Here is a 42132-nt window from a genome sequence, read left to right as displayed (position 1 = left end):
TTTCTACACCGGCGAGATCCAGATCGACGGCGATCTCGTCGCCGCCCTCGGCGACCGCAAGCTCCAGCCCGGAATGCCGGTCGAGGTCTTCATCACCACCGAGGAACGCACCGCGCTCTCGTTCCTGACGAAACCCTTCGCCGACCACGCCAACAGGATCTTCAAGGAGAGGTGAAACGGAGCCGACACGAGGGGAGGGGCGTGGCAATGCTTCAGACAGGCGTGGCCCGTGGCCACGATCCCATCAGGGCAAGGCGCCTTGCCAAGCCTGCTTCTAACCGAACGGCCCTGACAGGGTGTCATTCTCGATATCGCCACGCAGTGCAGCTGCCTGGCTGAGACCTTGCACGGCAATGACGGCCTCCAGGCGATTGCGGGCGTGGAGCTTTTGCATCAGCAGCGTCATGTAGCCCTTCACGGTCCTTTCGCTCAGCGACAGGGCGCTTGCGATCTCCCTGTTTCGCTTGCCGCTGGAAAGCAGCCTGACGATCTGATGTTCCCGGGCACTGAAGTTCGGCATGGGCGCCGGTCGCGTGTTGACGGGCTTGTGTTTCAGGGCGCCGATGATCCGGGCTGCGAATGAGGGGGAAATGAACACCTCGTCGCGGCGTATTGCATCGATCGCCGTACAGAGTTCATCCGTCGAGCTTGATTTCAGCACGAAGCCGCTGACACCCGCATCAAGAAGCGCGATGGCGAGATTGGTATCGGTCGAGGCGGTGAAGACCAGGACCTTCATTGCTGGCCAGCCCGAGAGAACTTCCAGAAGCGCGCGGAAGGCGTCTCCGGGCATATTGAAGTCGAGGATCATCGCATCGGGGCGGTGATCGGCGGCGATGGAGCGGATGTGCCCGACAGTGGAGCCCATCGCGCTCAATGCCAGGCCGGGTTTGCGCCGGACGAGCGCAGCCATGCCCTCCAGGAGAAGAGGGTGGTTGTCGATGATGGATATTCTGTATTCGGCCATTGATGTTCCCCTGAGGCTGCGGAGAAATCAATTTTTGTGTCTATGAATATTTGAGTGTTGAGAATTTTGTCTGGATTTTGGGGGCGAATGAATGGGCGTCTCTGCGCATGATCGTTCGAATGATCGAAGCGTGGAGCTGAATTTCACGCCGTCTTGTTGTTGGGAGGATTGGCGGCGAAGGGCGGTCTCTCAAGGAGTTTGCTCCGCAATCTGGCCCTGCACGCGCCCATCTGCATGACCAGCCTGCAGAGTACCATGTGGCAGCGGCCCCACGAAGCGACGTTTCAGCCTGCAGAAGACGATGCAAGCCTGCCGTCGCGGCTGCAGTCCAGTCCGGCCGTCGGAGTTGCCAATGCGTCGGCGAGCCGAGGTTTCGTCCGGTCATCTCTTCTACTGCGGATTCCCGGTTACTGTCTCATATTTGTCTTCGCGTGCTTGGTGTGGGTTGCCTGCAGGGAAATCGGCCGAAGAGCCCATGAATACGGCTCGGGGGCACTGTTGCGCAGACGCTTATTATCCAAGGAATAAGATCACGCCCGATCGAATTTAATTGGAATCGAACGAATCGTTCGCCAGGCGCCGGGCCGGCGCAAGCCGGCACGGTTTTTTCGGGCGGCGAGTTCACTGGCAATCCCGACCGGTCTCGGATGCCGAGCGCTCTTCCGCGAGAATCCGGCGGCCAGACCTATACGCTCAATCTCGTCGATGCCTCGGTCACCGAAGGTGCGAAGGCCGTATTGGGTGACATCTTCAAGACGAGCTTCACCGTCGATCCGAAGATCGAGGGGCGGATCACGATTCAGACGACCAGGCCGGTCGACAGCGCGGGCATCGCGGAACTGTTCGAGGCATCCCTGCGGACTGTGGGCGCCGCGATTGTCCAGAACGGCAACATCTATCGKGTGGTCACGGCTGACCAGGCCGCGATGGGGGCGAGGCTCGGCGGCTCGGATGGCGGCCAGCAGATCGGAAATTCGGTCAAGGTCGTGCCGATGAGGTACATCGCGGCGACTGAAATGAAGCGCATCCTCGAGCCGATCGTGTCGTTCGGCGGGGTGGTGCGGGTCGATACATCCCGCAATGCGCTGCTGATCTCGGGCACGGCCCAGGAAATGAGCTCCATCGAGGAGGCTATTTCGGTCTTCGACGTCAACGCCATGAAGGGTATGTCGTTCGCGCTCGTCCCCGTGCGAGGCGGCGAACCCGATGCCATTGTCGATGGGGTCAACCGCATCTTCGCATCGAACGCCGAAGGCGCGATGAGCGGCATGGTCCAGCTCGTGCCGAATGCGAAGCTCAAATCCATCCTGATCATGGCGAGGCAGCCGCAATATCTGCGCGAGGCCCAGCAATGGGTTCGCCGCCTCGACGATCAGGCGGCCGGGCCGCAGCGCGAAATCCACAGCTACGTGCTCCGCAACCGGCAGGCCAAGGAACTCGTGGAGGTCCTGAACTCGATCTTCGCCAACGAGGTGACCGGCGGCGGCGATGCTGGCAGGCGCGGCGGGCAGAGGGTGCGCAGCTCCGAGCCGGATGCCGCGGCTGTGCCGGGCCAGCTGGCCCAGGCTACGGGTTTCTCAGGTGGCGGCGCGGGCGGTGACCGCTTCTCGGGCGCCTTTGGGGGCGGTGCGCCCCGCCGCAGCTTCGATATGTTCTCGGGCCTGCCCATTGGCGGTTCGACCCTGGCCACGGGAGGGCAGGAGAATGGTGCTGCCGCCGAAACGGCCGCGACGGGATTCGGAGCGAATGGACCGGGCGGCGAGCCGCGGATCAAGGTCGTGGCCGATCCCGCGCAGAATGCGCTCCTGATCCTCGCCTCTCAGGAAGACTACAAGCGGGTGGCCCGGGTCATCGCCAATCTCGACATCGTTCCCAATCAGGTCCTGATCGAGGCGACGATCGCCGAGGTGACGCTGAACGACGACCTGAAATTCGGTGTCCGCTGGTTCCTGCAGAACCAGCGGGGCAATCAGACGGGCACCTTCACCAATGCGATCGACGGGGCCATCAGCGCCGCGTTCCCGGGCTTTTCCTACGTTTTCAGGGCCGCCCAGGCCAATGTTACGATCAATGCGCTCGCCCAGGTCGGGCGGGTCAATGTGCTCGCTTCGCCGAGCCTGATGGTCGTCGACAAGAAGACCGCAACCTTGCAGATCGGCGATCAGGTGCCGATCACGACCCAGTCGGCGGTGAGCGTGCTGACGCCCGGAGCCCCGGTCGTGAACTCGGTTTCCTACAAGGACACCGGCGTGATCCTCAACATCACCCCGCGGATCAACGAGTCCGGTCGCGTCCTGCTCGATATCGAGCAGGAGGTCTCGACCGTGCAGCGAACCACCACCTCCGGCATCGACTCGCCCACATTCGGGCGCCGGCGGGTGCGCACTACCGTTGTCGTCAACGACGGCGAGGGCATCACCCTGGGCGGCCTGATCCAGGACAGGACATCGCGGGTGGCGACGCAGGTTCCGGTCCTTGGCGATATCCCGCTGTTTGGCAATGCGTTCAAGGACAAGCAGGATCTGGTCGAGAAGACTGAACTCGTGATCATGCTGACGCCGCGCGTCGTGCGGGACCTGAACGAGGCGAAGGCGGTCACCGACGAGTACCGGCGCAAGGTCGAGGCCTTTGCCCCGGTTCGCAATCCCGGTCGGGTCGTGATCCAGAACGCCAAGCGCGTGCTACGATGACACGGAGATCATCTGGGCGATCTCCGGCACTGGGCTTCCCATGGAGGGAGCATGACCGAGCACGCTCGAACCGCGCTGGCAGAGAACGATCCGCATAGCCGATCGTTCTCGGATAAATTCGGAGCCTTCCTGCTGTCGCAGGGGCTTCTCGACGCGACATCGATAGGCCGCGCCCAACGCGCCGCGGCGACTGCCGGAGATCGCTTCGATCTCGTCCTTGCCAAGCTTGGCATCATGTCCGAAGCGGATCTCGCGCTCAGCCTCGCACGCTATCTCGGACTCCCGCTCTACGCGCCTGGTGACGAGAGCCTGCAGCCGCTTCTCACCGAGAAACTGCCGCCCTCCTTCGTGATCCAGAACCGGATTCTGCCGATCCGGCTGGAGGCGGGTACGCTGACGCTCGCCGTCGTCGACCCGCTAGACCAGATGCCGCTGGATTCGGTGCGCTTCGTCGTCGACCACCCGATCCGCCACGAAGTCATCACGCTTGCCGAGTTCGAGCGTCTCGCAGCGGTACTCTATGGCGAGATGAGCGCTGCCGAAGCGCTGGCGACACCTGTTCACGCGGGCGAGGATCCCAGCGAACACGACCTGCAGCGGTTGCGAGACAGCGCCAGCGAGGCGCCGGTGATCCGCCTTGTCAACCAGATCATTTCCGCTGCGGTCGATGCCCGCGCCTCGGATATCTATGTCGAACCGATCGGGAACGGGCTCTCCGTCCGGTACCGGATCGACGGGATGCTGCGCGTCACCGAAGAGGTGCCCGCGCGGCTGCGGGCCGCCGTCATCTCGCGCATCAAGATCCTGGCGAGGCTCGACATTGCCGAGCGCCGCCTGCCGCAGGACGGGCGCATCAAGCTCGCGATCCGCGGCAATGATATCGATTTCCGCGTCGCCACCATCCCCACCATCGACGGTGAGACGGTCACGATGCGCGTGCTCGACCGCAGCCGGGTCAAACTCGACTTTTCGAGCCTCGGCTTCGAGCCGGCACAGATCGCGGTGCTGCACAAGGTCATGGAGCAGCCGAACGGGATCATCCTCCTCACGGGGCCGACCGGCAGCGGCAAGACGACGACGCTCTACACCATGCTGAAACACGTCAATCGCCCGACGGTGAAGATCTTCACCGTCGAGGACCCGATCGAATATCAGCTCGCGGGCATCAGCCAGGTGCAGGTCCAGCAGACCATCAACCTCGATTTCCCGGCCTGCCTGCGGGCTATCCTGCGGCATCACCCCAACATGATCATGATCGGCGAGATCCGTGACACGGAGACCGCCCGGATCGCGGTGCAGGCGTCGCTGACCGGCCATCTCGTCTTCTCGACCTTGCACACCAACAGCGCCGCCGAGACGGTGACGCGCCTGATCGACATGGGGATCGAGCATTTCCTGCTCGGCTCGACCTTGCGCGGGATCATGGCCCAGCGGCTGGTGCGGCGCTTGTGCACCTCCTGCGCAGAGCCGCACGAGGTCGCGCACGAGATCTCGGAGCAGCTGACTGAAACGGTTCCGGCACTTCGCCAACTCGGCCCCGCGAAACTGCTGCGGCCCCATGGCTGCGAGAAATGCGGCTTCAGCGGGTTCCGCGGCCAGCTGTCGATCGCGGAGCTGCTGGTCGTCGACGATAGCGTGCAGCGGGCGATCCTGCAGCGCCTGCCCGCGATCGAGATCGAACGCATGGCGCGCAGGGCTGGCGGCGGATCGATGTATGAGGACGGCGTCGCCAAGGCCTGGCGGGGTCTGACGACGGTCGAGGAAGTGCTGCGCGTGACGACCGCGCTGACGGTGGAGCAGCCATGAGGTTCCACTTCGAGGCATTCGATGGGGCGGGAAACCTCATCGAGGATGATGTCGAAGCCGCGTCGACCGACGAGGCGCGAGACATCATTCGCGCTCGCGGTGTCACCCCCTACGAGGTTCGGGCCTCGGGGGGAGGGGATTTCCTGTTTCGCGAGATCAGCCTGGAGCGCGGCTCGCGGCGGGTCAACGACGCGCAACTCGCGCGCCTGGCTCGCGATCTTGCTGTGCTCCTGCAGGCCGGCTTGCCGCTCGACACCGTCTTGCGCATCGCCTCGACGACCACGGAAGAGCCGCGGATGCGGGCCCTCGCGCTTCAGTTGATGGAAGGGGTTCAGCAGGGCTCGATGCTTGCGGAGATCATGGAGGGAATGCCGGGCCGCTTCCGGCCCGAATATATCCGCATCGTTCAGGCGGGCGATGTCGGCGCCGATCTCGGCGGCGCCATGCAGGAACTGGCCGAACTGCTTGACCRGCGGGTCGAGATCAGGAGCCGGATTCGCTCCGCCATGGCCTATCCGGCCCTCCTGGTCTGCCTTGCCGCGGTGTCGATCTCGATCGTTCTGGGATTGCTGGTCCCGGCGGTGACGCCGCTCTTCCTGGAGAACGGCATGCCGCTACCCACGGTCCTGGCGGCCATGGAAGCGGTTCGGCAGAACGGGGCGTGGATCCTGGGCCTTGCCGCCGCGATACTGGTCATCGGTGGGTTGGGCATCCTCGCGGCCCGGCGGAGTACTGCGCTTCGGATCAAGCTGGACAGACTCTACCTGTCTCTCCCCGTCATCGGGCGCATTGCGGAACTCCGCGAGGCGGGGCGCTTCATGCGCACGCTTGCGACCCTGGTCAAGGCCGGTGTCCCGCCGCTGCAGGCGCTTCAGGCCTCCTGTCCCCTCGTCAGGAACCAGCATACGCGCGAGCGGCTTGACCGGGCCGTCACGGATGTTCGGGCAGGCGTCAGCATCGGCGAGGCGGTCTCGGCAGCCGAGGCGCTGCCCTCTGTAGCTCAGCAGATGATCACGGTCGGCGAAGAAAGCGGCCGTTTGCAGGACATGCTGCTGCGCGCGGCCGTGATCCTCGAGCGCCAGGAACAGGTCCGGACCTCCCGCGCGCTCGCGGCGCTGACCCCGGTCATCACGATTTTCGTTGCAGGCATGATCGCGGTCATCATCTTTTCGGTGATGGGAGCCGTGCTCTCGATCAATGAACTGGCATTGCGATGACCAGGACACGGCGCGCCATCCCTGCCAATGCGGGCTTCACGCTCATCGAGGTGCTGATCTGCATCGCCATCCTGAGCCTTGCGGTGACCATGGCGGCGCCTCTGCTCAGGCGTACGCCGTCGCAGGCACAGGTGACGGCTGACGCGACCCGCCTGGCGGCTGCACTCCGGGTCACGCGCGCTGCCGCCATGGCGCAGAGCCGGGACATGCTCTTCCTGATCGATGCGGACCGGCGTATCTACGCCTCACCCGTGATCGGGGAAACGCAGATGGCGCCCCATACCAGCATCGACATGGCGCTGGCCGAGGCGGAGCGCCGCTCCTCCAGTGTCGGCGGTATCCGCTTTCTGCCGAGCGGGCGTTCGACCGGCGGCGACATCCATTTGCAGCTGAGCCAGGTCGCCGCGCGCGTGCGGGTCAGTTGGGCCACCGGCCATGTCACGCTCGATCAATAGCGCCAGGCGCAGGGGCCTGAGCGGCGGCGGCGAGGCCGGCTATACGCTGCTCGAGTTCCTGGTCGCCTTCGCGATCCTGGTGGTCGTCCTGGCCGCCCTCCTGACGGCGTTTGCCGTCGCGATGCGTGGCGACCGTCAGGCGAGCTTCCTCACTTTCGCGACGCTGCTCGCCAAGAGCAAATTGGCGTCGGCCGGACAGGACTTCCCCTTGAGGCCGGGAGCGACGGCTGCGAGGTTCGACAATGGTTATGAATGGCGCGCCGTCGTGCGCAGCTACGGCTCGGTCAGGCTGGGCGAGAACCGGCAGGTCGAGAGCCTGTGGGTCGATGTTACAGTCTCCGACCCCGCCAGCAATGGCACTCGCTCGGTGACCTTGTCGTCCCTCGAAATCGCGCCAAGGTCAGGGCCATGATGAGAAGCACACCTTCCGGAGCCCGGACCGGTGGCTTCATCCTTCTCGAGGTGCTGGTCGGGCTGATCCTGCTCTCCCTGACGCTCGGGCTCTTTGCCCTGATGCTGGGTTTTGCGAGCAGGGTCGCCGAGGCTGGGCGGCTGCGCGACCGCGGCGCCGAGATCGCCATCGGGGCTGCCGCAATCTCCGGCTGGCTGGCCGGTGCGCTGCCCCTCATTCAGCCGCGTGCGACGGAGCGGCCGCTGGTGATGTTCGAAGGTCTCGCCGACAGGGTGTCTTTCGTCACCTTGAGCAACGGAGACGCACAGCCAGGGGGAATACTTGCGATCACGATTGCGAGTGAGAACACAGGTGCCCAGGGCGCCGGCGCCCTGGTTTTCGGCTCATCGCTCATGTCGATTGGTGCCGGCGCGTTGTCGGCCCAGAACACGGGAGAGGTCCTTGCACGCGGCGTGGCTTCGGCAACATTCAGCTATTTCGGCTCGCGGGAAGAGGGTTCCCCCGGGCGTTGGCATGATGAATGGAGAAATTCCGAGCGGCTGCCGCGTCTTGTCAGCCTACGTGTCAGGGTTATCGTCGAGCGTAGGTTTGAAGATTTTGAGCTAAATTTTCCTATTATTACAGAGTGATATAATTGTATTTGTATTATTATCGAAAGAACTTGTTGCGATATTCATATGTGTTGTAGGTCTTATTTTTATTTTTTTGATTTAATTCTGCGTCGTGAGCGGTTTTGCAATCTGACGGTTCTGTAGAACCGTCTCGCTGTGATAGCATTTACGCGAGAGAAGAGGGGACTACGACCAAGGTCACGGACTTTGGTTCCATGCGCGGACCGACCTTCGCCCCTTCAGTTGCTTCCTCCTGAAAACTAGAATTCCTGCGATATTTTGCACGTTTTCAGCTCGGGGGAGGCGGTCGTGTATCTTCCACGCGAAACCACTGGCATCCGGTTGAGAGAAGCTCAGCGAGCCCTCGAGAACCGGCTCGAGATCGTCAAAGCCCTCTCGCTGGGCGAAATCACCAAACGCGACCTGCTGCGCTGGGGCTTTTTCACCGCCGGCGGGTTGCTGGTAGCGAAAAACGGGCTCAGTCCCTTCGCCAAGAGCGCCTATGCCCAGGTCCCGACCGGGGCGCCACGCAGCCCCACCTTTGGCGCGGTCAGGTATCACGACGCCATGCGGCGGCCCGAAGTCCAGAAGCCTGTGCCGCTTCTGCGTATGCCCAATGGCGATGCCGCCTGGCAGTTCGCCTCAGGAGGCCAGGAGCCGCCTGCCAAGAATTTCTCGTATCACACCGATTTCAGCAATTCCCGTGGCGCTGCCTACCGCAATCCGGTGACCGGAGTCGGGCCCATGGAAGGGCGTCCGCCAGGCGAGTTCTTCGCCCATCAGCGCTGGGAGGAACTCTATCCGAAGCAGGGCTATCTGCTGTCGCTAGGGCAGGCTCGAGTGGGCAACAGGTTCTGCGATGGCATGCCCGACCAGAACCCGAACGCGATGTGGAGCTTTGGCCCTCGGCAGCCAGGACAGGCAGGCAATATGGCCGGCACACGCAACGGTCTCGGCATGCCGATCCTGATCAAGGCGCGCTATGGCGAACCGGTCCTCACCCGGATGTACAATGATCTCCCGGTCGACCGGGCGGCGAATGGCGGCTTTGGCCGGAACGAGGTCTCGATCCATTTCCACAACGCGCATAATGGCGCCGAGAGCGATGGCGCCTGCAACGCCTTCCACTTCCCCGGCACTTTCTATGACTATCACTGGGGAATAACCATGGCCCGGCGCGACATGCCGAGCCTCTGGCCGACGGGCGACCGCGACTATGTTCGCAAATGCTCCGGCCCCGACGACGGCGATGGTCTCGTCCCCGTTCCCGGAGATTTCCGGGAAATCCAGGGCAGCCTCTGGTTCCACGATCACCGCTTCTTCTTCACCGCCGAGAACGTCCACAAGGGCATGTTCGCGGTCTGCAATTTCTACAGCGGGCCCGACCGCGGGCGGGAGGATCTCGACGACGGCATCAATCTTCGATTGCCGAGCGGCACGCAGCTGAAATGGGGCAATCTCGACTTCGACGTTAACATGGTCATTTCGAACCCGGCCTTCGACACCGATGGCCAGTGTCGGTTCGACATCTTCGACACCGACGGCTTCCTTGGCGACATGCTCTGCGTCAACGGCACCTATTATCCGCATTTCGAGGTGCTGCCGCGGCGCTACCGCTTCCGCTTCTTGAATGCGTCCATGTCGCGCTTCATCAAGCTCGCTCTGGGCGTGAACAAAAGCGCGCGGTTCTCGCAAGGCACGAAGGTGCCGTTCTACTTCATCGCCAATGACGGCAACCTGGTGGTCAACCCGATTCTGCTCACCGAACTGGACGAGCAGGGCGTTGCGGAGCGCTACGACATCGTTGTCGATTTCTCGGCCTTTGCGCCGGGCGACAGCGTCTTTCTGGTGAATCTGCTGGAGCAGACCGACGGGCGCAAGCCCAAGGGCGCCGTCTCCATGGACAAGGCCTTCAAAGGCAGGGATGACGACCCCTGCGTTGGTCCAATCCTCGAATTCAGGGTCGTCAGCCAGGTCCAGAGCGTCGACAATCCCGGCAAGGTCTACAATGCCAATAATCCGATCGACAAGGATCGCAGCGCCAACTTTGCCGATCCCGAGTGGAGAACTGGGGTCAAGACCCTGACCACCCAGATTCCGATCGTCGCGCCCGTTCGCGAGCGGGTGATCGAGTTTGGCAGGTCGGGGGATGGCGATTCACTCGGGGCGGACGGGCAGTGCACACCCGATTGCGGAGACACCAAGGCCTTCCCCTGGAGTATCAAGGTCAACGGCCAGTCGGCGCACTCGCTCAACGCCAATCGTATCTCGGTCCTGATCCCTAAGCCGGGCSAGGTTGAGCACTGGACGCTCGTCAATGGTGGCGGGGGGGGGGACCATCCCATCCACCTCCACTTCGAGGAGGGGGTCACCATGGATCGTGGAAACCTCTCCATTCCAGATACGGAGCGGTTGGTACGCAAGGATGTCTGGCGTCTGCGTCCTTCGGGGAGGGTGAAATTCCAGGTGCGCTTCGGTGAGTTCGGCGGCGCCTATGTGAACCATTGCCACAACACGGTTCACGAGGATTTCGCGATGCTGCTGCGCTACCAGCTGCTCACCCCGCCGCCAGGCGACCCCAACTACAAGGGGCAGCCGCAATATGTGCCGACGATGACGCCGATCCCGACACCCAATGGCGTCGTCTGGAAGCAGCCCGAAATTCTGCCTGAGGGCGATCCCAGGGTGGTGAAAGTCGCTTCCAAGACCTGAGCGGGCGTCTGCGCCCCGAGAAGGTGGGCCGAAGTCGAGACCGCATTCGTTACTAAAGGGGCCGTTCATGCTCAGACGACTTTTTGCGATCAGCGCCATACTCGCACTGTTTGGAAGTGTCGGCGGCAGCATCGCGGCCCCTGGTGGCTCGCCCTGGGGGCCAGGGTACCTGCCCAACGTCCCCGTCATCACGCAGGACGGCAAGACTCTGCGATTCTACGATGACGTGATCAAGGACAAGATCGTCGTCGTCAGCTTCATCTACACGACCTGTCGAGACATCTGCCCTGTGATGACGGCGCGCCTGGCGCAGGTGAAGGACAAGCTCGGCGATCTCGTGGGCAGCCGCATCTTCTTCGTCTCGATCAGCATCGAGCCGGAAGTCGACACCCCCGACAAGCTCAAGAATTATGCGGAGGTGTTCCAGACCGGACCAGGATGGGTCTTCCTCACCGGCAATGCCGCGGACATCACCGTGCTCCGGCACAAGCTTGGCGAGCGGAGCCGCAAGGTGTTCGAACATCGCAGCGATATCATGCTGGGCAACGACGTGACCGGCGAGTGGGCCAAGGATTCGGCCTTCAGCGACCTCAACACGCTCGCCATGACGATCAAGTCTATGGATCCAGATTGGCGCAACCAGATGGGGAAAGCCGAGACCGTCGCAACAGATGGTGTTGCCGCGCGCGGCGAGCGTCCCATTGCGGCGACCTCGACGGGATTGCCTGGCCAAGCCCTGTTCATCAAGGCCTGCGCCGCATGCCATACCATCGGCAGCGGCAAGCGCGTCGGCCCCGATCTCCAAGCGCTCACTGCGCGGCGGGATCGCGACTGGATCGTGAGCTACCTGATGGAGCCTGACCAGATGCGGGCGAAGAAGGACCCGATCGCGCTCGAGCTGGCGGGAGCCTACAAGATCCGCATGCCGACGCTGGGACTGTCGAAGAATGATGCGGCGGATCTGATCGCCTATGTCGACGCCATGTCCTATGTCTCTGCGTCGAACAAGAAGGCCCCCCCTGCGGGGCATCGTCACTGACCTGCATCCTGCGTGCCGGTGGTTGCCTGCCGATGGCCGGCAACCACCATTCTCGCTTTGGGAATGACATTTCCCGAGGGCAGCGCCACAGTCCCTGGGTCCTTGCCTTGGATTCGGGCGGCAGATGATGAGAGCACGGCCGGGCTGCTATCTCCATAGCCGGCCTGCGGGAAGCCCGAGGCCAGCGGACTGCGTGGAAAGCCGCAGCGACAGCGGTTTTGCGCTGCTCGTCGTGATCTGGGCGACCGGGATCCTTGGCCTGCTGTTCATGACCTACATCGTGGCGGCGCGCTATCGCGCCATCGAGGCCGCGAGCCTGTCGCAGCATGCCCGCGCCGAGGCCATGGCGAATATCGGCATCAAGATCGCGATTCTCGATCTTCTCTCCGGCACCTCGCAGGGCAAGGCTCGCAGCGGCCGCTTCGGTTCTGACGGGACGCCTGTGGGCTGCAGCTTGGGCGACGGCTGGACATTGGCGATTTCCGTCGCGGACGAGGGCGGCAAGGTCGATTTCAACACCGCAAACATGGAACTGGTCGATGCGCTCATCCGCGGCGTGAATGCCAACGGCGAGGCGGCAGCCATGATCGTGCGGAACATCAGGGGGTTGCGCGAGCTCTCGCAAGACACTGGCAGCGCGGCATCAGGGAGTTCGTCCTCGGTGCGGGCGTKGAAGTCCGTGTTCGAGCTCAATCAGATCCCCGGTATGAGCCGCGATCTGTTCCGGGCGCTGCTTCCCTTGATGACGGTCAATTCCGGCAGCACCGGCTTCGACCCCACCGTCGCACCGCTGCAATTGCTCGTGGCCCTGGCGCCGGGGGGCGCCGCCTTGTCGCGGGAGGTGGCGCGACGGGATCTGCCGGCCCTCTACATCTCCGAAACGGCAGGCAGGGCTTTCCTGATCGGGAGCGAAGCGCTGACCGGCTCCGGCGTGCGCTTTGCGCGCGACGCCATCGTCGAAATCTCGCAGGACCTGCCCACGGGCTATCGTATCCGCGAATGGCGTGAAGGGGCGGCGCGTTCGGATACCGACGCTGGCGGGCGGTTGCCGCCATGCTGAAACATCGTCCGTAAGGGCCTGCGCATGCCGGATCTCGCTCACCTCGCGGCACTCGCGGTTCTCGTCGGGCTGATCTGCTACGCGGCCGCGGTCGATCTCCGGCAGATGATCATTCCCGATCCGGTCAACCTGGCGATCTTCATATCCGGGATCGCGGCATCTTTCCTTCTCGGCGTCACCGGTCCAGCCTCGGCGTTCGCCGGGGCTGCGCTCGGGGGAGGTGGTCTCTGGCTCGTGCAACGGGCCTTTCGGGCCTATCGCGGCTATGACGGCCTCGGGCTCGGCGACGTCAAGTTCGCAGCCGCCGCAGGGACCTGGACCGGCATGGAAGGCCTCGCCATCGCGCTCGTCCTGGCTTCGCTCTCGGCCTTGCTCTACCTGCTGGCGCGCCGCCTCGTCGATTCCAGCTTCGACGCCCGGCAGCCAATGCCCTTCGGCCCGTTCCTGGGGGTGGGTGTCGTGTCTGTCACCGGCTTCGCAATCCTGACCGGGGCATCGGTGGCCGAGACCATCGATGCCTGGTTATGGCGGTTGCACGGCGGCTAAAGCATCGGCCCGAAAAGTGGATTGCGGTTTTCGGCAAGGTCGGTCCATCTGAGCGCTCAACGCGTCATCGTGGCCGGCTGGCCCTGCGCGCGGGCATGGAGCGGCAGCGTCACCTGCCGTGCTCCACGGGCCAGCGTCACCATCTCCGGATTGATCGATGCGACGACCCAGCCCTCATCGGTCGCTTCGCCCAGGGCGAACCATCGCCCGGCTTCGCGCAGCTGTCGGCGCAGCAGCGCCTTGCTCAAGCCCGAGGAGACGACGACGCCACCGATCAGATAGCTCGGTGGTGGCTCAAAGACCGGGCTCGCGACCGGCTCGGGCATGGGAGCCCTGGCGACGAAGCTTGCCGGTGGCCGCCTGCTGGAGGAGAACAGCGGCCTCGCATTCACCATGTCGGGCTGATAGCGCGGCGTTTCCGCCGGCGGAGCGAGGGCGTCGCTCGTGATTGATGCGGCCTTCGTCACCGCCGAAGCGGGCGGAGGCTCGATAGGGTCCGCCAGGCTTCGCCAGCCGAAATTCACGGCGACGGCCGCCATTGCGGCGAGTCCTGCGAAGCCTGCAGCCTTGGCGAGGCCAGCCCCGCCGATGCTCAGCCCTTTGACCATCGCGTCACCCCATAGATCTCGATCGTGACGCCCAGTTTGTTGTCGCTGGCCTCCGCCTCGCTCGGTGCTGTCAGTTTCGCGTTCCGGATGAAGAGAAACGAGGGACCGTCTTCGAGGCTCGACAGAACCTCGGCCACGCGCGGCGTCGCTGCGGTGAACTCGACCCTCGCTCCGATCATGCGATGTCCGGACCAGTTGCGCGGCGGCAAGGTCGTCACCGAATTGAAGCTCACGGCGTGCTGATCGGCGACCTCGCGGAGCCGGGTCAGCAGGTCGGCCGTCGAAAGGCTCTCGGTGTCACCCTGGAGAAAGCGCCGCCTGGCCCCGTCGACATCCTCCGGGCGCAGCGCGGATAGCGACTGCCTGCGCGCGACAGCCGAGCCAAGATGCTCGATCATGACGGCGTTCTGGGTGATCTGGGTTTCCTGGACCCTCAGGATCTGGAGCGCGGGGTCGATCACGAACAGGTAGATCCCCGCCAGGATCAATCCGTTCGCGGCGATGAAGGCGGAGAAACGGGTCCAGCTCTTGATCTGTCGCCACATTTCATTTGCCCTCCTCGGTTGGGAGACGGGCCTTGCGCAGGGTGGCGCGGAGCGAGAAGTTCTCCTTGCCTGTGGCCCGGTCGAAGACCAGTGGCCCGGAAAGGGCCGCATTGTGCAGGATCGGCGATTCCTCCAGCAGTTTGATCAGGGCCGGAGCCGCATCGGAATAGCCGGTCGCGCGCAGATTGGCGCCGGTGATCTCGAGTTCCGTCAGGAAGGTTGAATCGGGAAGGATGCGGGACATCTCGTCCCAGACCTGGACGATGCCAGGTATGCTCCGCTGCGCTGTCAGCCGCGAGACGTCGTCGGCGAGCCCAAAGACGGATCTGAGGCTTTCCGTCGACTGCTGGGCGGGTCCCGAGATCTCGGCAATCTCCGCTTCCATGCTCTTCAGGAGCTGGGCCTGCCGCCAGGCGAGGACGAGATACCCGGTTACTGCGCCGAGCACCGTGAGCAGCACGAGCGCGATGGCGATCCGCTTGAACCAGGGGGAGGGTGTGTGTGGCTTCTGCGCAAATGGGACGGATACCGGGGGCAGGCCTTCGAAGGCGGGCCCCTCCAGCGTCGCGATCTCGGAGGGAGCGGCGGCAAGGCGCGCCAGCATCTGATCGAGCACCGCGCGGGGAAGCAGAAGATAGCGCAGTTCGAGCTTCCCGGCGGCTGCTCCCCTCAGATCATAGCCGACAAAGATGTCCTCGGGCTTGAGCGGTGTTTTCCGCGCGATGTGCTCCCGAACGATGCCTTCGGCCCGCGTCTGGGCGCGCCGCGGGATGACGAGCGACTGGGCGATGGCCTGAGGAGCCGAGAGCACGAGCCGGATTCGGCTGCTGGGTGCGAAGGAGGCCGCCTGCTCCTTGCAGCGGTTGAGCACGCTGCGGCTGTACTGCGCCCAGTTCGCGCGCTCGGCAATCAGCTCCCGGCCATCCGGCGCAAAGAGCGTGATGGTGACATGCTCCTCGGCAGGGACGATGACGAGCCGCAGGAAGCGGTCGGGCGCGGCCCATCTGYGGAGCGTATCGGGAAGAGAGGCCCGTAGCTCCTTGGCCCAGAACTCCGCGAGGGAGGCGATCCCTGAGCTCAGCCGACGGGAGCCGGTCATCGGGTCACGTTCCCGCGTGTCGCGGAAAGCTGCCTTTGCGCCAGGCTGTCCTCGCCTCCGCCCGGCCGGTCATTGCCGGCAATGGTGATCGCGAAACCGCGCCCATCATTCTGCACGGCATAGCCATAGGGCCTGCCCCACGGGTCGCGCGGAACAGTCGAGCCCTTGAGATAGGGGCCGTTCCAGGTTCGCAGATTCGACGGTGCGGCGACCAGAGCCTGGAGACCCTCCTGTTCCAGCGGGTAGCGGCCGTTGTCGATGAAGAACAATTCCACCGCGTTCGAGAGCGTCGTCGCCTGGATACGCGCGGTCGAGACCTTGGCATCGGTGAGATAGCCCACGACACKCGGGCCGATCAGGCCGACGACCAGGCCGATGATGCTAAGGACGACGAGCACTTCGACGAGGGTGAAGCCGGCCTGGCTCCGTCCCTTGTGCTGATGGCGGGTTGCCGCGACCATGCCACGCGATGACTGGTGCGGCAGGCCTTGCGATGTCGGGGGCTTGAGGCGATGCGGTTCCCGCTGATCCTCGCGTCCCGCAAGCTGAACCGCCGCCGGCATGCTTGCCGATTGCGTTTCCGGTCGCCAGCCAGGCCGCAGCTTCGCTGCGCTGGCGAGCATGGTGGCACGCATGCTGTCTGTCATCTTGGTCATGCCATTCCCCGCAGTCGAAGCCAGGTCCGAGGACGTCTATGGCGGGGACGCCGCCACGACGATCAACCTGGCGCACGGGCCGGGGAAACGCCTCGATGCACCGGGACCAGGCCCGGCGGAGGCTGTTCGATGCTTGAGGAACAGGCGCCGTATCACGTCGAGCGCTCCCTTCCGTGGTCCTCCATTATATCCCTCCTCGCCAGCGGTTTGGAACGGACCTTGGTCTGACGAGCTCGCCTCGTGGCCACCCTAGAAACGTCGGATGAAGCGCCCGCCCAACCCGGCGGKACCAATGGTTCCGGCGGACAGGCCTCTGCGCGATACTGGCGCCCGGATTGAGTCGTCTGGCCGCGCCCACGCAGCTCGACGGGATTTCAGCAGGGCAGAGAGCCATGGCAGGTCAGATGTTCGATGACGCGCCCGTACAGGTCGAGGTCGAGACGCCGGAGGGGGCGTTCCTTCTCGCCATCGACGTGGCGCGCGCGCCCCTGACCACCCGGAATTTCCTCGCCTATGTCGATGGCGGGCTCCTCGACAATGCCTCGGTCTATCGGATCGTGACGCTGGCCAACCAGCCGCCAGCGACGGTACACAAGATCGAGGTCATCCAATGGGGCTGGCCGGCGCCCGCCGACGAGCGCGAGCCACCCTTTCCGCCCGTGCCGCATGAGCCGACGTCGGTGACCGGGCTGCGGCATCTCGACGGCACGCTCTCGCTGGCGCGGCTCGCGCCAGGCACCGGCGGCCATGGCTTCTTCATCTGCGTCGGCGACCAGCCGGAACTGGATGAAGGCGGCGGCCGCAACCCGGACAGGGCGGGCTTTGCGGCCTTCGGCAAGGTGATCGCAGGGCGCGACGCGATTCAGCGGATTTTCGCGCGGGCCGAGCCGGTCGAATATCTGGAGACGCCGATCCGGATCCTGCGCGCACGGCGCCGGATACAGTCCTGAACGCGGCATGCTGCCATCAAAGCAGATCGCCCCGCGAACTGGGTWCGCGGGGCGATCGTGGACTGTTGTCCGACCTGACCATGCAGGCCTCGGACATGGGCTGATGGGGCTTACTCGCCCTGGTTCATCACGATCGGCTTCAGCACATTGCTGGGCAGGCCGTATTTGGCGATCAGCGCGTCATAGGTGCCGTTCGCTTGGAGACGATCGAGCGCACCCTTGACCGCATCGCGCAGCTGCGTGCCTTCGGCGGTCTTCGGGAAGGGGATGCCGGTCAGCGAACGGGTGAAGGGCGTGCCGAGCGGGACATAAGTGTTGGGCTCGAGCTTCTGGTTGTGGCTCATGGTCTCGCTGCCCTGGACACCGCCCTGCAGGCGCTGCGTCTTGAGCTGCGTGCGCGCATCGACCGAACCCTCGGTGCCGACGACGTTGATCGCGGGCTTGCCCTTGGCGACGCAATTGGCCTCGCTCCACTCGCCGATCTGGCGGGGCCAGTTAGTCGAGCGGCTGGCGCCGACGCTCTTGCCACAGAGGTCCTCAGGCGTCTTGATCGAGCCGGCAAGCGCGGTGACGGTGTAGAACTGGGCGCCCGAGACCATGTAGTCGATGAAGTCGGCAGTCTCGCGACGGGCCGGCAGGTCGCTCATGCCGGCCATGACCATGTCGACGCGGCCGGTATGCAGCGACGGCAGCATCTGGGCGAAGGCGGTCTCCTGCCACTCGGCCTTGACGCCAAGTTCCTTGGCGATGGCCTCGCCGAGCTCGTAGTCGAAGCCGGTCATCGTGTTGGTGGCCGGGTCCTTGTAGACGATCGGCGCATAGTTCGGCTGGGTCGCGATGATGATCTTGCCGGCGGTCTTGATGCGCTCCGGCAGGGCCTGGGCCTGGGCGGACAGCGCGGTGGCGGCGAGCAGCGTCGCTGCCAGGGTGAAACGAAGCATCGGGTTCTCCTTTTTGACCGATTATTTCAGAACGGCGGCGATGAAGTCGCGCGTGCGGGCCTGTTGCGGCGCCACCAGAACGGCATTGGGCGGGCCGCGCTCGACGATCTCGCCCTTGTCCATGAAGACGACATCGGTTGCGACCTCGCGGGCGAAGCCGAGCTCATGCGTGACGACGATCATCGTCATGCCGCTGGCCGCGAGATCGCGCATCACGGCGAGCACTTCGCCGACGAGCTCGGGGTCGAGCGCCGAGGTCGGCTCGTCGAACAGCATCAGCTTCGGCTTCATCGCCAGCGCCCGGGCGATCGCGATGCGCTGCTGCTGGCCGCMGGAGAGCTCGATCGGGTAGGCGTTGCGCTTTTCGGAGAGGCCGACGCGGGCGAGCAGCTTCTCGGCTTCGGCGATCGCTTCCTGGCGTGGGCGCCTCAGCACCGTGACCGGGCCCTCGATGATGTTCTCGAGCACCGTCATGTGGTTGAACAGGTTGAAGCGCTGGAAGACCATGCCGGTCGAGAGGCGCTGGCGCGCGATCTCGGCGTCGCTCAGTTCATGCAGCTCATCGCCCTTGATGCGAAAGCCGATCAACTGGCCATCGACCCAGATCGCGCCCTGGTCGATTTTCTCGAGCTGGTTGATGCAGCGCAGCAGGGTGCTCTTGCCGGAGCCCGACGGCCCGATGATGCATTGCACCGTGCCAGGCGCAATGGTCAGCGAGACATTGTTCAGCGCGCGCAGGTCGCCGAAGCGCTTGGTGACGTTGGCGGCGGCGACGATCGCATTTGCAGGGGAGGCGTTCATGCTCCGGCCTCCTCGACGATCTGCGGCTTGGCACGGCGGTCGCCGCGCCCCTTGGAGAAGTAGCGCTCCAGGAAGAACTGGCCGATMTGCAGCAGCGTGACGACGATCAGGTACCAGCCGGCGGCGACGATCAGGAGCTCGATGACGCGGGCATTGGCATAGTAGATCGTCTGCGCATTGCGCAGGATCTCGGAGAACTGGATCACGCTGGCGATCGAGGTCAGTTTGACCATGCTGATCACCTCGTTGCCGACCGGCGGGATGATGACGCGCATCGCCTGCGGCAGCACGATCCGCCTCAGCGTCGTCAGTCGTGTCATGCCGATCGACTTGGCGGCCTCGGTTTGCCCGACATCGACGGAGAGAATGCCGCCACGCACCACTTCGGCGGTGTAGGCGCCCTGGTTCATGCCGAGCCCGAGCAGCGTCGCCATGAAGGGGCCAATGATGTCGATGGTGCGCCACTCGACCAGGCCGGGGATGCCGATCGTCGGGAAGACCAGCGCGAGGTTGAACCAGAGCAGGAGCTGCAGCAGCAGCGGCGTGCCGCGGAAGAACCAGATGTAGAACAGCGCGACGCCGCGCAGCACCGGGTTCGGCGACATGTACATGATGGCGAAGATGACGCCGAGCGCGATGCCGAGCGCCATGGCGCAGACCGTCATGATGATGGTGTTGACGAGCCCGCTCAGGATTGCGGGCGCGGTGAAGAACTGCCCGACGACCTTCCAGTCGATCTGGCCTTCGGCGAAAGCCTTCATCACCCAGGCCAACACCAGAATGATGAGCGCGGCAGCGACCCAGCGCCCGTAATAGCGGCGCGGCACGAGCTTCAGCCCGGCGATCCCGGCAAGGTCTCGCCCTATTCCAATTCCGACTGCGCTGGTCATCGCTGCGCTCCGCGGGTCCAAACGTCAAAATCCGCGAGCCAGATGCGGAACCGGCTAATCTGCTCGGCGACGCGCGCTGGCGCGGTGCCGCCAAAACCGCTGCGGGCGGCCACCGCGGCATCAAGGGTGAGACAGGCCCTTACATCCTCACCGAGGCGCGGATCAATGGCGCGGAGCTCGATCGGCTCGAGTTGTTCGAGCTCGCGCCCCATTTCCTCGCAGTAGCGGACCAACGTCCCGGTGATCTCGTGAGCTTCGGCAAAGGGCACGCCCTTGCGCGCGAGATAGTCGGCGACCTCCGTCGCCAGCGCGAAGCCGGTGCCGGCCTGCGCCCGCATCACCTGCGGATGCGCTTCCATGCTGGCGATCAGTCCGGCGAAGGCCGGCAGCACTTCGCCCAGCACGTCGACGGCATCGAACGCGGCGCGCTTGTCCTCCGCGAGGTCGCGATTATAGGCGAGCGGCAGGCCCTTGAGCGCGCCGAGCATGGTGACGAGGTCGCCGGTCAGCCGCGCCGCCCGGCCGCGCGAAATCTCGGCGATATCCGGGTTCTTCTTCTGCGGCATGATCGACGAGCCCGTGGCGAAGGCGTCGTCGAGCGTGACCCAGCCGAACTGGCGCGAGGTCCAGAGCGTGACCTCTTCGGCCAGTCGCGAGAGATTGGTCGCGAGCATGGCGGCGACGAACAGGAATTCCGCGACATGGTCGCGCGCACCGACGGCATCGACCGAGTTTTCGCAGGGCGCGTCATAGCCCAGTGCCTTGGCGCTGAGTTCGGGCGTCAACGCGATCGCCGAGCCGGCAAGCGCCGCCGCGCCGAGCGGCGACTGGCCGGAACGGCGCTCCCAATCCTGGAGGCGCGAGGCGTCGCGGGCGAGAACCTGGCCATGCGCCATCAGCCAATGGCCGAATGTCACGGGCTGGGCGCTCTGCAGATGCGTGAAGCCCGGGCAGACCGAGGCGGCGTGGGTGTCCGACTGGGCCGCGATGGCGTCCAGCAGTTCCACCAGCATGGCGCCGATCAGGCGAACCTGCTCGCGCAGATAGAGTTTCAGGTTGTTGGCCGCCTGGTCGTTGCGCGAGCGGCCGGCGCGGAGCTTGGCCCCGGCGTCGCCGATCCGGGCGATCAGGACGCGCTCGACGAAAGTGTGGACATCCTCGTCATCGGCGCTCGGGCTCAGGGTCCCGGCCTGGACCTCCTGCGAGATGGCTTCGAGGGCAGCAATGATCGCCTCCATTTCGGCGGCCGTGAGCAGTCCGGCGCGCAGCAATTCCGCTGCATGGGCCTTGCCGCCGGCGATATCCTGGGGGGCGAGACGGGCATGGGCGCTGGCGGCGCTCGAAAGCCGCATCAGCCGCGGATCCGGCTGCTTGCGGAAGCGGCCACCCCACAGGCGTGTCGTCTGGTTCATCGCTCTCCCCTTTGGTCTTTTGCAAAGACTGCCCCTTGACCCGTCAGCCAGCAAACGAAACGATCTCCGAAGGGTAGTCCAAAAAGGAATAGCTATTGTGGCCGGCAATCGCCTCCCGCCATCGACGACCGGACTCAGGGTTTTCCTCGCGGTTGCGCGGCTTGGCTCGACCGCGAAGGCGGCCGTCACGGTCAATCTGACGCAGAGCGCCGTCTCCAAGCAGATCCAGGCGCTCGAGGAGCATCTGGGGACGACGCTGTTCGAGCGCACGCCGCAGGGGCTGAAGCTGACGGAAGCGGGCTCCATCTATAACCCCTATGCCGAGGCTGCGATCGAGCAGATGGAACGCGGCGCGCGGCGCCTGAGCGAACGCGCCGCCCAGGGGCGGCCGATCCGCCTCCACATGATCGCCATCGCCGGGGAACGCTGGCTGATGGAGCGCTTTCCGGTCTTCGCCCAGGCCCATCCCGAGATTGACGTGCAGTTCACCAATTTCGTCAGCGAGGAGGAGACGGAGGAGCCCGATATCGACATCGGCTTCAGCATTTCCAGATGCCGACCTTCTGGGCCGAATTCACCGAGACGCATGGCCTGCGGGGCGCGGTTCCCGCGCATACCGTGCGCTACGGCTACTATTCGGTGATCATCCGCGCGGCGATGGCGGGGCTCGGCGTCGCGCTGGCGCCACGCTGCTATGTGGCGGAGGAACTGGCTTCGGGCGCCCTGATCAACCCGCTCGGTCTCGGCTTCGAGAGCGCAACCGGCTGCTGGCTCACCTTCAGCCCCAACACCGAGCACAGGCCGGGCTTCGAGGCGCTCGTCGCCTGGCTGCGCGAGGAGGCGGCGATCTTCGAGGCGGCGACGCTGGCCAAGGAGGCCAATGATGCGTCGGCCGTCGCCGCCAGCACTGCTCCGGTGCCCCGGCAGGCAAGACGCAGCAGCGCGTCCTGAGCCGCGCTTCCGTCCCCGATGGCCTGCAGGATCAGCGCTACAGGAAGCCCGTCGAGATCCACGGCACAGCGGCGACGATCACGAGGCCGATGAGCAGGGCGAGCATATAGGCTCCGATATATTTCRGGCCCTCGTCCGGGTTGACCTTGCTGATCGCGCAGGCGCCGTAATAGCCGACGCCGAAGGGCGGGGCGAAAAGGCCGATGCCCATCGCGAGCACCACCACCATCGCGTAATGGACCTCGTGCACCCCGACCTGCTTGGCGATCGGGAAAAGCAGGGGGCCAAACAGCACGACAGCGGGGATGCCTTCGAGCACGCTGCCGAGGATGACGAAGGCGAGGATGGAGATCGCCAGGAAGCCCCAGGTGCCGCCGGGAATCGCAGACATCATGCGGGCGAGATCCTGCGAGAAACCCGATTGCGTCAGGCCCCAGGCCATGGCGGTGGCGCAGCCGATGATGAAGATGATCGCGCCGGTCAGCGAGGCGGTATCGACCAGCATCTTCGGCAGGCGCCGCCAATCGAACTGGCGGTAGAGCAGCAGGCCGGCGAGCACGGAATAGGCGATGCCGATGGTCGAGACTTCGGTCGCCGTGGCGACGCCCTCGACAACCGCGGCGCGGATGACGAAGGGCAGGGCGATGGCGGGCAGCGCGATCAGCGCGAGCTTGCCGATCTGCCGGCGCGACTGGCGCACGACATGGCCGAGATCCTCGTGGCGATAGCGCCATCTGACGACGCAGCAGAGTGCGACGCCGAGCACCATTGCCGGCAGCAGGCCGCCGGTGAACAGGGCCGCAATCGAGACGCCGGTGACCGAGCCGATGGTGATCAGCACGATCGAGGGCGGGATCGTCTCGGTCTGCGCGCCGGTCGCCGAGAGCAGGGCGACGAGATCGCCCGGCGCCGCGCCGCGCGCCTTCATTTCGGGGAAGAGCACCGGCGCGATCGCGGCCATATCGGCGATCTTCGAGCCCGAGATGCCGGAGACCAGATACATCGCGCCGATCAGCACATAGGACAGGCCGCCGCGGACATGGCCGAGCAGCCCGGCCAGGAACTCGATCATGGCACGCGCCATGCCGGTCATCTCGATCAGCGCGCCAAGGAAGATGAAGAGCGGCACGGCGAGCAGCATGATGTGGCTCATGCCCTCATCGAGCCGTCCGACCATGACGATCAGGGGGGTCGAAGTCGTCAGCGCGAGATAGCCGAAGGTCGCCAGCGCAAAGGAGAAGGCGATCGGCACGCCGGAGAAGACGTTCAGCGCGACGACGCCGACGAAGAAGATCACCAGGTTGAGTTTGCCGAGCGGCTTCAGGACGGGGCCGGCAAGCCAGAACAGCAGCAGGAGGGCGGCCGTCAGGGCAATCGCGATCAGGGCCGGCTTGAACGAAGGCAGGCGCAGCATCCGGCAGAAGGCGACGACCAGCATCAGGCCGATACCGGCCGGGATTGCGGCTGCGCGCCAGGCATTGGTGATTTCGAGCGCCGGAGTGACGATGAACGCCTCCTCCTCGGCATACTCGAGCGCATGCGGCAGGAGCAGCAGCAGGAAGGCAATGCCGGCGGTGATCGCCAGCGCCTCGAGGCAGGCCCGCGTCTGCGGGCCGACACGGCTGACCAGGCCGGTCATGCGCATATGCTCGCCGCGCCGGAGCGCAACCACCGCGCCCAGCATGGAGAGCCAGAGGAACAGGATCGAGGCCAGTTCGTCCGACCAGACCAGCGGTGCATGGAAGACGTAGCGCGCCGTGACGCCGGCGCCGAGCAGGCCGATCTCGATGACGACGAGCACGGCCACGACCAGTTCGACCAGCCCGCCGACGCTGCGGTCGACGAGGCCGACAGCGCGGCCGAGGCCGCTGGAGGGCCGGATGGCAGGCGCTTGCGACGCTGCGGCCTGAAGCTCCATGACGTTTCTTCCAGTCGTTGTTTTCGTGCCTTATAGGCGTGCGCGTGGCATCAGGCGAGCGCGATGGCAGCCGCTTCCCGGGCAACGGGTATTCGCTGGAGTCCGGCCTGAAACTGGCGAATCCACGGAGCGGGAATTGCGCAGCCGGCGCTGCTATGCTGTTGCGGGCGGCTGCTACCCCAGAAACCCTGCCGCCCCAGAAGCCGAGTGAACCCGTGATTCCCTGGATCCAGATCGATACCGCGACGATGCCGGGTGGCGGCGGCGAAATCCGCCTCAAGCAGCGCGGTGCGGAGTTCTCGATCATGCTGGGCGCGATCGAGCTGATGAACAGCCGCCTCAGCGGCTCGGAGGAGGCACTGGCAACGCTGGTCGCGGCGCGTCTTGCCGGCCGGCCGGAGCCCCGCATCCTGATCGGCGGGCTCGGCATGGGCTTTACCCTGCGCGCGGCGCTGGCGGCGTTCGGGCAAGGCGCGCAGATCGTGGTCTCGGAGCTCGTGCCGGCCGTCGTCGCCTGGGCCCGCGGTCCGATGGCTCAGGTCTTCGGCGATTGCCTCGCCGATCCCCGTGTCACCATCCGCGAGGAGGATGTCGCACGGACGATCGGCGCCGCTCCCGCGGCGTTCGATGCGATCCTGCTCGATGTCGACAACGGCCCGGAGGGGCTGACGCGCCGGGCGAATGACGATCTCTACGACATGGCGGGCCTCGCCGTCGCACGCGCAGCCCTGCGTCCTGGCGGCGTCCTCGCCGTCTGGTCGTCCGGTCCCGATCATGGCTTCACCCAGCGCCTGCGCAAGAGCGGCTATGCCGTCGAGGAGGTGAAGACGCGCGCCAACGGCAAGCGCGGGGGCGCAAGGCACGTGATCTGGCTCGCGACCGGTCCGGGTGCCGCCCAGTCCGAGCGCGCGCGGCGGGCCGGTTCATGATCGCTCCTGACAGGAGGGCGCGCGCAGCGTCGCTATAGATCCGACATGCCGAGACGTCCGCCAAAACCCCTCTCGATCAGCCCGTCGCAGGCCCGCCGGATCTGGCTACGCGCCCAGCGGCTCGATACGCTCGCTCCCTTTGGCGACGGCTCCGAAGCCACGCCGGCGGCGGTGGACCATCTCGGCTATGTGCAGATCGACACGATCAACGTGGTCGAACGCTGCCATCATCACATCCTGTGGACGCGCATTCCGGACTATCAGCGCGCGCATCTGCGCCAGGCCCAGAGCATCGACAAGAGCGTCTTCGAATACTGGACGCACGCGCTGGCCTATGTCCCGACCCAGGATCTGCGCTTCTTCCTGCCCGAGATGAAGCGGCGGCGCGAAAACCCTCCGAGCTGGTTCAATTCGGTGACGAACGAGGACCTGCGCAAGGTCATGGGCCGCGTTCGGCGCGATGGCGCGCTCTCGATCCGAGACATCGACGATGATGTGCTCATCGAGAAGGATCATGCCTGGGCGAGCCGCAAGCCCTCGAAACGCGCCCTGCAGCTCGCCTTCTTCAGCGGTGCGCTGACGATCTGCGAGCGCGCCGGCATGCTGAAGAGCTACGAGCTTCCGGAGCGGCATTTTGGCTGGGAGCGCGCCCCACGCCCGGCGACCGAGAAACAGGTTCTCGACTATCTCCTCGACCGGGCCTTGCGATCGCAGGGCATCGTCAGCCTCGACTCGGTCTGCCATCTCGACGCGCCGCGCAAGCCCGCGATCCGCGAGTTGATCGAGACGAGGCTACGCCGCAGAACGCTCGTGCCTGTCACGATCGAAGGGGYGGGAAAGCAGGAGCATTGGGCGCAACCCGCCATGCTCGAACCGACGCCGGCACCGGATGCCGAGCTGGTCCATATCCTTTCGCCCTTCGATCCGCTGATCATCCAGCGCAAGCGGCTGAAGCTTTTCTTCGGCTACGATCACCTGTTCGAGGCCTATGTGCCGAAGGAGAAGCGGGCGATGGGATATTTCGCCCTGCCGGTTYTGGTCGGCGACGAGATCGTCGCGGCGATCGACCTCAAGGCCGATCGCGCGAACGGGACGCTTCTCGTCCAGCAATGGAACTGGGTCGGCAAAGGCTCTCCCGAGCGGCACAAGGCGGCCATCGAGGACGCGTTGCACCGGTTCGAGCGCTTCCAGCTGGAGACCTGATCCAGCTGGCTCAGGCTTGCGTTCAGCCGAAGAGATTGCGGAACTGCCGCGGCTGGGAGCGCAGATACTGGTTGGGCGCCTTGACGCTGGCACCGAGATGGGCGGCGGCGTGCCAGGRCCACCGCGGATCGTAGAGGATGCCGCGCGCCAGCGCGACGAGATCGGCATCGCCGGTGCCGACGATCGCTTCGGCCTGATCCGGCTCGGTGATCGGAAGCCGACCGGGATCTCCGCAGGGACCACGGCCCGCACGGCATCATAGACTTCGAGCGGCAGGCGCATGCGGTTCTCGAGCGAGCCGCCATACTCATCCCCGCGCTGGTTCGAGAGCGGCGAGAGGAACTGGTGCAGGAGATAGCCGTGGGCGGCGTGCAGCTCGATCGCCTGCAAGCCCAGCCGCACGGCGCGCTTGGCCGATGCGGCGAAGTTCTCGCGGATGCGGGCGATGCCTGCGAGATCGAGCGCGAGCGGCGCCCGGGGATGATCGCCAAACGGGATGGCGGACGGGGCAAGCGTCTGCCAGCCGCCTTGGTCGAGCCCGAGCTGGCCGCCGCCTGTCCAGGGCGCGGCCACCGAGGCCTTGCGCCCGGCATGGCCGAGCTGGATGCCGATCGGCATGTCGGAATACGCACGGACCGCCGCCAGCGTCCTGGCCAGGGCCGCTTCCGTCTCGTCCGACCAGAGGCCGAGGTCCAGCGGGCTGATCCGGCCCTCCGGCTCGACGGCCGTCGCCTCGATGAACATCAGCGCGGCGCCGGACAGGGCGAGATGGCCGAGATGGATCGTATGCCAGTCGGTCGCCCGGCCATCCTCGGCCGAATACTGGCACATCGGCGCGATCACGATGCGGTTGGCGAGTTCGAGGCCGCCGAGCTTGTACGGGGTGAAGAGCTGGCTGGTCATGATGCCTCCGGCGGTTCCATCGCGCCGCGCGGACGGACCCGCCGACCGGCTGTTTCTAGCCGTCTCGCCAAGCCGCTGACTACAGGCAACAGCGCAAGGGCACGGTTGCAGTTGCGAAGAGAGCGCTACGGCGCTCCCGTGGCAGCCGAGACCAGCCAGATCGCGACGGGGAAGGTCAGCGCCGCCAGGGCCGTGGAGAGCACGATCGCAGCCGCGATTGGCCGGCTATCGGTCTCGAAGCGCTCGGAGATGACGAAGACATTCGCCGCGATGGGGAGGGCCGAATAGAGCACGCCGGCCGTGACCCAGAACGCGTCAAGCTTGAGCACGACGGCAAGCACGATCCAGGTCACCAGCGGGTGCAGCACGAGCTTGCCGACGACCAGTGGTGCAATCCCGAGGGCCGGGAGCTTGCTGCCGCCACCGCTCCATTGTCGCGCCGCGAGGCCGAGCGCGAAGACGCCGACCGGCGCAGCCGCATTTCCGAGGAAGGAGAGGAAGCGGTCGACCGGTTCCGGGATCGCGACCCCGCTGACCGAGAGCGCGAGGCCGCCTGCGATCGACAGCATGAAGGGGTTGAGGATCGTGCCGCGAATGAGCCGGCCGGCAATGGCGGGTGCCGAACCGGCGCCGCGCCCGGCCTCGATCAGCCCGATCGACAGGGGCACGACCAGCGCCGTGTCGCAGATCAGGCCGATCGCGATCGGCGCTGCGGCGCGCTCGCCGAGGAAGGCCAGCATCAGGGGAATGCCGAGAAAGGCGAAATTGCCGCCGACGAGGCTCTGCCCGCGCGAGACCGCATTGGGGAAGGGCAGGGCGCGCAACCGCGTGCCGATGAGGATGCCAAGCGCCATGATCGTCACGCCGATTGCTGCCAGCGCCACGAAGAAGGTCGTGTTCCAGAGCTCGGCGATCGGCTGCCGCGACATCACGCGCAGCACCATTGCCGGCGTCGCGATCATGAAGGCGAAGGTGTTGAGCACCCTGACGGAATCGGGGCCGAACAGCGTGCGGCCGGAAACCAATGCGCCGAGCGCGATCACCGCGAAGAACGGCGTGCTGGTGGCAAGGAATTGAAGCATCGATTGCGCTGACGGCTGGAGAACCCGCGCGTCGTCCCGGCCGTGCCTGTCCCGGCACCGGAATGACGCGCGTTGTCCTGCTCTCTACCAGCCGGGACTTGGCATTGGCCATGCGGCCCGATGCCTGACCGCCCGCCGCCAACGCAGGCCCCGTCGTGATCAGTTCGCCTGGAAGGCGCCGATCATGTAGCTCTCATTGCCGATCTCGGTGACGCGGCCCTTCACCTCGTAGCTCGCGAGATCGACGATCCAGACCACGCTGGAATTCGACTTGCCCTTGGGCGCTCCGGTGATCGCGGCATATTTTCCGTCGGGGGTGATCGCGATGCCGCGCGGGCGGGAGGGCTCGCCGCCGGGCGTCTTCAACTCGACCCTCTTGATCGTTGCCGGCTGCCCGGCGATGGCCTTGGCGACATCGATGATGTCGATATTGTTCGAGCGGAAATGCGTCGACAGGATGCGCTTGCCGTCCGGCAGGAACGCCGCCACGAAGGGGCGTGTCGGCACGGACTTGTCGTCGGTGCCGACCAGCACGCGGGCGACCTCGGCCTTGGCAGGGTCCGACAGCGCCTTCTCGACATCGATGATCGAGACGGTATTGCCGGGCCTGTCGGTCTGCGCGTTCTCGCGCGAGGCATGCGCCACAAGCTTGCCGTCCGGGCTGGTCGAGATGCCGAAGCCGCCCGCCTGCACGGGAATGCGCGCGATCTCCGCTCCGACTTCACCCGCAATCGCCTTTTGCAGGCTGATCACCGAGATATCGTCCGTTCCGCCATTGGCGCCGAAGATCGTGCCCCCACCGAGCGGACTGATCGTCACGCCGTTGGTGTCAGGGAAACAGCCGAATTTCGGGTCGGGCGCGCGGTGCGGCACGGGATCGGGAGGGCATGGGAAGCCGGGCTTGCCGAAAGCCTGCTCGACCCGACGAATGACCTTGTTGCTGGCGAGGTCGACGATGCTGATATGGCGGCCRCCATCCTCGTCGCCCTTCTGTTCGGCATGGGCGAGCGCGGCATGCCGGCCGTCAGGAGCGATCGCGAAGCCGGTCGGCCCAAAGCCTTCCGTCTCGATATAACCCTCGACGGCCGCAAGCGTGCCGTTGCTCGCCGGATCGAGCGCCTTCTTGAGATCGACGATGGTGACGGTGCCGGCATGGCCGTGCTGGAAGGCGGCGGCATCGTCGGGCCTGGTGCGGCCGGAATGATTGACCACATAGGCGCGCCGGTAATCCGGCGCGATGGTGATGGTGATCGGCTGGCCGCTGGAGATTGTGTCGGCCTTGCCGGTCCCGGTCGCGTCGATATCGGGCGTGACGCGGATGCGGTTCACCACCGCTCTCGGCGTGCCGTCATTGGCCGGATCGATCGCCCTTTCGAGGTCGATCACCAGGACGACATTGTCCCAGCGCCCGCTTGCGAGGAAATAGTCCTTTGCCATGGCGGCCTGTATTCCTCCGGCAGCGATCAGCGCCGTGACGCCAGTCAGAAGCATCGTCCTTAGCATCGTCCGTCCTCCTTCGGCTCACCCGTTTGTCCGGGTCCTTGGTTGGGATGCCTGCTGCCGCTCCGGCTTTTCGCGTCAGCCCTCCAACGCCATGTCGAGCACGCGGGCGACATGCAGCGCCTCTCGGCCTGCACCATCGTGGATCTGGTGGCGGCAACTCGTGCCATCGGCAACGACGAGGTCCTGCGCGCCTGCCTTGCGCACTGCCGGCAGCAGCGAGAGCTCGGCCATGGCGAGCGAGACATCCATGGTGTCCGCGCCGTAGCCGAAGGCACCCGACATGCCGCAGCAGCTCGACTCGATCGGCTTGACGTCGAGACCCGGAATCGCGCGGAGCGTCGCCTCGACGGCGCCCATCGCCGCGAACGCCTTCTGGTGGCAATGCCCGTGCAGATGGGCGACGCGGCCCGCCTGGTCCTTCAGCGGCAACGTGGTCGTCCCCGCCTTGATATCGGCCGCGAGCAGCTCTTCGAGCAGGAAAGCCGCGCTGGCCGCGGGTTCAACCTGCTCCTTGGGCAGGATCGCGCCAAACTCGTCGCGGAAGGTCAGCAGGCAGGACGGTTCGAGCCCGACGATGCGGGCGCCCCCGGCAATATAGGGCGAGAGCGCATCGAGCGTGCGCTTGGCCTCGATGCGCGCCTCGTCGACCAATCCGGCCGAGAGGAAGGTCCGTCCGCAGCAGAGCGGCCTGCCGCCGTCAGCCGGTTCGACCTTGTGGATGCGATAGCCGCCGGCCGCGAGCACGCGCTCAGCCGCCTCCATATTCTCGCGCTCGTAGTAGCGGTTGAACGTATCGCCGAAGAGCACGATGTCGCGGCCGTCGCCCTTCACATCGCCAGGCGTTGCCGGGTTGCCGGCCTGCACCCAGGGCTTGCGCCAGACCGGCAGCGAGCGGCGCGCGCTGAAGCCGAGCCAGCGCTCGCTCAGTTTGGCCAGAGCAGGGATGCGATCGCGCAGGTTCATCAGCGGCGCCAGTTTCGCGGCATAGGGCGCATAGCGCGGCAGCCAGGCGATCAGCCGTTCCTTCAGGGGCAAGCCATGGCGCTGGTGATAATGGTGGAGGAACTCGATCTTCATCCGGGCCATGTCGACGCCGGTCGGGCAGTCGCGCTTGCAGCCCTTGCAGGAGACGCAGAGATCGAGCGTCTCCTTCATCTCAGGCGAGGTGAGGGCGTCGGGGCCGAGCTGCCCGGAGATCGCGAGGCGCAGGCTGTTGGCGCGCCCGCGCGTCAGATGGGTCTCGTCCCTGGTGGCGCGATAGGACGGGCACATCGTGCCGCCGGAGAGTTTCCGGCAGGTGCCATTGTTGTTGCACATCTCGACGGCGCCGCCGAGCCCGCCCCAATCGGACCAATCGAGTGCGGTTGCGGCCGGGATAGGCGTCGCATAGCCCGGCGGAAACCGCATCAGGCTGCGATCGTCCATCTTGAGCGGCCGCACGATCTTGCCGGGATTCAGCCGGTTCTCCGGGTCGAACCCGTCCTTCACCGCCTCGAAGGCGCGCGTCAGCGGGCCGCCGAACATCGGTTCGACGAATTCCGAGCGGGAAATGCCGTCGCCATGCTCGCCGGAATAGGAGCCCTTGAACTGGCGCACGAGGTCGCAGGCGGCCTCGGCGATGCCGCGCATCGCCTTGACCCCGGCCTCGTCCTTCATGTTCAGGATCGGGCGGACGTGCAGGCAGCCGACCGAGGCATGGGCGTACCAGGTTCCGCGCGTGCCGTGACGGGTAAAGAGCTCGGTCACCGCGTCGGTATAGTCGGCGAGATGTTCGAGCGGGACGGCGCAGTCCTCGATGAAGGAGACCGGCTTCCCGTCGCCCTTCATCGACATCATGATATTGAGGCAGGCCTCGCGCACCTCCCAGACCGGCTTCTGCCGTGCCGGTTCGACGACCTCGACGACCGCGTCGGCAAAGCCGTGATCGGCCATGCACTGGTCGAGCCGCTTCAGGTCGTACTTCAGCGCCGCGAGATCGTCGCCGGCGAATTCGACCAGCAGCAGGCAGTTCGGCTGGCCCCTGGTGATGTCGGCGAGCGTTCGCACGAAGAGCGGGATATCGGCACCGAGCACCAGCACATTGTTGTCGACGAGCTCGACCGCGACCGGACCCAGCGCCACGATATGCTGCGTCGTCTCCATCGCCGCACGAAAATCCGGGAAATGGCAGACGCCCATGACGCGGTGGGTCGGCAGGGGCGAGAGCCTGAGCGTCGCCTCCGTGGTGATCGCGAGCGTGCCTTCCGAGCCGACCAGCAGATGCGACAGGTTCGGCCGGGCCGGGAGCAGCTCGTCGAGATTGTAGCCGCCGACCCGGCGCTGCACCTTCGGGAAGATGCGCTCGATCTCGTCGCGGTGCCCGTCCGCCAGGGACAGCATCCGCGTCATCAGGTCCCGCGTCCTGACCGAGGCATTGTCGCCGACCGGGTTCTCGCCCAGCGCAAAGGCCTCGCCGTCATGGAACTGCGCCCGCAGGGCAATGACATTGTCGACCATCTTGCCGTAGCGCAGCGAGCGCGCGCCGGAGGAGTTGTTGCCGGCCATGCCGCCAATGGTGCAGCGGCTCGCGGTCGAGGGCTCGACCGGGAAGAACAGGCCGTCCTTCTTCACATGGCTGTTGAGCTGCTCCAGCACGATGCCGGGCGCGACCGAGACCGTGCGCGAGGCCGGGTCATAGTCGCGGATCGCGTTAAAATGCCGGCTCATGTCGAGGATCAGCGCATCGCCGATCGGCTGGCCGTTTTGCGACGTGCCGCCGCCGCGCGCGATCACCGGAACGCCGTGCTCGGCCGCGATCTGGAGCGCGGCCGCAATGTCGGTCTCGCTCTTCGGAAAGGCGATACCCTGCGGGATGATCTGGTAGATCGAGGCGTCGGTGGCATAACGCCCGCGCGTGAATGCGTCGAAGCGGACCTCGCCTTCGAGCGCCTGGGCGAGGCGCCGTTCGAGCCCGAGATTGCGCGAGCCCTGTTTGGCGAGGGGGGCAGCATGGGTCATCGCGTCACGTATCCATTCCAGTTCATCTCGACCCGGCTCTGCGTTTCAATTTGGCCGGGACGACCCGCGTTCGCGTCCGAACGCATTCTCACTCGGCGGCTTCTGCCGCCTTTCCGGCCCGGCCGCTTCTGCGCCGCACCGCCCCGATCAGGTCCGACACCGGCCCCCAGAAGAGCAGGATCATCGCGAGCGCAACCAGTGTCGTGACGAGCCCGTTGGCGAAGAAGACCCCGAGACTGCCGCCCGAGCCGAGCAGGGCCTGCCGGAAAGCGTCCTCGGCCCGGTCGCCCAGGACCAGCGCCAGCACCAGCGGCGCCAGCGGGTAGTCGAGCTTCTTGAAGACATAGCCGATGATGCCGAAGATCAGCATCAGCCAGATGTCGAAGATCGAGTTGGAGATCGTATAGGCGCCGATAGCGCAGACGATCAGGATCACCGGCGCGACGAAGGAGAAGGGGATGCGCATGATCGCGGCGAAAAGCGGCACGGTCGCCAGCACGATGATCAGGCCGGCGAGGTTGCCGAGATACATCGAGGCGATCAGCCCCCAGACGAAGTCCTTCTGCTCGACGAAGAGCATCGGCCCGGGCTGAAGCCCCCAGACCAGCAGGCCGCCGAGCAGCACGGCCGCCGTGGCCGAGCCCGGGATGCCGAGCGCCAGCATCGGCAGCAAGGCGCTGGTGCCGGCGGCATGCGCCGCGGTCTCCGGCGCAAGCACGCCCTCGATCTCGCCCTTGCCGAAATTGGCGCCGCGCCGCGAGAAGCGCTTGGCGAGGCCATAGCCCATGAAGGAGGCGGCGATCGCGCCGCCGGGCGTCACGCCCATCCACATGCCGACGAGGCTGGAGCGGACGAGCGTCGCCCAGTAGCGCGGCAGCCCGGCCCAGGTCCGCAGCACGACCTTGAGATCGATCGTCGCCTGCTTGCCCTTGAAGACCAGTCCCTCCTCGACGGTGAGCAGGATCTCGCTGACGCCGAACAGGCCGATTACGACGATAAGGAAGTCGAAGCCGCGCATCAGCTCGGTCGAGCCGAAGGTCATGCGCAGATCGCCCGAGATCGAGTCGAGCCCGACTGCCGCCAGCAAGAAGCCGATGCAGAGCGAGGCCAGGATCTTTGCCCGGTTTTCCCGGCCCATGCCGATGAAGGAGCAGAAGGTCAGCAGGAAGACGGCGAAGAACTCGGCGGGCCCGAAGCGCAGCGCGAAGGAGGCGACCAGGGGGGCGACGAAGGTAATCAGGATGACGCCGGACAGCGCCCCGATGAACGAGGCCGTGAAGGCGGCCGTCAGTGCCTCGGCCGCCTTGCCCTGCACCGCCATCGGATAGCCGTCGAAGGTGGTCGCGACCGACCAGGCCTCTCCGGGAATATTGAACAGGATCGAAGTGATCGCGCCGCCGAACAACGCCCCCCAGTAGATCGAGGAAAGCAGGATGATCRCCGAGGTCGGGTCCATGCCGAAGGTCAGCGGCAGCAGGATCGCGACCCCGTTCGGACCGCCGAGGCCCGGCAGCACGCCGACAATGATGCCGAGCACCACGCCGATCACCATAAAACCGACATTGTGCCAGGAGAGCGCGACCTGGAAGCCGGCGATCAGCGAGGAGAGGTCTTCCATCAGCGCAACCTCAATAGCCGAGCATGGCTTCGAGCGGACCCTTGGGCAGGGGCACGCGGAACTGCTGTTCGAAGATCCAGAAACAGACGATCGGCACGAGGACGGCCGTCAGCACGATGCTCCACCAGCGCGAGGTCGCGACGACGGCCATGAAGACGAGGATGAAGACGCTCGCGGCGACATAGAGCCCGAGCGGCTGGATCAGCGCGACGAAGAGAACGAGCGGGCCGAGCACGCGCGAGACCTGCCCGAGCTGCTCGAAGGTGACGAAGACGCTGTTCTCTGTGCGAAAGGACTGCACCAGGATGAACAGCGAGGCGGCCAGGAACAGCCAGCCGACGCGGGCGGGGAAGAAGCCGTTCTGCGGGCCATTGTCCCAGCCGGCCCCGCGGCCATAGGAATCCCAGAGCACGACGAAGGCGAGGCCGATCAGGATCGCGGCCGTGCCAAGTTCGACGGGGCGGCGCGAGAGGCCGCGCGGCGCTTCGCCTTCAGGATGAGCGGACATCGACATCTCCGGACGTCGGCAGAGGGTTGAGGCCCGCCGTGACGGCGGGCCGGTCGGGCTCAGGCATCGGCCCGAAAAGTGGGCGCGGTTTTCGGAAAAGCCGATGCAAACGTAGAAGGCTGCATGATCGGATCGGATATGTTTCCGGTCCGATCATGCAAGGGCTACTTCGCCGTGAAGCCGGCTTCGCCCATCAGCTTGGCGTGCTTCTCCTCATCGGCCTTGAGGAAGGTCACGAACGCCTCGCCGTCGCGATAGTCCGGAACCAGCGCGCTGCGGGCGAGGTAGTCCTTCCATTCCGGCGTCTCGGAGACCTTCTTGAACAGGTTCACGTAGAAAGCCTGCTGCTCCTTGGTGACCTTGCCGGGCATGAACATGCCTCGCAGCATCTGATAGGTGACGTTCAGTCCCTGCGAGGCGCAGGTCGGGATATCGGCCCAGGATTTTCCGTCGGCGACCGGCGTCGAGTAGGTCATCTTCTGTTCGGAGAAGACGCAGATCGGCCGTGTCGCCCCGCCGCGCCAGTTGGCGACGTCCTCGGCCGGGTTGTTCGTGCTGGCGTCGATGTGATTGCCGGAAAGCTGGGTCGAGGCCTGGCCCCCGCTGGTGTGCGGGATATAGGCGAACTTGACGCCGCCGGCCCTCTCCATGCCGAAGACGATCAGGTTGTCCTCGCGCTTCGACGAGGTGCCGCCGATCTTGAGCGGGGGCGAGGCGGCCTTGGCCGCTGTCATGAAGTCGCCGGCGGTCTGGTAGGGCGCCTTGGCGTTGACCCAGAGCACGAAGGAATCCTGCGCCATCATCGCGATCGGCGTGTATTCGGTCCAGTTCAGCGGCAGCTTGGTCGCCATCGGCGTCATGAAGATGCCGCTCGACGTGGTGATCAGCTTGTGCGGGTCGCCCGCCGCCTTCTGGATGTCGAGCATGCCCTCGGCGCCGCCGGCGGCCGGCTTGTTGACGACGATGATCGGCTGCGAGGTCAGGTTATTCTTCTGGATGATGCCCTGCATCGTCCGCGCCATCTGGTCGGAGGCGCCGCCGGCCGAAAAAGGCACGACGATTTCGATGGCCTTGGTCGGCTCCCAGGCGAGGGCGGGGGTCGTAACTGCTACGAGCGCCGCGCCAGCGGCAAGCCAATGCTGCTTCATCTCTTCCAACCTCCCTGCAACGCGCTCTGTCGGCGCCGTGGCGAGAGCCTAGAATCAAAAAATTTTGCATTCAATCTGAAAAATGATGATGGCCGAATTGACGACGACACTGCCCGGCCGCCGTCCCGTATCAATGCCGGGGAGGTCTCAGGCTGGGGTTGGACTCAGGCAAGGCTGTTCTCGTCGTCCGCCTGCGCGGCGCTCTGATGCTGCGYGGCTTTTCGCTTGTTGCGCAGATGCAGGAACATGATGTCGCTGAGCTCGCTGCCGGCGCGTCGGCGCAGGGCATCGAGGATCGCCTCGTGCTCGCGCATCGCCTCGCCCCAGCGGTCGCGCTCCTTGTCGAGATTGGCGGAATAGCGTACGCGCCGGATGCGGCCGGCAATGCTGTTATAGGTCGCGCTGAGCGTCGCATTGCCGGCGGCCGCGACGATCATGCGGTGGATGTCCTGGTTGCACTGGAAATAGCCGTGCATGTCGCGCCGCAGGTAGAAACGGTACATCTCGTGATGAGATTGCTCGATTTCGGCGATTTCTTCGTCGCTGATGCGTTCGCAGGYCAGCCGCCCCGCCAGGGCTTCGAGCCCGCCCATCACGTCGAACAATTCGCGCAGATCATCGGCGCTCAGGGCGCGCACGCGTGCGCCGCGATTGGGCAGGAGGTCGATCAGCCCTTCCGCGGCCAGGACCTTGAGCGCCTCGCGCAGCGGCGTGCGCGAGATGCCGAACCGGTCGCAGAGCAGGCGCTCGGGCACGCGTGCGCCATCGGCGAGATTGCCCTCGACGATATAGTCGCGCAGCGCGGCCAGGAGTTCGCCGTGCAGCGATGTCTGGCCGGTGCCGTCCTCGCGTCGCAGCGACGGGCTTTCGGTCGTCTCAGTGTCGAGCGCGATAGTCGTCATGCTGGTTTGCTACGCGAGTGGGCGGCCCCGTGTCGAGATCGGCCAGCATAATATTGCACGCGCGAGCGGTGTTGCCAAAGACAAAAATGAATGCAAAACATCGGCGATCACGAGCGGCGAGCCGGAAGCGCCGCCACGTCCGAATAGGGAGTTATCGCCATGGCATCGCAGCAGGGTCGCCATTTCCTCCAGATTCCCGGCCCGAGCCCGGTCCCTGACCGGGTCCTGCGGGCCATGGACATGCCGGTGATCGATCACCGCAGCGCCGAGTTCGCGAAGCTCGGGCGCGAGGTGCTCTACGGTGCCAAGTCGGTCTTCAAGACCAGCCAGCCGGTGGTGATCTATCCGTCCTCCGGGACCGGTGCCTGGGAAGCGGCGATCGTCAATACGCTCTCTCCGGGCGACACCGTGCTGATGGCCGAGACCGGCCATTTCGCCACCCTCTGGCGCCAGATCGCCGGCCGCTTCGGCATCGAGGTCGATTTCATTCCGGGCGACTGGCGTCGCGGCGCCGACCCGGCCGCGATCGAGGCAAAGCTGGCCGAGGACCGCGGCCGCAAGATCAAGGCGGTGATGGTCGTCCATAACGAGACCTCGACCGGCTCGACCAGCCGGATCGCTGAGATCCGCAAGGCGATCGACAAGGCCGGCCACCCGGCGCTCTTCATGGTCGACACCATCTCCTCGCTCGCCTCGGTCGACTACCGGCACGACGAATGGCAGGTCGACGTCACGGTTTCCGGCTCGCAGAAAGGCCTGATGCTGCCGCCGGGCCTCAGCTTCAACGCGATCTCGKAAAAGGCGATGGCCGCCTCCCGGGCGAACACAATGCCGCGCTCCTATTGGGACTGGCAGGAGATGGTCAAGATCAACGCCAACGGCTTTTTCCCCTACACGCCGGCGACGAACCTGCTCTATGGCCTGCGCGAAGCAGTCAGGATGCTGCATGAGGAGGGGCTGGACGCGGTCTTCGCCCGCCATGAGCGCCTTGCCGCGGCGACGCGGGCCGCGGTGAAGGCCTGGGGCCTCGACATCCTCTGCGAGAACCCCGCGGAATATTCGCCGGTGCTGACCGCCGTGCTGATGCCGCCGAGCCACGACGCCGACCATTACCGCAAGGTGGCGCTCGAGAAGTTCAACATCTCGCTCGGCTCCGGCCTCGGCAAGGTGGCCGGCAAGGTCTTCCGGATCGGCCATCTCGGCGAATGCAACGAACTGACCCTGCTTGGCGCGCTGTCCGGCGTGGAGATGGGGCTGGCGGCAGCCGGCGTGCCGCATCGCAGCGGCGGCGTGCAGGCCGCAATGGCCGCGCTCGAAAGCCGCGAGGAAGCCAATACACCGAAGGTTGCGGTCGCCTGACGAGGGGAGAAGTCCCGGGGGCCCTCTGAACCGAGAGAGCTCCCGGGGCTTCGCGCTCGCCTTGCGAGCATTTCTGCGCGTCCGTGGCGCAGGATTCGGAGTGCCGCAGGCCGAAATGCCCATGGTAGAACCGGGGCAATCGCAGCTCCGGAATCCGCCGATGACCGATCCCTCCAGTTCCATTCTGTTGACCGTCGAGGCCGGTGTCGCAGTGCTGACGCTGAATCGTCCCGACGTGCTGAACGCCTTTGATGCGGCCATGGCGGAAACTTTCCTGGCCCGAATCGAGGAGATCGCGGCGCGCCGGGATGTCCGCGCCATCCTGCTGAAGGGCGCGGGCAGGGGCTTCTGCGCCGGTGGCGACGTCTCGCAATTCACCGCTGGTGGCGACCCCGAGACCGCGATCGAGGCGATCATCACGCCGCTGCATGCCGGGCTGAAAAGGCTCGATGAATTGCCGCAGCCTTCGATCGCCTGCCTGCATGGCGCGGTGGCCGGAGCCGGATTCAGCCTGGCGCTTGCCTGCGATCTGGCGATCGCCGCGGAGAATGCGAAATTCACGCTGGCCTATGCCCGGATCGGTGCGACGCCGGACGGGTCCGGGACCTATCATCTGCCGCGCATCGTCGGCATGAAGAAGGCAAAGGAGCTGGCGCTGCTCGCCGAGACGATCGATGCGGGCGAGGCGTTGCGGCTCGGCCTGATCAATCGCACCGTGCCGGCCGAGTGTCTCGATGCCGAAGCCATGGCGCTGGCGCGCAAACTGGCTGCCGGGCCGACCCAGGCCTATGGCCGCATCAAGGCGCTGCTCGGCGCTTCGCTGAGCAACACGTTGAGCGCCCAGCTCGACGCCGAGCGCGACGCCTTCCACGCCTCGACCCGGACCGCGGATTTCAGCGAGGGTGTCTCGGCTTTCCTGGAGAAGCGGCCAACCCGGTTCACGGGCCAGTAGATCACCGGGGCCGGATATCGGGTCCGGTCCGACGATCTCGCCCTTTTAGTATTTGCATCGGCTTTGTCCGAAGGCCGCAAACCACTTTCCCGCCGATGCTTGAGAGGATTGGCAATGCAGGATTCCCACCACGTTCTCTTCACGAGCCCCGCTGAGTTCGTCGACAGCGACCATCCGATGGTGATCGCCGAGGCGCGCCTGCTGACTTCGGGCATCAGCGACCCTGCCGGGCAGGCCGGCATCCTCTATCAGGCGGTGCGCGACGGCATCCGCTATGACCCCTATGGCGACTATCTCAACCCCGAGACCTATCGCGCCAGCTCCGTGCTGGCGGCCGGCATCGGCTACTGCGTCGGCAAGGCTGCGCTCTATGCAGCCTATTGCCGGGCCATCGGCATTCCCGCTCGCATCGGGCTCGCCGACGTCAAGAACCATCTCGCCACGCCGCGCCTGCTGGAGGCCGTCGGCACCAATGTCTTCGCCTATCACGGCTATACCGAGGTTTTCCTCGACGGGCGCTGGCTGAAGGCTTCTCCGACCTTCAACGCGCGCCTCTGCGACAGGCTCGGCGTTGCGACGCTCGGCTTCGACGGCAAGAGCGATGCGCTGCTGCAGAGCTTCGATGGGCAGGGCCGCAGTTTTATGGACTATGTCGCCCAGCACGGCAGCTTCTTCGATGTGCCGGTGAAGTTCCTGATCCGCGAGATGTCGCGCGCGGACGCTGCTCGACCAGGGTGAACTCCCCGCCGGTGAAATCGACGCCTGGCTGCGAGAGCAGGATGACCATCTGGAACGGGAAGAACAGGTCGCCGTAAAGGTCCTGATGCAGGCAGTTATAGTCGCCGGCGCCGTATTTCAGCAGCAGCGGGGTCGGCCGGGTCTGTCCGGCCTCGTGGCACAGGGTCAGGAAGGCGCCGAGCGCGTCGGGATAACGCTGCGCGATCCCGAGCGTCTCGTTCCAGCGGTTCGCCACGGGGGCGAGGCGCTCGTAGATGGCCGGCCGCAGGGCCGCCAGCATCTCCGGCAGCGGATGGGCGAAGTACTGGTACTCGCCACTGCCAAAGCCGTGCCGCGCCATGACGATGCGGCTGCGGAAACGGCTCTCGTCGGCATAGAGCGCAGCCAGCGCGCGGCATTCCGCCGGGCTGAGCAAAGGCCCGGTCAGGCCGACGCCATGGGAGTCGAGTTCGGCCTCGATCCGGCGCCAGTGCAGCGCGTCGACGCGCGCCGCGAGGGATGGAGGTTCGGGCAATTTTGCCGCGGCTGGCATGGCGGGGGCCTTCTTCGACTGGCATGTGCGTGTCGAGGAAGGCTCCCATGCCTCGGGCACCGGCTTCCACCCGGTTTCTGCGCGGCCTGCTGGATATCCGGACCACGTCCCGGTCCGGGCCRGTGCCTTAACCCGCGGGCTTGAGATAGGGCATCTTTACGCCCTGCTCGGCCATCGTGCTGCGATTGCTCGCCTGCCGCTTCTTGATCTCGGCACGGGCGACCGTGCGCAGATGCACCTCGTCCGGCCCGTCGATGAAGCGCAGCGCCCGGCCCCAGCTATAGATGAAGGCGAGCGGCGTATCATTGGAGAGACCGGCGGCGCCAAAGACCTGAATGGCCCGGTCGGCGATCTTGGTCTGGAGCCGCGTCGCCACGACCTTGATCGCGGAGACCTCGGTGCGCGCGGCCTTGTTGCCGTGCTTGTCCATCATCCAGGCGGCGCGCAGGCAGAGCAACCGCGCCTGGTCGATTTCCATGCGCCCTTCGGCAATCCAGTCCTGGACATTGGCATAGTCTGAGAGATGCCGGCCAAAGGCCTTCCGCTGCTGCGCGCGCTCGACCATCAGTTCGAGCGCGACCTCGCATTGGCCGATCGTGCGCATGCAGTGGTGGATGCGGCCGGGCCCGAGCCGCGCCTGAGCCAGCGCAAAGCCCGCGCCTTCCTCCCCGAGCATGTTGGCGGCCGGCACGCGGACAGTGTCGAAATCCGTTTCGGTATGGCCTTCCGGCGAATGGTGGTTGAGCAGCGGCAGGTTGCGCATCACGCTCACGCCCGGCGTATCCATCGGCACGATCACCATGGAATGGCGCTTGTGCGGGTCGGCCTCCGGGCGCGTGTCCGAGAGGCCCATGACGATGCAGAACTTGACGTTTGGATGCAGGGCGCCGGTGGTCCACCATTTCCGGCCGTTGATGACATAGTCATCGCCGTCGCGGGTGATCGTGGTCTGCAGATTGGTCGGATCGGAGGAGGCGACGCCGGGCTCGGTGATGCCGACGCAGGAGCGGATCTCGCCCTTTATCAGCGGCACGAGAAAGCGTTCGCGCTGCGCCGGCGTCGCGAACATGTGCAGGATTTCCATGTTGCCGGTGTCCGGGGCGTTGCAGTTGAACACCTCCGATGACCAGAAGATCCGGCCCATGATCTCCGCCAGGGGGGCGTATTCGAGATTGCTCAGCCGTGTGCCGGGCTCGTCGGGCTTCAGCGCCGGCAGGAATAGGTTCCACAGGCCCTCGGATTTCGCCTTCTCCTTCAGCCCGTCGATCAGTGCCAGCGGATAGCGCCCGGCCTCGACCTCATGTTTCCATATGGCGTCGGCCGGCTGCACATGGGCATCCATGAAGGCCTGCAGCCGTGAGCGGAGCTCTTCGACCCTGGCGGAATAGGCGAAATCCATGGTGATCCCCGTTCAACTCTGGTCGATGATGGTTGCGGCCTGCCGCGCGAAGCTCTCCGCCATCCCGCCATCC

Annotated in this window: 38 protein-coding genes and 1 pseudogene; 19 read left to right on the top strand and 20 right to left on the bottom strand. The window is 65.6% G+C overall.

Annotated features, from left to right (window positions below):
- Window positions 1–175 (top strand): beta-barrel domain-containing protein (locus tag AC1D34_RS16405; protein ID WP_476824748.1); only part of this gene is annotated, 175 nt, incomplete at its 5' end.
- Between the two features lie 99 nt (window positions 176–274).
- Here the strand turns inward: AC1D34_RS16405 and AC1D34_RS16400 are convergent.
- Window positions 275–967, bottom strand: a complete 693-nt coding sequence (locus tag AC1D34_RS16400; RefSeq protein WP_441488826.1) for a LuxR C-terminal-related transcriptional regulator — start codon at window positions 965–967, stop codon at window positions 275–277.
- A gap of 647 nt (window positions 968–1614) precedes the next feature.
- Here AC1D34_RS16400 and gspD point away from each other — a divergent pair.
- From gspD to AC1D34_RS16350, 10 genes are all read left to right on the top strand, one after another.
- Entirely contained in the window at window positions 1615–3657 is a 2043-nt protein-coding gene (gene gspD / locus AC1D34_RS16395; RefSeq protein ID WP_476824747.1) for a type II secretion system secretin GspD, read from the top strand.
- 51 nt (window positions 3658–3708) lie between these two features.
- The gene (locus AC1D34_RS16390; RefSeq protein WP_476824746.1) at window positions 3709–5463 is read left to right on the top strand and encodes a GspE/PulE family protein; all 1755 of its coding nucleotides are present in this window, start codon (window positions 3709–3711) and stop codon (window positions 5461–5463) included.
- A complete protein-coding gene (locus tag AC1D34_RS16385; RefSeq protein WP_476824745.1) occupies window positions 5460–6680 on the top strand; it encodes a type II secretion system F family protein in 1221 nt (406 codons plus the stop codon). Before AC1D34_RS16390 ends, AC1D34_RS16385 begins: the two co-directional genes overlap by 4 nt.
- Window positions 6677–7135, top strand: a complete 459-nt coding sequence (locus tag AC1D34_RS16380) for a pilus assembly FimT family protein (protein ID WP_441488822.1) — start codon at window positions 6677–6679, stop codon at window positions 7133–7135. The genes AC1D34_RS16385 and AC1D34_RS16380 overlap by 4 nt, the downstream gene beginning before the upstream one ends.
- The gene (locus AC1D34_RS16375) at window positions 7116–7547 is read left to right on the top strand and encodes a type IV pilus modification PilV family protein (RefSeq protein ID WP_441504843.1); all 432 of its coding nucleotides are present in this window, start codon (window positions 7116–7118) and stop codon (window positions 7545–7547) included. The genes AC1D34_RS16380 and AC1D34_RS16375 overlap by 20 nt, the downstream gene beginning before the upstream one ends.
- 50 nt (window positions 7548–7597) lie before the next feature.
- A complete protein-coding gene (locus tag AC1D34_RS16370; protein ID WP_476824744.1) occupies window positions 7598–8176 on the top strand; it encodes a hypothetical protein in 579 nt (192 codons plus the stop codon).
- Window positions 8177–8467: 291 nt separating this feature from the next.
- The gene (locus AC1D34_RS16365; RefSeq protein WP_476824743.1) at window positions 8468–10870 is read left to right on the top strand and encodes a multicopper oxidase domain-containing protein; all 2403 of its coding nucleotides are present in this window, start codon (window positions 8468–8470) and stop codon (window positions 10868–10870) included.
- A gap of 67 nt (window positions 10871–10937) precedes the next feature.
- A complete protein-coding gene (locus AC1D34_RS16360) occupies window positions 10938–11909 on the top strand; it encodes an SCO family protein (RefSeq protein ID WP_441488818.1) in 972 nt (323 codons plus the stop codon).
- Window positions 11910–12102: 193 nt separating this feature from the next.
- A complete protein-coding gene (locus AC1D34_RS16355; protein WP_476824742.1) occupies window positions 12103–12969 on the top strand; it encodes a hypothetical protein in 867 nt (288 codons plus the stop codon).
- Window positions 12970–12993: 24 nt separating this feature from the next.
- A complete protein-coding gene (locus AC1D34_RS16350; protein ID WP_441488816.1) occupies window positions 12994–13515 on the top strand; it encodes a prepilin peptidase in 522 nt (173 codons plus the stop codon).
- A 56-nt stretch (window positions 13516–13571) separates the two neighbouring features.
- On the opposite strand, the gene AC1D34_RS16345 is transcribed toward AC1D34_RS16350, so the two are convergent.
- The 4 genes from AC1D34_RS16345 to gspG are packed head-to-tail and all read right to left on the bottom strand — an operon-like array spanning window position 13572 to window position 16423.
- The gene (locus tag AC1D34_RS16345) at window positions 13572–14123 is read right to left on the bottom strand and encodes a hypothetical protein (RefSeq protein WP_441504840.1); all 552 of its coding nucleotides are present in this window, start codon (window positions 14121–14123) and stop codon (window positions 13572–13574) included.
- On the bottom strand, window positions 14108–14668 hold the full coding sequence (gspM, locus tag AC1D34_RS16340; RefSeq protein WP_441504839.1) for a type II secretion system protein GspM: 561 nt from the start codon (window positions 14666–14668) through the stop codon (window positions 14108–14110). The genes AC1D34_RS16345 and gspM overlap by 16 nt, the downstream gene beginning before the upstream one ends.
- 1 nt (window position 14669) lies before the next feature.
- The gene (locus tag AC1D34_RS16335) at window positions 14670–15767 is read right to left on the bottom strand and encodes a PilN domain-containing protein (protein WP_476824741.1); all 1098 of its coding nucleotides are present in this window, start codon (window positions 15765–15767) and stop codon (window positions 14670–14672) included.
- A complete protein-coding gene (gene gspG, locus AC1D34_RS16330) occupies window positions 15764–16423 on the bottom strand; it encodes a type II secretion system major pseudopilin GspG (RefSeq protein WP_476824740.1) in 660 nt (219 codons plus the stop codon). The genes AC1D34_RS16335 and gspG overlap by 4 nt, the downstream gene beginning before the upstream one ends.
- Before the next feature lie 392 nt (window positions 16424–16815).
- Here gspG and AC1D34_RS16325 point away from each other — a divergent pair, with 392 nt between their 5' ends.
- Complete coding sequence (locus tag AC1D34_RS16325) at window positions 16816–17373, top strand: peptidylprolyl isomerase (RefSeq protein WP_441488811.1); 558 nt, start codon at window positions 16816–16818, stop codon at window positions 17371–17373.
- Between the two features lie 110 nt (window positions 17374–17483).
- Here AC1D34_RS16325 and AC1D34_RS16320 read toward each other — a convergent pair whose 3' ends face one another.
- From AC1D34_RS16320 to argH, 4 genes are read right to left on the bottom strand one after another with little or no spacing between them, the layout of a single operon-like run.
- Window positions 17484–18314, bottom strand: coding sequence for an ABC transporter substrate-binding protein (locus AC1D34_RS16320; RefSeq protein ID WP_069877090.1), 831 nt, complete (start codon window positions 18312–18314; stop codon window positions 17484–17486).
- 21 nt (window positions 18315–18335) lie between these two features.
- On the bottom strand, window positions 18336–19115 hold the full coding sequence (locus AC1D34_RS16315) for an amino acid ABC transporter ATP-binding protein (RefSeq protein WP_476824739.1): 780 nt from the start codon (window positions 19113–19115) through the stop codon (window positions 18336–18338).
- Window positions 19112–20005: an amino acid ABC transporter permease gene (locus AC1D34_RS16310; protein WP_476824738.1), complete on the bottom strand. Its 894-nt coding sequence runs from the start codon at window positions 20003–20005 to the stop codon at window positions 19112–19114. Before AC1D34_RS16310 ends, AC1D34_RS16315 begins: the two co-directional genes overlap by 4 nt.
- Window positions 20002–21417, bottom strand: coding sequence for an argininosuccinate lyase (gene argH, locus AC1D34_RS16305; protein ID WP_441488808.1), 1416 nt, complete (start codon window positions 21415–21417; stop codon window positions 20002–20004). Before argH ends, AC1D34_RS16310 begins: the two co-directional genes overlap by 4 nt.
- Window positions 21418–21514: 97 nt before the next feature.
- Here argH and AC1D34_RS16300 point away from each other — a divergent pair, with 97 nt between their 5' ends.
- Both AC1D34_RS16300 and AC1D34_RS16295 read left to right on the top strand, forming a co-directional pair.
- A complete protein-coding gene (locus AC1D34_RS16300) occupies window positions 21515–22060 on the top strand; it encodes a LysR family transcriptional regulator (RefSeq protein WP_476824737.1) in 546 nt (181 codons plus the stop codon).
- On the top strand, window positions 21970–22368 hold the full coding sequence (locus AC1D34_RS16295) for a LysR substrate-binding domain-containing protein (protein ID WP_476824736.1): 399 nt from the start codon (window positions 21970–21972) through the stop codon (window positions 22366–22368). The genes AC1D34_RS16300 and AC1D34_RS16295 overlap by 91 nt, the downstream gene beginning before the upstream one ends.
- 37 nt (window positions 22369–22405) lie before the next feature.
- Here the strand turns inward: AC1D34_RS16295 and AC1D34_RS16290 are convergent, their stop codons facing one another.
- Window positions 22406–24286: a TRAP transporter large permease gene (locus AC1D34_RS16290; protein WP_476824735.1), complete on the bottom strand. Its 1881-nt coding sequence runs from the start codon at window positions 24284–24286 to the stop codon at window positions 22406–22408.
- Window positions 24287–24501: 215 nt separating this feature from the next.
- On the opposite strand from AC1D34_RS16290, the gene AC1D34_RS16285 reads away from it, so the two are divergent.
- Complete coding sequence (locus AC1D34_RS16285) at window positions 24502–25215, top strand: spermidine synthase (protein ID WP_441488805.1); 714 nt, start codon at window positions 24502–24504, stop codon at window positions 25213–25215.
- Window positions 25216–25260: 45 nt separating this feature from the next.
- Window positions 25261–26418, top strand: coding sequence for a winged helix-turn-helix domain-containing protein (locus AC1D34_RS16280; RefSeq protein ID WP_476824734.1), 1158 nt, complete (start codon window positions 25261–25263; stop codon window positions 26416–26418).
- Window positions 26419–26440: 22 nt separating this feature from the next.
- Here AC1D34_RS16280 and AC1D34_RS16275 read toward each other — a convergent pair.
- The 8 genes and pseudogenes from AC1D34_RS16275 to AC1D34_RS16240 form a co-directional block, all read right to left on the bottom strand.
- A pseudogene (locus AC1D34_RS16275) lies at window positions 26441–27321 on the bottom strand (oxidoreductase).
- A gap of 125 nt (window positions 27322–27446) precedes the next feature.
- Entirely contained in the window at window positions 27447–28403 is a 957-nt protein-coding gene (locus tag AC1D34_RS16270) for an AEC family transporter (protein ID WP_441488802.1), read from the bottom strand.
- Between the two features lie 159 nt (window positions 28404–28562).
- A complete protein-coding gene (locus tag AC1D34_RS16265; RefSeq protein WP_476824733.1) occupies window positions 28563–29906 on the bottom strand; it encodes a YncE family protein in 1344 nt (447 codons plus the stop codon).
- Between the two features lie 75 nt (window positions 29907–29981).
- Window positions 29982–32903, bottom strand: coding sequence for an FAD-binding and (Fe-S)-binding domain-containing protein (locus AC1D34_RS16260; protein ID WP_476824732.1), 2922 nt, complete (start codon window positions 32901–32903; stop codon window positions 29982–29984).
- An 88-nt stretch (window positions 32904–32991) separates the two neighbouring features.
- Window positions 32992–34521 (bottom strand): tripartite tricarboxylate transporter permease, encoded by a 1530-nt coding sequence (locus tag AC1D34_RS16255; protein WP_476824731.1) that lies wholly within the window; start codon window positions 34519–34521, stop codon window positions 32992–32994.
- A 10-nt stretch (window positions 34522–34531) separates the two neighbouring features.
- On the bottom strand, window positions 34532–35029 hold the full coding sequence (locus tag AC1D34_RS16250) for a tripartite tricarboxylate transporter TctB family protein (RefSeq protein WP_441504829.1): 498 nt from the start codon (window positions 35027–35029) through the stop codon (window positions 34532–34534).
- Window positions 35030–35193: 164 nt separating this feature from the next.
- On the bottom strand, window positions 35194–36177 hold the full coding sequence (locus AC1D34_RS16245; RefSeq protein WP_476824730.1) for a Bug family tripartite tricarboxylate transporter substrate binding protein: 984 nt from the start codon (window positions 36175–36177) through the stop codon (window positions 35194–35196).
- Between the two features lie 164 nt (window positions 36178–36341).
- The gene (locus tag AC1D34_RS16240; protein ID WP_476824729.1) at window positions 36342–37079 is read right to left on the bottom strand and encodes a GntR family transcriptional regulator; all 738 of its coding nucleotides are present in this window, start codon (window positions 37077–37079) and stop codon (window positions 36342–36344) included.
- Window positions 37080–37238: 159 nt separating this feature from the next.
- Between AC1D34_RS16240 and AC1D34_RS16235 the strand changes: the two genes are divergently transcribed.
- The 3 genes from AC1D34_RS16235 (at window position 37239) to AC1D34_RS16225 (ending at window position 40128) form a co-directional block, all read left to right on the top strand.
- Window positions 37239–38438 carry a pyridoxal-phosphate-dependent aminotransferase family protein gene (locus AC1D34_RS16235; protein WP_476824728.1) on the top strand — a complete coding sequence of 400 codons (1200 nt, stop codon included), beginning with the start codon at window positions 37239–37241 and terminating at the stop codon, window positions 38436–38438.
- Window positions 38439–38598: 160 nt separating this feature from the next.
- Entirely contained in the window at window positions 38599–39390 is a 792-nt protein-coding gene (locus AC1D34_RS16230) for an enoyl-CoA hydratase/isomerase family protein (protein WP_441504825.1), read from the top strand.
- 114 nt (window positions 39391–39504) lie between these two features.
- Entirely contained in the window at window positions 39505–40128 is a 624-nt protein-coding gene (locus tag AC1D34_RS16225) for a transglutaminase-like domain-containing protein (RefSeq protein ID WP_476824727.1), read from the top strand.
- Here the strand turns inward: AC1D34_RS16225 and AC1D34_RS16220 are convergent.
- Both AC1D34_RS16220 and AC1D34_RS16215 read right to left on the bottom strand, forming a co-directional pair.
- Window positions 40031–40660, bottom strand: a complete 630-nt coding sequence (locus AC1D34_RS16220; protein WP_476824726.1) for a 2OG-Fe(II) oxygenase — start codon at window positions 40658–40660, stop codon at window positions 40031–40033. The two genes, AC1D34_RS16225 and AC1D34_RS16220, sit on opposite strands and share 98 nt — an antisense overlap.
- Window positions 40661–40787: 127 nt before the next feature.
- The gene (locus AC1D34_RS16215) at window positions 40788–42059 is read right to left on the bottom strand and encodes an acyl-CoA dehydrogenase family protein (protein ID WP_476824725.1); all 1272 of its coding nucleotides are present in this window, start codon (window positions 42057–42059) and stop codon (window positions 40788–40790) included.
- Window positions 42060–42132: the final 73 nt, after the last annotated feature.

The organism is Allobosea sp. P1_A7 (assembly GCF_056406775.1).
This window is presented reverse-complemented; position numbering and strand designations above follow the sequence as displayed.

What these genes read in the sequence shown, in the direction of transcription:
- AC1D34_RS16400 (WP_441488826.1), bottom strand. Translation starts at nt 967, where the DNA reads ATGGCCGAATACAGAATATCCATCATCGACAACCACCCTCTTCTCCTG.
- AC1D34_RS16390 (WP_476824746.1), top strand. Translation starts at nt 3,709, where the DNA reads ATGACCGAGCACGCTCGAACCGCGCTGGCAGAGAACGATCCGCATAGC.
- AC1D34_RS16380 (WP_441488822.1), top strand. Translation starts at nt 6,677, where the DNA reads ATGACCAGGACACGGCGCGCCATCCCTGCCAATGCGGGCTTCACGCTC.
- AC1D34_RS16375 (WP_441504843.1), top strand. Translation starts at nt 7,116, where the DNA reads ATGTCACGCTCGATCAATAGCGCCAGGCGCAGGGGCCTGAGCGGCGGC.
- AC1D34_RS16360 (WP_441488818.1), top strand. Translation starts at nt 10,938, where the DNA reads ATGCTCAGACGACTTTTTGCGATCAGCGCCATACTCGCACTGTTTGGA.
- AC1D34_RS16350 (WP_441488816.1), top strand. Translation starts at nt 12,994, where the DNA reads ATGCCGGATCTCGCTCACCTCGCGGCACTCGCGGTTCTCGTCGGGCTG.
- AC1D34_RS16345 (WP_441504840.1), bottom strand. Translation starts at nt 14,123, where the DNA reads ATGGTCAAAGGGCTGAGCATCGGCGGGGCTGGCCTCGCCAAGGCTGCA.
- gspM (WP_441504839.1), bottom strand. Translation starts at nt 14,668, where the DNA reads ATGTGGCGACAGATCAAGAGCTGGACCCGTTTCTCCGCCTTCATCGCC.
- AC1D34_RS16325 (WP_441488811.1), top strand. Translation starts at nt 16,816, where the DNA reads ATGGCAGGTCAGATGTTCGATGACGCGCCCGTACAGGTCGAGGTCGAG.
- AC1D34_RS16320 (WP_069877090.1), bottom strand. Translation starts at nt 18,314, where the DNA reads ATGCTTCGTTTCACCCTGGCAGCGACGCTGCTCGCCGCCACCGCGCTG.
- argH (WP_441488808.1), bottom strand. Translation starts at nt 21,417, where the DNA reads ATGAACCAGACGACACGCCTGTGGGGTGGCCGCTTCCGCAAGCAGCCG.
- AC1D34_RS16295 (WP_476824736.1), top strand. Translation starts at nt 21,970, where the DNA reads ATGCCGACCTTCTGGGCCGAATTCACCGAGACGCATGGCCTGCGGGGC.
- AC1D34_RS16270 (WP_441488802.1), bottom strand. Translation starts at nt 28,403, where the DNA reads ATGCTTCAATTCCTTGCCACCAGCACGCCGTTCTTCGCGGTGATCGCG.
- AC1D34_RS16260 (WP_476824732.1), bottom strand. Translation starts at nt 32,903, where the DNA reads ATGACCCATGCTGCCCCCCTCGCCAAACAGGGCTCGCGCAATCTCGGG.
- AC1D34_RS16250 (WP_441504829.1), bottom strand. Translation starts at nt 35,029, where the DNA reads ATGTCCGCTCATCCTGAAGGCGAAGCGCCGCGCGGCCTCTCGCGCCGC.
- AC1D34_RS16245 (WP_476824730.1), bottom strand. Translation starts at nt 36,177, where the DNA reads ATGAAGCAGCATTGGCTTGCCGCTGGCGCGGCGCTCGTAGCAGTTACG.
- AC1D34_RS16230 (WP_441504825.1), top strand. Translation starts at nt 38,599, where the DNA reads ATGACCGATCCCTCCAGTTCCATTCTGTTGACCGTCGAGGCCGGTGTC.
- AC1D34_RS16225 (WP_476824727.1), top strand. Translation starts at nt 39,505, where the DNA reads ATGCAGGATTCCCACCACGTTCTCTTCACGAGCCCCGCTGAGTTCGTC.
- AC1D34_RS16220 (WP_476824726.1), bottom strand. Translation starts at nt 40,660, where the DNA reads ATGCCAGCCGCGGCAAAATTGCCCGAACCTCCATCCCTCGCGGCGCGC.
- AC1D34_RS16215 (WP_476824725.1), bottom strand. Translation starts at nt 42,059, where the DNA reads ATGGATTTCGCCTATTCCGCCAGGGTCGAAGAGCTCCGCTCACGGCTG.